At 64.7% G+C, this 56,507-nt stretch carries 49 protein-coding genes and 2 pseudogenes (1 of these 51 running past the window's edge); 32 read left to right on the plus strand and 19 right to left on the minus strand.

Going from position 1 to position 56,507, the window contains the following annotated elements; translation table 11 throughout:
• The 11 genes from dnaA (at position 1) to ACCQ13_RS00055 (ending at position 13,132) form a co-directional block, all read left to right on the plus strand.
• On the plus strand, positions 1-1,329 hold the full coding sequence (dnaA, locus tag ACCQ13_RS00005; RefSeq protein WP_104603302.1) for a chromosomal replication initiator protein DnaA: 1,329 nt from the start codon (positions 1-3) through the stop codon (positions 1,327-1,329).
• A gap of 275 nt (positions 1,330-1,604) precedes the next feature.
• Positions 1,605-2,705: a DNA polymerase III subunit beta gene (dnaN, locus tag ACCQ13_RS00010; protein ID WP_104603303.1), complete on the plus strand. Its 1,101-nt coding sequence runs from the start codon at positions 1,605-1,607 to the stop codon at positions 2,703-2,705.
• Between the two features lie 810 nt (positions 2,706-3,515).
• On the plus strand, positions 3,516-4,622 hold the full coding sequence (recF, locus tag ACCQ13_RS00015; RefSeq protein WP_104603357.1) for a DNA replication/repair protein RecF: 1,107 nt from the start codon (positions 3,516-3,518) through the stop codon (positions 4,620-4,622).
• Between the two features lie 113 nt (positions 4,623-4,735).
• Positions 4,736-7,180 (plus strand): DNA topoisomerase (ATP-hydrolyzing) subunit B, encoded by a 2,445-nt coding sequence (gene gyrB / locus ACCQ13_RS00020; protein ID WP_104603304.1) that lies wholly within the window; start codon positions 4,736-4,738, stop codon positions 7,178-7,180.
• Between the two features lie 67 nt (positions 7,181-7,247).
• Positions 7,248-8,084 carry a CPBP family intramembrane glutamic endopeptidase gene (locus ACCQ13_RS00025; protein ID WP_159406399.1) on the plus strand — a complete coding sequence of 279 codons (837 nt, stop codon included), beginning with the start codon at positions 7,248-7,250 and terminating at the stop codon, positions 8,082-8,084.
• 205 nt (positions 8,085-8,289) lie between these two features.
• The gene (locus tag ACCQ13_RS00030; protein WP_104603306.1) at positions 8,290-9,096 is read left to right on the plus strand and encodes a M48 family metallopeptidase; all 807 of its coding nucleotides are present in this window, start codon (positions 8,290-8,292) and stop codon (positions 9,094-9,096) included.
• 282 nt (positions 9,097-9,378) lie between these two features.
• The gene (locus tag ACCQ13_RS00035; protein ID WP_159406400.1) at positions 9,379-10,575 is read left to right on the plus strand and encodes a tetratricopeptide repeat protein; all 1,197 of its coding nucleotides are present in this window, start codon (positions 9,379-9,381) and stop codon (positions 10,573-10,575) included.
• Positions 10,576-10,727: 152 nt separating this feature from the next.
• Complete coding sequence (locus tag ACCQ13_RS00040; protein ID WP_033897859.1) at positions 10,728-11,399, plus strand: energy transducer TonB; 672 nt, start codon at positions 10,728-10,730, stop codon at positions 11,397-11,399.
• Positions 11,400-11,484: 85 nt separating this feature from the next.
• Positions 11,485-12,246, plus strand: coding sequence for a TonB-system energizer ExbB (exbB, locus tag ACCQ13_RS00045; RefSeq protein ID WP_104603309.1), 762 nt, complete (start codon positions 11,485-11,487; stop codon positions 12,244-12,246).
• Between the two features lie 46 nt (positions 12,247-12,292).
• On the plus strand, positions 12,293-12,715 hold the full coding sequence (locus tag ACCQ13_RS00050; RefSeq protein ID WP_010364790.1) for an ExbD/TolR family protein: 423 nt from the start codon (positions 12,293-12,295) through the stop codon (positions 12,713-12,715).
• 3 nt (positions 12,716-12,718) lie between these two features.
• Positions 12,719-13,132 carry an ExbD/TolR family protein gene (locus ACCQ13_RS00055; RefSeq protein ID WP_104603310.1) on the plus strand — a complete coding sequence of 138 codons (414 nt, stop codon included), beginning with the start codon at positions 12,719-12,721 and terminating at the stop codon, positions 13,130-13,132.
• A 157-nt stretch (positions 13,133-13,289) separates the two neighbouring features.
• On the opposite strand, the gene ACCQ13_RS00060 is transcribed toward ACCQ13_RS00055, so the two are convergent.
• From ACCQ13_RS00060 to cls, 3 genes are all read right to left on the minus strand, one after another.
• Positions 13,290-14,057, minus strand: a complete 768-nt coding sequence (locus tag ACCQ13_RS00060; protein WP_104603311.1) for a pyridoxine 5'-phosphate synthase — start codon at positions 14,055-14,057, stop codon at positions 13,290-13,292.
• Positions 14,058-14,065: 8 nt separating this feature from the next.
• Positions 14,066-14,335, minus strand: a complete 270-nt coding sequence (locus ACCQ13_RS00065) for a hypothetical protein (protein WP_104603312.1) — start codon at positions 14,333-14,335, stop codon at positions 14,066-14,068.
• Between the two features lie 212 nt (positions 14,336-14,547).
• Positions 14,548-16,008 carry a cardiolipin synthase gene (cls, locus tag ACCQ13_RS00070; RefSeq protein WP_104603313.1) on the minus strand — a complete coding sequence of 487 codons (1,461 nt, stop codon included), beginning with the start codon at positions 16,006-16,008 and terminating at the stop codon, positions 14,548-14,550.
• 135 nt (positions 16,009-16,143) lie between these two features.
• Between cls and ACCQ13_RS00075 the strand changes: the two genes are divergently transcribed.
• On the plus strand, positions 16,144-17,238 hold the full coding sequence (locus ACCQ13_RS00075; RefSeq protein WP_104603358.1) for a PA0069 family radical SAM protein: 1,095 nt from the start codon (positions 16,144-16,146) through the stop codon (positions 17,236-17,238).
• Positions 17,239-17,485: 247 nt separating this feature from the next.
• Here ACCQ13_RS00075 and ACCQ13_RS00080 read toward each other — a convergent pair whose 3' ends face one another.
• On the minus strand, positions 17,486-18,187 hold the full coding sequence (locus ACCQ13_RS00080) for a 2OG-Fe(II) oxygenase (RefSeq protein WP_159406401.1): 702 nt from the start codon (positions 18,185-18,187) through the stop codon (positions 17,486-17,488).
• A gap of 221 nt (positions 18,188-18,408) precedes the next feature.
• Positions 18,409-19,749 (minus strand): outer membrane protein transport protein, encoded by a 1,341-nt coding sequence (locus ACCQ13_RS00085; protein ID WP_274392025.1) that lies wholly within the window; start codon positions 19,747-19,749, stop codon positions 18,409-18,411.
• 216 nt (positions 19,750-19,965) lie between these two features.
• On the opposite strand from ACCQ13_RS00085, the gene ACCQ13_RS00090 reads away from it, so the two are divergent.
• The 3 genes and pseudogenes from ACCQ13_RS00090 to ACCQ13_RS00100 form a co-directional block, all read left to right on the plus strand.
• Positions 19,966-20,658 (plus strand): rhomboid family intramembrane serine protease, encoded by a 693-nt coding sequence (locus tag ACCQ13_RS00090; RefSeq protein WP_104603315.1) that lies wholly within the window; start codon positions 19,966-19,968, stop codon positions 20,656-20,658.
• A 71-nt stretch (positions 20,659-20,729) separates the two neighbouring features.
• The gene (locus tag ACCQ13_RS00095) at positions 20,730-21,050 is read left to right on the plus strand and encodes a DUF1820 family protein (protein WP_064507842.1); all 321 of its coding nucleotides are present in this window, start codon (positions 20,730-20,732) and stop codon (positions 21,048-21,050) included.
• Between the two features lie 130 nt (positions 21,051-21,180).
• A pseudogene (locus ACCQ13_RS00100) lies at positions 21,181-21,387 on the plus strand (D-2-hydroxyacid dehydrogenase family protein); the annotation flags it as partial.
• A gap of 20 nt (positions 21,388-21,407) precedes the next feature.
• On the opposite strand, the gene ACCQ13_RS00105 reads toward ACCQ13_RS00100, so the two are convergent.
• Complete coding sequence (locus ACCQ13_RS00105) at positions 21,408-22,892, minus strand: S41 family peptidase (RefSeq protein ID WP_167526787.1); 1,485 nt, start codon at positions 22,890-22,892, stop codon at positions 21,408-21,410.
• 314 nt (positions 22,893-23,206) lie between these two features.
• Positions 23,207-24,505 carry a murein hydrolase activator EnvC family protein gene (locus ACCQ13_RS00110; protein WP_208800433.1) on the minus strand — a complete coding sequence of 433 codons (1,299 nt, stop codon included), beginning with the start codon at positions 24,503-24,505 and terminating at the stop codon, positions 23,207-23,209.
• 97 nt (positions 24,506-24,602) lie between these two features.
• Here ACCQ13_RS00110 and ACCQ13_RS00115 point away from each other — a divergent pair, with 97 nt between their 5' ends.
• Both ACCQ13_RS00115 and ACCQ13_RS00120 read left to right on the plus strand, forming a co-directional pair.
• The gene (locus tag ACCQ13_RS00115; protein WP_159406403.1) at positions 24,603-25,259 is read left to right on the plus strand and encodes a DUF4097 family beta strand repeat-containing protein; all 657 of its coding nucleotides are present in this window, start codon (positions 24,603-24,605) and stop codon (positions 25,257-25,259) included.
• 55 nt (positions 25,260-25,314) lie between these two features.
• Positions 25,315-27,126, plus strand: coding sequence for a M28 family metallopeptidase (locus ACCQ13_RS00120; RefSeq protein WP_159406404.1), 1,812 nt, complete (start codon positions 25,315-25,317; stop codon positions 27,124-27,126).
• Positions 27,127-27,244: 118 nt separating this feature from the next.
• Here ACCQ13_RS00120 and ACCQ13_RS00125 read toward each other — a convergent pair whose 3' ends face one another.
• The 3 genes from ACCQ13_RS00125 to ACCQ13_RS00135 all read right to left on the minus strand — a co-directional run bounded on the left by ACCQ13_RS00125 (position 27,245) and on the right by ACCQ13_RS00135 (position 31,039).
• On the minus strand, positions 27,245-28,324 hold the full coding sequence (locus tag ACCQ13_RS00125) for a glycoside hydrolase family 5 protein (protein ID WP_159406405.1): 1,080 nt from the start codon (positions 28,322-28,324) through the stop codon (positions 27,245-27,247).
• A 371-nt stretch (positions 28,325-28,695) separates the two neighbouring features.
• Positions 28,696-29,691, minus strand: a complete 996-nt coding sequence (locus ACCQ13_RS00130) for a glycoside hydrolase family 5 protein (protein ID WP_372372440.1) — start codon at positions 29,689-29,691, stop codon at positions 28,696-28,698.
• Positions 29,692-29,965: 274 nt separating this feature from the next.
• Positions 29,966-31,039, minus strand: coding sequence for a glycoside hydrolase family 5 protein (locus ACCQ13_RS00135; RefSeq protein ID WP_159406407.1), 1,074 nt, complete (start codon positions 31,037-31,039; stop codon positions 29,966-29,968).
• Positions 31,040-31,355: 316 nt separating this feature from the next.
• Between ACCQ13_RS00135 and ACCQ13_RS00140 the strand changes: the two genes are divergently transcribed.
• Complete coding sequence (locus tag ACCQ13_RS00140) at positions 31,356-32,411, plus strand: NAD(P)-dependent alcohol dehydrogenase (RefSeq protein ID WP_104603323.1); 1,056 nt, start codon at positions 31,356-31,358, stop codon at positions 32,409-32,411.
• A 196-nt stretch (positions 32,412-32,607) separates the two neighbouring features.
• On the opposite strand, the gene ACCQ13_RS00145 is transcribed toward ACCQ13_RS00140, so the two are convergent.
• The 3 genes from ACCQ13_RS00145 to ACCQ13_RS00155 all read right to left on the minus strand — a co-directional run bounded on the left by ACCQ13_RS00145 (position 32,608) and on the right by ACCQ13_RS00155 (position 39,273).
• Positions 32,608-34,089: a glutamate synthase small subunit GltD family protein gene (locus tag ACCQ13_RS00145; protein WP_104603324.1), complete on the minus strand. Its 1,482-nt coding sequence runs from the start codon at positions 34,087-34,089 to the stop codon at positions 32,608-32,610.
• 128 nt (positions 34,090-34,217) lie between these two features.
• The gene (gene gltB, locus ACCQ13_RS00150; protein ID WP_104603325.1) at positions 34,218-38,690 is read right to left on the minus strand and encodes a glutamate synthase large subunit; all 4,473 of its coding nucleotides are present in this window, start codon (positions 38,688-38,690) and stop codon (positions 34,218-34,220) included.
• A 202-nt stretch (positions 38,691-38,892) separates the two neighbouring features.
• Entirely contained in the window at positions 38,893-39,273 is a 381-nt protein-coding gene (locus ACCQ13_RS00155; protein ID WP_104603326.1) for an I78 family peptidase inhibitor, read from the minus strand.
• Positions 39,274-39,329: 56 nt separating this feature from the next.
• Between ACCQ13_RS00155 and ACCQ13_RS00160 the strand changes: the two genes are divergently transcribed.
• The gene (locus ACCQ13_RS00160) at positions 39,330-40,601 is read left to right on the plus strand and encodes a DNA topoisomerase IB (RefSeq protein ID WP_208800434.1); all 1,272 of its coding nucleotides are present in this window, start codon (positions 39,330-39,332) and stop codon (positions 40,599-40,601) included.
• Positions 40,602-40,674: 73 nt separating this feature from the next.
• Here the strand turns inward: ACCQ13_RS00160 and ACCQ13_RS00165 are convergent, their stop codons facing one another.
• Positions 40,675-41,019, minus strand: a complete 345-nt coding sequence (locus tag ACCQ13_RS00165; RefSeq protein WP_104603329.1) for a hypothetical protein — start codon at positions 41,017-41,019, stop codon at positions 40,675-40,677.
• A gap of 319 nt (positions 41,020-41,338) precedes the next feature.
• Positions 41,339-42,358 (minus strand): integron integrase, encoded by a 1,020-nt coding sequence (locus ACCQ13_RS00170; RefSeq protein WP_167526788.1) that lies wholly within the window; start codon positions 42,356-42,358, stop codon positions 41,339-41,341.
• A gap of 853 nt (positions 42,359-43,211) precedes the next feature.
• On the opposite strand from ACCQ13_RS00170, the gene ACCQ13_RS00175 reads away from it, so the two are divergent.
• Positions 43,212-43,667, plus strand: a complete 456-nt coding sequence (locus ACCQ13_RS00175) for a hypothetical protein (RefSeq protein WP_372372324.1) — start codon at positions 43,212-43,214, stop codon at positions 43,665-43,667.
• On the opposite strand, the gene ACCQ13_RS00180 is transcribed toward ACCQ13_RS00175, so the two are convergent.
• The gene (locus ACCQ13_RS00180; RefSeq protein WP_159406429.1) at positions 43,612-44,730 is read right to left on the minus strand and encodes an ISL3 family transposase; all 1,119 of its coding nucleotides are present in this window, start codon (positions 44,728-44,730) and stop codon (positions 43,612-43,614) included. The two genes, ACCQ13_RS00175 and ACCQ13_RS00180, sit on opposite strands and share 56 nt — an antisense overlap.
• Before the next feature lie 247 nt (positions 44,731-44,977).
• On the opposite strand from ACCQ13_RS00180, the gene ACCQ13_RS00185 reads away from it, so the two are divergent.
• From ACCQ13_RS00185 to ACCQ13_RS00195, 3 genes are all read left to right on the plus strand, one after another.
• A complete protein-coding gene (locus ACCQ13_RS00185; RefSeq protein WP_372372325.1) occupies positions 44,978-45,259 on the plus strand; it encodes a hypothetical protein in 282 nt (93 codons plus the stop codon).
• 420 nt (positions 45,260-45,679) lie between these two features.
• On the plus strand, positions 45,680-46,153 hold the full coding sequence (locus ACCQ13_RS00190) for a hypothetical protein (RefSeq protein ID WP_139015168.1): 474 nt from the start codon (positions 45,680-45,682) through the stop codon (positions 46,151-46,153).
• A gap of 79 nt (positions 46,154-46,232) precedes the next feature.
• Positions 46,233-46,559, plus strand: coding sequence for a hypothetical protein (locus tag ACCQ13_RS00195; protein ID WP_159406410.1), 327 nt, complete (start codon positions 46,233-46,235; stop codon positions 46,557-46,559).
• An 83-nt stretch (positions 46,560-46,642) separates the two neighbouring features.
• On the opposite strand, the gene ACCQ13_RS00200 is transcribed toward ACCQ13_RS00195, so the two are convergent.
• Complete coding sequence (locus ACCQ13_RS00200; protein ID WP_223214363.1) at positions 46,643-48,028, minus strand: IS701 family transposase; 1,386 nt, start codon at positions 48,026-48,028, stop codon at positions 46,643-46,645.
• A 69-nt stretch (positions 48,029-48,097) separates the two neighbouring features.
• Here ACCQ13_RS00200 and ACCQ13_RS00205 point away from each other — a divergent pair, with 69 nt between their 5' ends.
• From ACCQ13_RS00205 to ACCQ13_RS00215, 3 genes and pseudogenes are all read left to right on the plus strand, one after another.
• Positions 48,098-48,577 carry a DMP19 family protein gene (locus tag ACCQ13_RS00205; protein WP_104603332.1) on the plus strand — a complete coding sequence of 160 codons (480 nt, stop codon included), beginning with the start codon at positions 48,098-48,100 and terminating at the stop codon, positions 48,575-48,577.
• Positions 48,578-48,647: 70 nt separating this feature from the next.
• Entirely contained in the window at positions 48,648-48,893 is a 246-nt protein-coding gene (locus tag ACCQ13_RS00210; protein WP_104603333.1) for a hypothetical protein, read from the plus strand.
• 58 nt (positions 48,894-48,951) lie between these two features.
• A pseudogene (locus ACCQ13_RS00215) lies at positions 48,952-49,917 on the plus strand (IS701 family transposase); the annotation flags it as partial.
• Between the two features lie 17 nt (positions 49,918-49,934).
• Here ACCQ13_RS00215 and ACCQ13_RS00220 read toward each other — a convergent pair.
• Positions 49,935-51,053 carry an ISL3 family transposase gene (locus ACCQ13_RS00220; protein WP_159406412.1) on the minus strand — a complete coding sequence of 373 codons (1,119 nt, stop codon included), beginning with the start codon at positions 51,051-51,053 and terminating at the stop codon, positions 49,935-49,937.
• Positions 51,054-51,212: 159 nt separating this feature from the next.
• Between ACCQ13_RS00220 and ACCQ13_RS00225 the strand changes: the two genes are divergently transcribed.
• The 4 genes from ACCQ13_RS00225 to ACCQ13_RS00240 all read left to right on the plus strand — a co-directional run bounded on the left by ACCQ13_RS00225 (position 51,213) and on the right by ACCQ13_RS00240 (position 54,191).
• Positions 51,213-51,731, plus strand: coding sequence for a transposase (locus ACCQ13_RS00225; protein WP_223214480.1), 519 nt, complete (start codon positions 51,213-51,215; stop codon positions 51,729-51,731).
• 130 nt (positions 51,732-51,861) lie between these two features.
• Positions 51,862-52,146 (plus strand): hypothetical protein, encoded by a 285-nt coding sequence (locus ACCQ13_RS00230; protein WP_104603334.1) that lies wholly within the window; start codon positions 51,862-51,864, stop codon positions 52,144-52,146.
• Between the two features lie 105 nt (positions 52,147-52,251).
• Positions 52,252-52,782, plus strand: a complete 531-nt coding sequence (locus ACCQ13_RS00235) for a hypothetical protein (RefSeq protein ID WP_104603335.1) — start codon at positions 52,252-52,254, stop codon at positions 52,780-52,782.
• 272 nt (positions 52,783-53,054) lie between these two features.
• Complete coding sequence (locus ACCQ13_RS00240; protein ID WP_104603361.1) at positions 53,055-54,191, plus strand: saccharopine dehydrogenase family protein; 1,137 nt, start codon at positions 53,055-53,057, stop codon at positions 54,189-54,191.
• A 146-nt stretch (positions 54,192-54,337) separates the two neighbouring features.
• On the opposite strand, the gene ACCQ13_RS00245 is transcribed toward ACCQ13_RS00240, so the two are convergent.
• The gene (locus ACCQ13_RS00245) at positions 54,338-54,754 is read right to left on the minus strand and encodes a MarR family winged helix-turn-helix transcriptional regulator (protein ID WP_167526789.1); all 417 of its coding nucleotides are present in this window, start codon (positions 54,752-54,754) and stop codon (positions 54,338-54,340) included.
• A 179-nt stretch (positions 54,755-54,933) separates the two neighbouring features.
• Between ACCQ13_RS00245 and folE the strand changes: the two genes are divergently transcribed.
• Complete coding sequence (gene folE / locus ACCQ13_RS00250) at positions 54,934-55,536, plus strand: GTP cyclohydrolase I FolE (protein WP_104603337.1); 603 nt, start codon at positions 54,934-54,936, stop codon at positions 55,534-55,536.
• A gap of 19 nt (positions 55,537-55,555) precedes the next feature.
• On the plus strand, positions 55,556-56,507 hold the 5' portion of the coding sequence (locus ACCQ13_RS00255; RefSeq protein WP_159406413.1) for a DUF3375 domain-containing protein. Its footprint extends 518 nt past the window's final position; only the first 952 of its 1,470 coding nucleotides appear in the window; its start codon is at positions 55,556-55,558; its stop codon lies off the right edge, out of view.

The following is a 56,507-nucleotide window of genomic DNA, read 5'->3' on the forward strand; positions in this document are numbered from 1 at the left end:
ATGGATGCTTGGCCCCGCTGTCTGGAACGTCTCGAAGCCGAATTTCCGCCCGAGGACGTGCACACCTGGTTGAAACCCCTGCAAGCCGAAGACCGCGGCGACAGCATCGTGCTGTATGCGCCCAATGCCTTCATCGTGGATCAGGTACGCGAGCGCTACCTGCCGCGCATCCGGGAGCTATTGGCGTATTTCGCCGGCGCCGGCGAGGTTGCGCTGGCGGTGGGCTCGCGTCCGCGCGCGCCGGAGCCGGTGGCTGCACCAACGGCGGCGGCCAGCGCAGCGGTTGCCGCGCCGATCGTGCCGTTCGCCGGCAACCTGGATTCGCACTACACCTTCGCCAATTTCGTCGAAGGCCGCAGCAACCAACTCGGGCTGGCGGCGGCGATACAGGCCGCGCAGAAGCCCGGCGACCGCGCGCACAACCCGTTGCTGCTGTATGGCAGCACCGGCCTGGGCAAGACGCACCTGATGTTCGCCGCCGGCAACGCGTTGCGCCAGGCCAACCCGGCCGCCAAGGTGATGTACCTGCGTTCGGAACAGTTCTTCAGTGCCATGATCCGGGCGCTGCAGGACAAGGCGATGGACCAGTTCAAGCGCCAGTTCCAGCAGATCGATGCGTTGCTGATCGACGACATCCAGTTCTTCGCCGGCAAGGACCGCACGCAGGAAGAGTTCTTCCACACCTTCAACGCGCTGTTCGATGGCCGCCAGCAGATCATCCTGACCTGCGACCGCTACCCGCGCGAGGTCGAGGGCCTGGAACCACGGCTGAAATCGCGCCTGGCGTGGGGCCTGTCGGTGGCGATCGACCCCCCGGATTTCGAGACCCGCGCGGCCATCGTGCTGGCCAAGGCGCGCGAACGCGGCGCCGAGATTCCCGACGACGTGGCCTTCCTGATCGCCAAGAAGATGCGTTCCAACGTGCGCGACCTGGAAGGCGCGCTCAACACGCTGGTGGCGCGCGCCAACTTCACCGGGCGCGCAATCACGGTGGAATTCGCCCAGGAGACCCTGCGCGACCTGCTGCGAGCCCAGCAACAGGCGATCGGCATCCCCAACATCCAGAAGACCGTGGCCGACTACTACGGCCTGCAGATGAAGGATCTGCTGTCCAAGCGCCGCACCCGCTCGCTGGCGCGGCCGCGCCAGGTGGCCATGGCGTTGGCCAAGGAACTCACCGAACACAGCTTGCCCGAGATCGGCGATGCCTTCGCCGGCCGCGACCACACCACCGTGCTGCATGCCTGCCGTCAGATTCGCACCTTGATGGAGGCCGACGGCAAGCTGCGCGAGGACTGGGAAAAGCTGATTCGCAAGCTCAGCGAGTGAGGCAAGGGCGGCCTTCCCGCCGGGCTTGGAAAAAAGCGTGGATGAGTTGGTACTAAATGCGGGAGAATCTGTGGATAAAGAGGCTTGCGGCGGCGAACGCAAAAGTATCCACAGGTTTTCCCACCGCCCCAGGCTGACTAGTCCAATGGGTTTGTGGGTCTGAAAAGTCTTTGGAAACAAGAATTTAGAGTGGTTGTCCGCAGAAAACGGCCCTACCATCACCACCAAGCTTTTGATTTATTCCACATCTTTAAAGCATAGGGGCACGGAACCACATGCGTTTCACACTGCAACGCGAAGCCTTCCTCAAGCCGTTGGCCCAGGTGGTCAATGTGGTCGAACGACGTCAGACCTTGCCGGTGCTGGCGAACTTGCTGGTGCAGGTGCGGCAGGGGCAACTGTCGCTCACCGGTACCGACCTGGAAGTGGAGATGATCTCCCGTACCCTGGTCGAGGACGCACAGGACGGCGAAACCACGATCCCGGCGCGCAAACTGTTCGATATCCTGCGCGCACTGCCCGACGGCAGCCGGGTGACCGTGTCCCAGAATGGGGACAAGGTCACCGTGCAAGCCGGGCGCAGTCGGTTCACATTGGCCACCCTGCCCTCGAATGACTTCCCGTCGGTGGACGAGGTAGAAGCCACCGAGCGCGTCGCCGTGCCGGAAGCCGGGTTGAAGGAGTTGATCGAACGCACCGCGTTTGCCATGGCCCAGCAGGACGTGCGGTATTACCTCAATGGATTGCTATTCGACCTACGCGACGGCCTGCTGCGCTGCGTGGCCACCGATGGTCATCGCCTGGCACTGTGCGAGACCGAGCTGGAGAACGCTGGCGGTGCCAAGCGGCAGATCATCGTGCCGCGCAAGGGCGTCACCGAACTGCAGCGCCTGCTGGAAGGCGCGGACCGCGAGGTTGAGCTGGAAGTGGGCCGCAGCCATATCCGCGTCAAGCGCGGCGATGTCACGTTTACGTCCAAGCTGATCGATGGCCGTTTTCCGGACTACGAAACGGTGGTTCCAATTGGTGCCGATCGCGAGGTCAAGGTGGATCGTGAAGCGCTGCGTGCGGCATTGCAGCGTGCGGCGATCCTGTCCAACGAAAAGTACAGGGGTGTCCGCGTCGAAGTGTCGCCCGGCCAGCTGAAGATCAGCGCACACAACCCGGAGCAGGAAGAAGCGCAGGAAGAAATCGAAGCCGACACCAAGGTGGATGATCTGGCCATCGGCTTCAACGTGAATTACCTGCTGGATGCCTTGTCTGCATTGCGCGACGAACATGTCGTGATCCAGCTGCGCGATGCCAATTCGTCCGCGCTGGTCCGCGAGGCGAGCAGCGCGAAATCCCGTCATGTGGTGATGCCGCTGCGGTTGTGACCTGCGGTTCCACGTGGAACACGAAGCCCGGCAGATGCCGGGTTTTTTGTTGGACAGATAACGGCTGGGTTGTGGGGGCGGATGTTTGTGGTGTGGTGTCGGTTGCATACAGCGCTTGTGCACGGGATGACAGGTTGCACCATCCAGGTCGCAACTCCGCACCGGTCCGGCAACGCGGAGGCACCGGCATACGATTGTTGATTGCGCCGTCGGTAGAGCGGCTGCGAATCATCAGGATCATTCGGAAGCAGGGTGCGAGCTGAACGTGGCGAATCGCTGATGACGTGGTCATCGCCGCGTGTCCGGCGATCGACACCGAAGTGACTTTACCGACGTTTACGCCAAAAGCGCAGCTATCTAAAAATCTCTGAGACGGCCACCTACCGCCGAGTTCGAATCAAGCCGCTGTTGTGGATGTGAATTCATTCATGTAGCTGCCGCCTCCGTTCCGAGATGACTGTTTGTCTGGCGCGTGGCTCGAAATCCAGTTATGCACACGCTCCTCTGCTTTTAAATCTATAAATAACTTAAGAGCTTTGTGGTGATGGTAGACGTAGATTTCGCCGAAAAGTAGGTTAAGTCATTGTTCTAAAAGTACTTTAATGGCTTGAAACCCTGTGGTTTGGAGCCCGTCTTCCCCGTAGGAACCTGTGCATAAGGCAGTCGGCGGCCAAGACAGCGCTTTTTGTCCACATGTTATCCCCAACAAGCCAGCCGGACCCGGGCGCATGTCCTCCCCACGGCTCGAAGCGATCACGTATGCTGCGCACCGACCGGGATGCCGGATCCCATCCCGGAGCGCAGGTCTCGATGCACGTCGTTAGGCTATCCATCCACCGTCTTCGCCGCTTCGAGTCGGTCGAGTTCCATCCTGCGGCAGGATTGAATCTGCTGACGGGCGACAACGGAGCCGGCAAGACCAGTGTGCTGGAGGCTTTGCACCTGATGGCCTATGGGCGCAGTTTTCGTGGACGTGTCCGCGATGGCCTGATTCGCCAGGGCGCGTTGGACCTGGAGGTATTTGTCGAATGGAGCGAGCGGTCCACCGGGCCACTGGCGCGTACCCGGCGCGCAGGCCTGCGTCACAGCGGGCAGGAATGGACGGGCCGGCTGGACGGTGAAGATGTGGCGCAGCTTGGCGCATTGTGTGCCGCCCTGGCAGTGGTGACGTTCGAGCCAGGTAGCCATGTGCTGATTAGCGGTGGGGGCGAGCCGCGGCGTCGTTTCCTGGACTGGGGCCTGTTCCACGTGGAACCCGACTTCCTGGCCCTGTGGCGGCGTTATGCGCGCGCGCTCAAGCAACGCAACGCATTACTGAAGCAGGGCGCGCAGCCAAGCTTGCTGGACGCCTGGGACCATGAACTGGCCGACTCCGGCGAAGCGCTCACCTCGCGCCGCCAGCGCTACCTCGATCGTCTGCAGGAGCGGCTGGTTCCCGTTGCCACGGCCATCGCCCCCAGCCTCGGGCTTACGGCGCTGACCTTCGCGCCGGGCTGGAAGCGCCACGAGCTCTCACTGGCCGATGCGCTCCTGCTGGCACGCGATCGCGATCGGCAGAACGGCTATACCTCGCAGGGCCCGCATCGCGCTGATTGGTCCCCCACATTCGACCTGCTGCCGGGCAAGGACGCCCTGTCGCGCGGCCAGGCCAAGCTCACTGCTTTGGCCTGTCTGCTCGCGCAGGCCGAGGATTTCGCCCACGAGCGTGGCGAGTGGCCGGTGATCGCGCTGGACGACCTGGGGTCGGAACTAGACCGGCATCACCAGGCCCAGGTGCTGCAGCGCTTGGCGCAGGCACCTGCCCAGGTGTTGATGACGGCCACCGAACTGCCGCCAGGCCTGGCGGCATCGCAGAGTGTGCTACATCGGTTTCACGTGGAACACGGGCAGTTGACTGCAGCAGCAGTCCCGATCTGAGGTCAACGGCCCAGGCGGGCCGACTGGTATAATTTCCGTGCTATCCCCCTTTTCCCACGGTGCGAAGCGGCTCCCGCCGTCTGCGCCCGTGTTGTGGAGCCAACGGCACGCGCATGACCGACGAACAGAACACCCCGACGACCCCCAACGGCACCTACGACTCCAGCAAGATCACCGTGCTGCGAGGTCTGGAAGCCGTCCGCAAGCGGCCCGGCATGTACATCGGCGATGTCCATGACGGCACCGGCCTGCACCACATGGTCTTCGAGGTCGTCGACAACTCGGTCGACGAAGCCCTGGCCGGCCACGCCGACGACATCGTGGTGAAGATCCTGGTCGATGGCTCGGTGTCGGTGTCCGACAACGGCCGCGGCGTGCCGGTGGATATCCACAAGGAGGAAGGCGTGTCCGCGGCCGAGGTCATCCTCACCGTGCTGCATGCCGGCGGCAAGTTCGACGACAACAGCTACAAAGTCTCCGGCGGCCTGCATGGCGTGGGCGTGTCGGTGGTCAATGCATTGTCCGAGCACCTGTGGCTGGATATCTGGCGCGATGGCTTCCACTACCAGCAGGAATACGCACTGGGCGAGCCGCAGTACCCGCTCAAGCAGCTGGAAGCCTCGACCAAGCGTGGCACCACGCTGCGCTTCAAGCCGGCGGTGGCCATCTTCAGCGACGTCGAATTTCATTACGACATCCTGGCGCGCCGCCTGCGCGAACTGTCCTTCCTCAATTCCGGCGTCAAGATTGCGCTGATCGACGAGCGTGGCGAAGGCCGGCGCGACGATTTCCACTACGAAGGCGGCATTCGCAGCTTCGTGGAGCATCTGGCCCAACTCAAGTCGCCCCTGCACCCGAATGTGATCTCGGTGACCGGCGAGCACAACGGCATCGTGGTGGACGTGGCCCTGCAATGGACCGACGCCTACCAGGAAACCATGTACTGCTTCACCAACAACATCCCGCAGAAGGACGGCGGCACCCACCTGGCCGGCTTCCGCGGTGCGTTGACCCGTGTACTGAGCAACTACATCGAGCAGAACGGCATTGCCAAGCAGGCCAAGGTCTCGTTGACCGGCGACGACATGCGCGAAGGCATGATCGCGGTGCTGTCGGTGAAGGTGCCCGACCCCAGCTTCTCGTCGCAGACCAAGGAGAAGCTGGTCAGCTCGGACGTGCGCCCGGCGGTGGAAAATGCCTTTGGCGCGCGGCTGCAGGAGTTCCTGCAGGAGAACCCGAACGAAGCCAAGGCCATCACCGGCAAGATCGTCGATGCTGCGCGTGCACGCGAAGCCGCCCGCAAGGCGCGCGACCTGACCCGCCGCAAGGGCGCGCTGGACATCGCCGGCCTGCCCGGCAAGCTGGCCGACTGCCAGGAAAAGGACCCGGCGCTGTCGGAACTGTTCATCGTCGAGGGTGACTCGGCCGGTGGCTCGGCCAAGCAGGGCCGCAATCGCAAGAACCAGGCGGTGCTGCCGCTGCGCGGCAAGATCCTCAACGTCGAGCGCGCCCGTTTCGACCGCATGCTGGCCTCCGACCAGGTCGGCACGCTCATCACCGCGCTGGGCACCGGCATCGGCCGCGACGAATACAACCCGGACAAGCTGCGCTACCACCGCATCATCCTGATGACCGACGCCGACGTGGACGGCTCGCACATCCGCACCCTGCTGCTGACCTTCTTCTACCGGCAGATGCCGGAGCTGATCGAGCGTGGCTATATCTACATCGGCCTGCCGCCGCTGTACAAGCTCAAGCAGGGCAAGAGCGAGCTGTACCTGAAGGACGATGCTGCGCTCAATGCCTATCTGGCCAGCAGCGCCGTCGAAGGCGCGGCGCTGATTCCGGCGGCCGATGAGCCGCCCATCACCGGCGAGGCGCTGGAAAAACTGTTGCTGCTGTTCGCTGGCGCCAACGATGCGATCGCCCGCAACGCGCACCGTTACGACCCGGCGCTGCTCACCGCGCTGATCGACCTGCCGCCGCTGGACGTGGCCCAGCTGCAGGCCGAAGGCGACGTCCATCCCGCCCTGGAGGCGCTGCAGGCCGTGCTCAACCGCGGCACCCTAGGCACGGCGCGCTACCAGCTGCGCTTCGATCCGGCCACCGAGCACACTGCGGCAACGCTGGTGGCGATCCGTCGCCATATGGGCGAGGAATTCACCCAGGTGGTGCCGATGGGTGCTTTCGAAAGCGGCGAGCTGCGTCCACTGCGCGAAGTGGCGCTGGCACTCAACGGCCTGGTCCGCGAGGGCGCGCAGATCGTGCGTGGCAACAAGTCCCACCCCATCACCAGCTTCGGCCAGGCGCATGCGTGGCTGCTGGACGAAGCCAAGAAAGGCCGCCAGGTGCAGCGCTTCAAGGGCCTGGGCGAAATGAATGCCGAGCAGCTGTGGGAAACCACGGTCAACCCCGACACGCGCCGGCTGTTGCAGGTGCGCATCGAGGATGCAGTGGCCGCCGACCAGATCTTCAGCACCCTGATGGGCGATGTGGTGGAACCACGCCGCGACTTCATCGAGGACAACGCGCTGAAGGTCTCCAACCTGGATATCTGAGCCGCCGTTGTCGTACGCGCGCAGCGCGACAATGCTGCGTCGGCGATGTGGCGTTCGCAGGACGACGATGCGCACAGATCTCCCCCCTCCCCCGGCGCCATCCGGTGCCGCCGGCAAGCCGCCGCTGCTGCCCGTGTTGCTGGGTTTCAGCATCGATGCACTGATCGCCATCAGCCTGTTGCTGGGCCTGAGCGTGGCCGGTTTCGCGCTATGGGGCGCGCTGCGCGGCCTGGAACATGTGCAGGCCGCTAAGGCGCAGGGCCTGACGCCCTCGCCCGCCGAGGTCATGGCCGCGATCGGCCAGCCCGGGGTGATGGTGCAATTGCTCACCGCACTGGTCAGCACGGCCACCCCGGCGGTACTGCTGTATTACTGGCGCCGCCGCGCAAGCGCGAGCGAGCGGGCGTCCTCGCGCGCTGCGACGTGCCGCGCCGCCACCTGGGGCTGGACAGCATTGATCGCCGCCGCGGTCTTCCTGCTCAGCAACCTGGTCAGCGTGGCGGCCTCGGCCCTGGGCATCAAGCCGGTGCCGACCAACCTGCCGCTGATGGAAGAAGCCATCCAGCAATGGCCACTGGCGCTGACAGTGTTTGCGGTACTGATCGCGCCCGCGTACGAAGAACTGCTGTTCCGACGGGTGCTGTTCGGCCGCCTGCTGGCCGCCGGCCGTCCCTGGCTGGGCATTGTGCTCAGCGGTGTGTTGTTCGCGCTGGTGCATGAGGTGCCCGGCATCAGTGGCAATGGCCCTGCCGCCATCGTCCAGCTGTGGCTGGTCTACGGCAGCATGGGCGCGGCATTTGCGTGGTTGTACTGGCGCACCGGCACCTTGTGGGCGCCCATTGCCGCCCACGGCATCAACAATGCCACCGCCCTGGCGGCGTTGTACTTCTTCGGCTTCGGCTGAGCCTGACCATCGCACCGGCACGCCTCCGGCCCACGGTGTGCAGCCGGTGATCGGCATGCAGGCGTTGATCGCGCACGCCCGATTCGGCGCGGTATCTGTCTGCACCGGACGACCGCTGACCATGTTTTGACGGGCATTCCAGCTCGCTTGACGAAAAGTTAAGACGAGCCTGCCAAAATGGCCCTCAGCGTGACAGGGGGATCCAATGAAAGCCAAGTTGTTGATCGTTGTTGCCGTCCTCGCATTGACGGCATGTGCCACTGCGACCTCGCCGACCGGCCGTCGCCAGGTGGTGGGAGGCGTGTCCCAGGAACAGCTTGACCAGCTGGGTGCGCAGTCGTTCGCGCAGACCAAGGCCAAGGAGAAGGTCAGCACCGATGGCAGGCAGAACGCCTACGTGCAATGCGTGGTCGGTGCGCTGGTGGCGCAACTGCCGCCGCAATGGCGCCAGACCAACTGGGAAACCGCGCTGTTCGTCGATGACGAGGCCAACGCGTTCGCCCTGCCCGGCGGCAAGGTCGGCGTCAACACCGGCATCTTCACCGTGGCCAAGACCCAGGACCAACTGGCGGCGGTGCTCGGGCACGAGATCGGCCATGTGATCTCGCGGCATCACGAAGAACGCATCACCCGCCAGCTCGGTGCGCAGACCGGGCTGGGCATCATTGGAGCCCTGGCTGGTGCGGCGTACGGCGACGGGGCGGCCAGTGCCGTCAACCAGGTCGGGGGTATGACCGCTCAGACAGTATTCCTCTTACCCGGCTCGCGTACCCAGGAAAGCGAGGCTGACATCGTCGGGCAGCGGCTGATGGCGCAGGCCGGGTTCGATCCAGCCCAGGCGGTCACGCTGTGGCAGAACATGATGGCCGCCAGTGGCAATCGTCAGCCGCAGTGGCTGTCCACCCATCCCGATCCGACCAACCGCATCCGCGAGCTGCAGGCCGACGTCGGCCAGTTACAGCCTGTCTATCAGCAGGCACGCCAGGCAGGGCGTCAACCGAAGTGCGGTTAGACACCGTGCCGGGCGGCGCGGTGTTCGAAGACGCGGGGCCGCGCCGATCCGCAGACGCGGCAGCTGGAGGGCTCAGGACCTCGTCCGCGTCGCATCTACTCGCTGCCTGCTGGCGACCGTTAGCCTTGCTCAACAACTGTCACATTGCGCAATTGCCGCAGCACAGCATGGAAACCGTTTTCGGGAACTGAGACTTTCTGCTAAGTTTGCCGGCTCAGATTTTTCGTACAGCGTCCATTCCGCTTTTCGTACCGCCACACGGCGGCTCGTCCGAGGTGAATCATGAAACTGCTCAACCGCAAGCAAGCCCTGTTGTCCTTGTTCATCGCCGCGTCGCTGGGTGGGGCTGTCGTCGCCGATGCAGTTGCGCAGTCGGACCGCTCGTCCGAGCGCGCCAGCCGCAAGTCCAAGAGCAGCGGCAAGGCCGAGGAGCTGTACCCCCAGTCGACCCGCCAGGCGCCGACCATCAAGCCCTCGTCCAAGCTGAGCAGCAAGCTGCAGAAGCTGATCGAAACCTTCAACAAGGGCGAAGACTACGCTGCCGTGCGCACCCAGGCCGACGAGATCCTGGCCAACAGCGCCGCCAACGAAGCGGACAAGGGGCTGGCTGCCCAGCTCGCTGCGCAGGCCGCCTACAACCTGGACGACACCGCTGCCGCCAAGACCTATCTGCAGCAGGCCATCGGACTGAATGCGCTGGATAACAACGGCCAGTTCCAGTCGATGTTGATGCTGGCCCAGCTGCAGATGCAGGACGACCAGCAGGCCGAGGGCCTGGCCACGCTGGACAAGTATCTGGAGCAGAGCAAGTCGCAGCGTCCGGAAGACCTGATCCTCAAGGGCCAGGCGCTGTACCAGGCCGAGCGCTACAAGGAAGCGATCCCGGTGTTGAAGCAGGCCATCGCCGCCTCGCCCGAGCCCAAGGACACCTGGAACCAGCTGCTGATGGCGTCCTACGCCGAAGCCGGCCAGACCGGTGAAGCGGTCGCCGCTGCCGAAGCATTGGCCGCCAAGAGCCCGAACGACAAGAAGGCCCAGCTCAACCTGGCCAGCATGTACATGCAGGCCGACCAGATGGACAAGGCCGCAGGCGTGATGGACAAGCTGCGCACGGCGGGCCAGTTGACCGAAGAAAAGGAGTACAAGCAGCTGTACTCGATCTACGCCAACACCGACAACAAGGAAAAGGACGTCATCGCCGTCATTAACGAAGGTATGCAAAAAGGCATTCTCAAGCCTGATTATCAGACATACCTTGCGCTGGCGCAGTCGTACTACTACAGCGAGGACGTGCCCAAGGCGATCGAGAACTGGCAGAAGGCTGCACCACTGTCCAAGGACGGCGAGACTTACCTGAATCTGGCCAAGGTGCTGCATTCGGAAGGCCGCATCCCGGAGGCCAAGCAGGCCGCGCAGCAGGCGATCGCCAAAGGTGTCAAAAAGCCGGAAGACGCCAAGAAGATCATCAACCTGAAGTAAAAAGAAAAATAAACCCCCGAAATCCCTGTGTTTTGAGTGGTTACAGGACTCGGGATTGGTATAAGCTTGGGAGTTACTGCGGTGTCACAGCCGTCCGAAAACCTGGGGATCATCACAGTGATCCGGGCCCCCACTGAAAGAGCCATTGGCGCATGACGGAACAACTCGTTATCCACAGGCATGACTATGATGCCGGGAACCAGGGTCTGAGCTGGGCCCGCATTATCGGTATTGCTTTTGTAATTGCCCTGCACCTCACTGCACTGATGATGTTGCTGATCCCTGCAGTGGCGCCGAAGGCTCCGGCAGAGAAGGAGCGCACCACCATGGTCACCCTGGTGGATGCACCGCCTCCTCCCCCGCCGCCGCCGCCGCCGCCGCCGCCGGAAGACAAGCCGCCACCGCCGGTCAAGAATCTGTCGCCGCCGAAGCCGTCACCGGTTCCGCCGCCGCCGGAAGCACCGGTTGTCGATGTTCCCGAACCGCGTCCGAGCGATATCGTCACGCCGCCGAGCCCTCCGTCTCCGCCGCAGCCGCCGAGTGACATCGGCGCCAGTGTCGATATCTCGTCCAAGAACATGAACCCACCCAAGTACCCGCCGGCAGCATTCCGTGCCGGTGTCCAGGGCGAGGTGATCCTGATCGTGGATGTGGATGCCAGCGGCAACGTGACCAACGTGTCGGTCGAAAAGTCCAGCCGCAACCGCGACCTTGACCGTGCCGCGATGGACGCAGCACGCAAGTGGAAGTTCAACGCCTCCACTGTCAACGGGCAGAAAGCCGCCGGACGTGTCCGCGTCCCGGTGAACTTTGCTCTGAACTGATCCCACGGGCCGGCTGTGGTCGGCCCAGGATCCTGTCTTCCTTTCGCTCCACCCTTCATCACCACACACAACAAAGGTAAGCGTCATGCTGCAGGAATTCTTTATCGCCGCCGCTGCAGGGGGCTCCAATCCGTCGGCCGCTCTGTCGCAGATGGGCTTCGAGCACTTGATCACCGAAATGACCTCCAGCCCCGGCGACTTCGCCGTGTCCTGGGTCGTGTTGGTCACCCTGATCGCCATGTCCGCTGCCTCCTGGTACTGGACCGTCATCAACATCTTCCGCGCCACCCGCCTGAAGAGCGCGGCTGACCGCGTCACCACCGCCTTCTGGGAAGCCCCGAACGCGCAGGACGCCATCCGCGCCATGGAAGAACAGCCGGCTTCCGAGCCGTTCTCCAAGATCGCACTGGACGCTGCGCAGGCGGCTGCCCACCACCAGCGTGCCGAAGGCAACACCGGCGGCCTGGGCGAGAGCCTGAGCCGTTCGGAATTCGTCGACCGCGCCCTGCGTCAGGCCGTGACCCGCGAAAGCACCAAGCTGCAGTCGGGCATGACCCTGCTGGCCACCGTCGGTGCGACCGCGCCGTTCGTCGGTCTGCTTGGTACGGTGTGGGGCATCTACGGCGCCCTGATCAAGATCGGTGCGACCGGTTCGGCCTCGATCGATGCCGTTGCCGGCCCGGTGGGTGAAGCGCTGATCATGACCGCGATCGGTCTGTTCGTCGCCATCCCGGCCGTGTTCGCCTTCAACTTCTTCTCGAAGGTCAACAGCTCGGTGATCGCCAAGTTCGACACCTTTGCCCACGACCTGCACGACTTCTTCGCCACCGGTTCGCGCGTTCGCTAATCCGGTCGTCAAGAACGCCTTCGCAACGATTTAGACGGAGCCCGTTATGGCCTTCAGTAGTGGAAACAGCGGCGGCCCGATGGCCGACATCAACGTGACGCCCCTGGTGGACGTCATGCTGGTGCTGCTGATCATCTTCATCATTACGGCACCGCTGATGTCCCACAAGGTCAAGGTGGAGCTGCCACAGGCCAACTTGATCCAGAAGGAAGATGCGGAGAAACGCGCCGCGCCGATCACCCTGGCCGTCAAGGAAGACGGGTCGCTGTACTGGAACGATGAGCCGATCTCCAAGGAAGCCCTGGAGTCGCGCCTGTCCACCGCAGCGCAGCAGACCCCGCAACCGCCGCTCAACCTGCGCGGCGACCGCACCACCAAGATGCGTACGATCAACGAGATCACCAAGATCGCGCAGGGTCAGGGCATGCTGGACGTCGGTTTCGTTGCAACCAAAGTCAAGGGGCAATAAGCCATGGCATTTAGTACTGGTGGCGGCCGTGGGCCGATGGCCGACATCAACGTCACGCCCCTGGTGGACGTGATGTTGGTGCTGCTGATTATCTTCATCGTGACCGCGCCGATCATGACCTACCCGATCGCCGTGGATCTGCCGCAGCGGGTGCTCAACCCGCCACCGCAGACGACCGAACCGCCGCCGCCGATCGAGCTGCGCATCGACGCCAGCAACCAGGTGTTCTGGAACAACAGCCCGACGCCGGTGGATCAGCTGCAGCAGAAGATGGAAGAAGTGGTCCAGTCCGATCCGACCAACCAGCCGGAACTGCGCATCGATGCAAACCAGGATGCGGAGTACGAGGTGATGGCCAAGGTGCTGGCCGCTGCGAAGAACTCGCAGATGAAGAAAATCGGCTTCATGCAGCAGTAAACGTAGTTGCAAGACCGCAACACAACAGTCATGACGCGACTGCAACGCCACCGGAAACGGTGGCGTTTTTTTATGCATCGTGCACGGTAATTTCTGCTGCCTTGTTGCGAAAGTGTGCCTGCTTGCGTGCACCACCCACGAGATGGGTCTGAAGACCCTAGGCCTGCGCGCTCGGCCCGCACACAAGCTGCACATACGCGCGCACCGTGGCATCCAGCCCGTGGTACAGCGCTTCGCCGATCAAGGCGTGGCCGATCGACACTTCCAGCACGCCCGGCACGCTGGCGAGAAAGGCGCCCAGATTGGCCTGCGACAGATCGTGCCCGGCATTGATTCCCAGCCCGTGTGCAGCGGCGCGACGCGCCGCGTCCGCGAACGCGGCCAACGCTTCGGCCGGATGCCCGTCGGCATGCGCCTGCGCATAGGGACCGGTGTACAACTCGATGCGGTCCGCTCCCAGCACTGCCGCCTGGCCGAGCTGCGGATTGCCGGCATCCACGAACAGGCTCACGCGGCTGCCCAGGGCCTTGAATGCGCCGATCAACCCGCCCAGCTCGGCGGTGTCCTGCGCAAAGTCAAAGCCGTGGTCGGAGGTGAGCTGGCCGTCGCCGTCGGGAACCAAGGTGACCTGCTGCGGACGCGTGGCACGGCACAACTCCAGCAAGCCCGGGTAGCCGGGACGTGGCGGCGCGAACGGATTGCCTTCGATATTGAACTCGACTCCACGCTCGCTGGTCAGCGCACTCAGCGCCAGCACGTCGTCGGCGCGGATATGCCGCTGGTCTGGACGCGGGTGCACGGTGATGCCGTGCGCGCCGGCGGCCAGACAGGCGCGCGCAACCTCCACGACATCCGGATCACGGCCGCCACGCGAATTACGTAGCACGGCGATCTTGTTGACGTTGACGCTGAGCTGGGTGGTCACTGGCGCACTCAGGCCTGCGGCTCGCCGTCGCGCGCCGCGGCCGGCGCCGCCGCTTTGCGGGCCTGCGCCACTTCACGCAGGCGCCGCAGCTCGGCCGGGTCGATCATGCTGCTGGTATCGCGTTGCGTCTCGCCCATGCGCGAGGCGAACCAGCCGCGCGTCCAGAGCAGCAACAGCACCAGCGCCGCCAGCAGCGCCGCGATCAGCAACCACATGTGCGGCGTGCTAAACGCCAGCACCAAAGCTCCCAGTGCCATAAGCAGAAACAGCCAGTGCATGACGCGCTCCCCGTTGAGTGGCAGCAGTGTAGCGCTGCGCTGCAGAGGGTTCCACGTGGGGCGCGATCGATGGGCTGGAGCGGCAAGCCGCGTCTGACCAGCAATCGCCGAAGGGGGGCGGACGCCGCCTGCTGCTGCAACGACGTTCGCTGCCAACGTCCAACCGCGGCTGCCCCCGCCCGCTGGCTGCACGGCAATCTTGCAGGCCACGCTTACAGCAGTGGCGACAGCAGCCGTGCGAAGGCCTCGGGCAGGCGCGAACGCCACAACGGACGCCGGCGCACGAAGCGGACTTCCTGCGCGTGTTGCAGCTCGGTGTCGATCATGCCGGCCAGTTCGGCGGCCACCGCCTGGTCGCGCAACAGCATCGACAGTTCGAAATTGAGGCGGAAGCTACGGCTATCGAAATTGGCGCTGCCGATGATGCAGACCTCGTCGTCGGCCAGCAATGCCTTGGTGTGCAGCATGCGCGGGCCGTATTCGTAGATGCGCACGCCGGCCTCCAGCAACTCATCGAAGTACGACCGCGCCGCGTACGTCACCAGGCGCGAGTCGCTCACGCGTGGTACCAGCAGGCGCACGTCCAGCCCGCCCAATGCGGCCGAGGTCAGCGCCATCCGCGCCGCCTCGCCGGGCACGAAGTACGGGGTGACCAGCCAGACCCGGTGCCTGGCCTCATGGATGGCCGCGACCATCAGCCGGTGGATCGCCTCCCACGACGAATCCGGTCCGGACACCAGCACCTGTGCATCGATGCTGCCCTGCGCGCGGGTGGGCACGTCCTCGGGCCATAGTTGCTGGCCCTGGAAGACGGCGCGCCCCTGCCCGGTGGCGTACAGCCAGTCCTCCAGAAACACCAGCTGCAGGCTGCGCACGACATGCCCCTGTACGCGCACATGCAGGTCGCGGTAAGCATCGGTGCGCACCTGTTCGTTCTCCTCGTCGGTGACATTGATGCCACCGGTGAAGCCGATCCGCCCATCGACCACCACCACCTTGCGGTGGGTGCGCAGGTTGAGCCAGGGCCGCTTGAACGGCTTGAGGAACTGCGAGGGATGGAACCAGGCGGTTTCCACGCCGGCCTCGCGCAGCGTGCGCAGGACGCGCCGGGTCATCGCCGAGGAGCCGATCGCATCCATCAGCAGCCGCACCTTGACCCCGGCACGGGCACGTTCCATCAGCGCATCGCAGATCGCAGTGCCGCTGTGGTCGGGCTGGAAGATGTAGTACTCCAGATGGATGTGGTCGCGTGCGCCGGCAATGGCGTCGATGATGGCGGCGTAGGTGGTCGCCCCATCGACCAGCCAGTGCACCTCGGTGGCGGTGCTGGGCGCCAGGCCGGTGGTGGACTGGGCAACCTTGGCCAGCTCGGTGCAATCGGCATCGGGCGGGCACACGCTGCTGTAGCTCTCCATCCCCGAGCGCGAGCGGCCGCGGCGCAGGCGCTGCCGTTTCACCTTCTGCGGCCCGAGCCAGTAATAGATCAGCAGGCCCAGGTACGGCAATGCCGCCAGCGACAACACCCAGCTCAACGTGGCCACCGGCTCGCGCTTTTGCAGCACGATCCAGCTGGCGATCCACAGCAGGTACAGCACGTAGGCGGCGATGAGAAGCGCTTCGAGGTGGGGAAGGCTGACCAACCAGTCCCACGCGCCCTGTGCGAATGCGAGCATGCGTGGATTCTACGGGCCACGCGCGCCATTGCGATGACCGCGAGGTCATGCCCAGCCGCTCGGCGCCGGATGCATGTGTCTGCGCGTCCGTTCGTGGTCGCGGCGCATGAGACTGGCGCGCCGTACCATGCCTGCATGGCAAGCGCGATCAAAGGCCGGGGAGCGACCGGCCATCTGCCCGCACGGTTCGAGGCCACCACCTGGCAGGCGGTGGACGATGGCTGGTGCGCGGACGCCGATGAGGCGTTCACCGCACCGGCGTTGCGCACCCAGGTCACCGACGAAACGGCGCGCCGCATCATCAGCCGCAACCACTCGCCGGATATCGGTTTTTCGCAGTCGGTCAATCCGTATCGCGGCTGCGAGCATGGTTGCAGCTACTGCTTCGCGCGACCATCGCACGCGTATCTCAATCTTTCGCCAGGCCTGGATTTCGAAACCAGGCTATTCGCCAAGACCAACGCGCCGGAGCTGCTGCGCCGAGAATTGTCGCGGCCGAATTACGTGCCCAGCCCGATCGCACTGGGCATCAACACCGATGCTTATCAGCCGATCGAACGTAAGCGCGCCTTGACGCGCCAGTTGATCGAGGTGCTATGGGAAACGCGCCACCCGTTCACGCTGATTACCAAGAATGCGCTGGTGACGCGCGACCTGGACCTGCTGGTCCCGTTGGCGCGCGAGAACCTGGTCAACGTGCATTTTTCAATCACCACGCTCGACCCGCATCTGTCGGCCAGGCTCGAACCGCGCGCTTCAGCCCCGCACGCCCGCCTGCGTGCGATGCGGGCACTGCATGAGGCCGGCGTGCCAGTCGGAGTGATGGCTGCGCCAGTGATCCCGTGGATCAACGACCACGAGCTGGAAGCGATCCTGCAGGCCGCCGCCGATGCCGGCGCGCACAGCGCCGGTTATGTACTGCTGCGCTTGCCGCATGAAGTTGCGCCGCTGTTCCGCGACTGGTTGCAGACCCATCACCCGCAGCGCGCTGCGCATGTGATGAGCACCATCCAGCAGCTGAGTGGCGGCAAGGATTACGACAGCACCTTCGGCACGCGCCTGCGTGGGCAAGGCGTGTATGCCGATCTGCTGGCGCGTCGCTTCACCCTCGCCCACCGCCGCGCCGGTTTCGATGCACATAACATGGCGACATTGGAGACCGGCAAGTTCAAGCGCCCCGCCCCGCCAGCCAAAGCAGTACCTGAGTCGCCCCAGGGGCAGTTGTTCTAGCGGCGGAGATTGGGGAATCGCAACGGCAATGACGCATCGACCGACCATTGCCGATTGCCCGCCATGCAACGTCGGCGATATCTGGCCGATCCGGCTGGTCGCCAAGGTACTCTCGTCATTCGCGCCAACGCGCGGATCAACCCGCGGCGGCTGTTCGGGCAGCACAAATCAGTCGCCGCAATGAAAGCTAGCAGGCTACAGCAGCAACGCCGCGCCGTTGCCGTTGCGATTCCCCACTCCCGATTCCCTATTCCCCGCCATAAAGCGCTTGCGCAGACCGGAACAGGATCCAGCTGGTGGCGATGAACTTGTCGCCGCCGACCGGGCGGTTGCCGCGGTGGGTGTGGGTGAAAGCGGTGGGGGCGATCAGCAGGCTGCCGGTGCGCGGGCGGGCCTTGCGCTGCTGGAACAGGAATTCGGTTTCGCCCTGCTCGAACGCGTCGTTGAGGTACAGCGTCCACAGCAGATGCCGATGCAGGGTGTCGGCGCTGGCATCGCGCGGATACAGCTCGCAATGCCAGTACGGGTAGCCGCCCTGATCGGCGGTGTACCACTGCAGATTGATCGCGCCCGGGCGCAGGCAGGTGCGTGCCAGATCGCCCAGTGCCTGGTCGCTCATCTGCACGATGTCCTCGGCCAGCAGCCGGTGCGGCGTGCCGTCGGCGGTAGTGACCTGCAGCATCAACGGCGAGATCAGCGCCTGCGGGTACTGCCGCAGATAGGCCAGCACGCCGTCGAACACGGCCTGCTGGATGCGGCCTTCCACCGCCGCCCATTCGGCGATGCCGCTGATGCGCAGGTCGCGGCTGTGCTTGAGTTCGGGAAACACGCCGCCGCCGACCCGGCCTGGATGCAGCTGCTGGCTGTCGCGCATGCGCTGCACGATGGCGGCGCAATCGGCAAGCGAAAGGGCGTTGTCGGTGATCTGGATGAAGTCGGGTTGGCTCATGCGCACGACCATAGCAATCCGTCGTGCAGGCTGCACGGCCCTGCCGCACAGCGTGCAGCTGGCACAGGTGGGCATGCCGATGCAGCGCCGGCGTCGGCTGCTCCGTGCGGCTGCGCCAGCACGCGATTCCCCTGGCCGGCCCGTGCGCGCGAACGGTGGACCAGGACCAAAGAAAAACCCCGCCGTAGCGGGGTTCGTCGTCGTGCGGCCTGCAGTAACGATCAGAACTTGTACTGGACCGATGCAGCCAGGATGTCGCCCCTCACGTCGTAGCTGCCCGCCAGGCGGTCGCCGGTGGCGCTGCGGGTATCGGTGGTCGGGTCGCTGACGAACAGGTGGGTGTAGCCGAAGTTGTACTCGGCCTGCTGCGAGGGACGCCAGCTCAGACCCAGCGAGACCCACTTGCGGCTCGCATCCGGCACGCGCACGTCGCGATGCTCGGCACTGGTCGGGGTCTGGTCGTAGGCCAGGCCGCCGCGCAGGGTCAGCGTGTCGCTCATGCGGTAATCGGTACCGATCGAGGCGAAGGTGGTGTCGTGGTAGGAGAAATCCAACACGCTGTCGGGCTGGTTGGAGGCGAAGTCCACCGTCACCCGGTCGAACTTGCTCCAGGCGGTGCGGGTGACGTCGGCCATGATCGACCACTGCTCGTTCACGTTGTGGGTGAAGCTGGCAGTGGCACTGGCCGGCATGGTGACGGTGGCGCGGCCCTTGGTGTCGACGAAGGTGCCGGGGGCGGCGAACGCCAGCACGGCAGCTGCATTGCTCGGCGTGGTGAAGTCGGCCTCGCCGTCGGTGATCTTGTGCTCCACTTCCGAGCGGTAGCTGAAGCCGATGTGGGTGTTTTCGTCGATGCTGAACAAGCCGCCCAGGGTAAAGCCGACTTCGGTGCTGTTGCCCTGGATGCGCGAGTAACCATCGGCGCTGCCCGGTGCGAAGCCCGGCACGCGGCGGGCGGTCAGGATGCTGCCGAAGTCCACGGCGTTGGCCAGGTCGATGTCCAGGCGCTCGGCGAACACCGAGGCACCGAAGGACACGTACGGGTTCACGTCGTAGGAAAACGCCACGTTGAAGTCGACCGCCTGCAGCTCGGTCTTGGTGCCGTTGTAGCGGCCCACCCAGTCGCGGTCGTATTCGGTCTTGAAGCCGAACGGCGCGGTGATCGAGGTGCCTAGGTGCATGTTGTCGTTCTCGCCGAACGGCACATGGAAATACATGGCCGGAACCGGCGCGATCATGCCGGCATCGCCGCCATTGCCACCGGAGACCGGGGCGCCATTGGCGTAGGTGGCGGTGTCGGGCTTGAACTTGGCCGAGAAGCTGATGGCGCTGACGTCGGCCTGGAACAGGCGGCCGTCGAGCTGGCGCATGCCGGCTGGGTTGTTGGCGATGATCGAGGCATCGTCCGGGGCGCTGCCCGAACCCGCAAACGCGCGGCCGAGGCCCTTGGCGCTGTTTTCCTTCAGCTGGAAAGCGGCACCGTGTGCCTGGCCAACGGCCAGGACGCCGGCGATGCCGACGGCGAGCAGGGTGGCGCGGCTGAGAGTGGAAGCAGTAGACATGAGTTGTTGCTCTCCGGATAAGGACTGCAATGGTCGATTCAGCGCCCGCGCCCAGCACCAATCCAGTGCCCGGGGCGCGCCGGAGACCCCCCCCGACATACGACGCCGTACGCAGTATACCCACGACAATTAACCGAACAATAACGATCGTCCCTTTCTGCACGCCGACGGGTTAGGGTTGGGTTCAGGCCCGCGGGCGGCTATTGTGCCCCTCCGATGTTCGTCTCCCTCCCCTCCCGCAAGAAACCCACCCCACGCTGGGCCGTGCCGTTGCTGTTCGCTGCGGTGTGGTTGGCCTATCTGTGGTCGATCAGCCAGCCAGGCGAGGCGCGCAAGACGCTGTGGCTGGATTGGGGCGCCTTGTCCAGTGGCGTGTCCAACCTGGGCGCCTGGTTGGCCACCCTGCGCGACGGCAGCGTGTTGCGCTTGTTCACCGCGTTGTTCCTGCATGCCGATTGGTCGCACCTGCTGGGCAACCTGGTGTTCCTGCTGATCTTCGGGCTGCCGGCCGAGCGCATCCTGGGCCCGTGGCGGTTGCTGCTGCTGTTCCTGCTGGGCGGCGCAGCTTCCAACCTGGCGGCGATCTTCGCCATCGGCACGCCGGACCGGGTCATCATCGGCGCGTCCGGTGCGGTGTCGGCCTTGATCGGCACGTATCTGGCGCTGTTTCCCGGCGCCAAACTGGGCGTGGTGCTGCCCTTGGGGTTGTTCCTGGAATTCATCCGCGTGCCGGCGCCGCTGCTGATCGGTGCCTGGGCCTTGCTGCAGGTGGTGTTCGCCTACATCGGCCCGGCGTTCGGTATGGTGGCCTGGTCGGCGCATATCGCCGGCTTCGTGTTCGGCGTCGTCTACGGGCTGTCTGTGCGCGCGGCCATCGCCCGGCGCCTGCGCAAGCGCCACGGCTTCTAGCGTGCGCGGTGGTGCGCGGCTGGCCGATGTGCGCACGCTGTCAGGCGTGCCCGCGCGCCTATAATCGGTGCATGGTCAAGCCTCTCTACAAAGTCACCTTCCTCAACCATGGCAAGGTGTACGAGCTCTACGCACGCGAAGTGACCGGCAGCCATCTGTGGGGCTTCAACCAGATCGGCGAGCTGGTGTTCGATGTGCACGACGGGCTGGTGGTGGATCCCACCGAAGAACGCTTGCGCGAGGAATTCGGCAACACCCGGACCTTGCACCTGCCGATGCAGAGCATCGTGCGCATCGAAGAAGTGGAAAAGAAGGGCCAGTCGGTGATCCGCGATGCGGCCACCGGCGACAAGGTGGTCACGCCCTTCCCGCTGCCGGGCAAGCCGCGCTGATGCGCATCGTGGTGCCCGACGATTATCAGGGCGCTGTAAGCAGCCTGCCCTGTCTGCAGCACCTGCAAGGCCACGATGTGCAGGTGCTGGGTGCCCTGCCCACCGAGCCCAGCGCATGCGTCGAGCGCTTGTCAATGTGTTCGAACACGAGCCGGTGTTCGATCCACACGATGCATTGCTGCAGCATCCGCGCGTGCTGGCCACGCCGCATCTGGGATACGTGGAACGCGACAGCTACGCGCTGTATCTGGATGCGGCATTTGACAATGTACTGGCATTCGCTTCTGGAACGCCGCGCAATCTGGTCAATCCCGAGGCATTGACCAGATTGCGCTAGCCCGTTGTGATCGATCGCCCCTACTTGGTCGGCGGGCTGGGTTCGGGCGTCTGTGCCGGTGCGGACTCGGCTGGCGCGGCCGGCTTGGCCTTGTCGGTGGCCGGCGGACGCGCCGCCGCCGGCTTGGATTCTGCCGCCGGCTTGGCGGCTGCCCTGGCCTTCTGCGCTGCCTGCGCCTTGGCCTTGCGTGCCGCCTCGGCCTTGGCCGCCGAGCCGGGCTGCTTGAGTTCGGCCAGGGCGGCGGTGATGGGACCGTCGCCGGGCAGCACGTCGCCGGCGGTATAGCCCTCTTCGCCTTCGGCGTCGCCGCGCAGATGGCCGGGCAAGGTGGCTTCGCTGTAGTCGCTCAGGCTGGCCGGTAGCTCGGACTCGCCCGGTTGCGGGTCGGGCGTGAGCAAGACCTCCGGCACGATGCCGCTGGCCTGGATCGACTTGCCGCTGGGTGTGTAGTACCGCGCGGTGGTGAGCTTGACCGAGTCGCCGTTGTCCAGCGGTAGCACGGTCTGCACCGAACCCTTGCCGAAGGTACGGCTACCGATGATGCGCGCGCGCTGGTTGTCGCGCAGCGCACCGGCCAGCACTTCGGACGCACTGGCCGAGCCGGCGTCCACCAGCACCACCACCGGCGCACCGCCGAGCAGGTCGCCCGGGGTGGCATCGAACTTGGCATCGCTGATGGAGATGCGCCCGCGGGTGCTGACGATGTTGCCCTTGTCGAGCAGGTCGTCGGCCACCTGCACCGCCGCGGTCAGCAAGCCGCCGGGGTTGCTGCGCAGGTCCAGCACCAGGCCGCGCAGCTTGCCGCCGGCCTGCAGTTGCTTGAGGTTCTTCTGGAAGTCGGCACCGGTATCGGCCTGGAAGGTGCTGATACGGATATAGCCATAGCCCGGCTCCAGCAGCTTGCTGCGCACGCTGGCCACGCGGATGGTCTGGCGTTGCAGGGTGACATCGAACGGCTTGGGTGCCTTCTCGCGCAGGATGGTCAAGGTGACCTTGCTGCCGGACTCGCCGCGCAGCGGCTCCATCGCCTTGCTGGCGTCGATCGGCTTGCCGTCGATGGCCACGATCACGTCGCCGGCGCGGATGCCGGCGCGCGCGGCCGGGGTGTCGTCGATCGGGGCGATCACCTTCAGCGTGTTGTCCTGCTGCTGCTGCAGTTCCACGCCGATGCCGTCGTAGGCACCGCTGGCCTGCTCGTCGAAGGCTTCGGCGTCTTCCTTGTCGAAGTAGGTGCTGTGCGGATCCAGGTCCGAGAGCAGGCCGCGCACGGCCGCGTGCATCAGTTTCTTGTCTTCCACCGGGTCCACATAGGCCTGCTTGACCGCGTTGTACACCGCCACGAAACGGCGGATCTCCTCCAGCGGCACCTTGGAGACGGCGGCTTCATCGGCGTCCGGATCGTCTGCAGCGGGCTGCGCGGCAGCGGCGGGACGGTCGGTCTGCGCCCAACCAGGCGACGCGAACAAGGCCAGCGACAGGGCAACAGACAGAACGGCTACGCGCATGAAGCACTCCGGCAAAGAGACAAGACGCCCCGCAGCGCGGAGCTGCCCGATTATGCGCGAAGCGGCGGTAAATCCACGTTGAATTGCAGACGCGTTGCGCGGGCCGTTGCAGGGCCGCCTGCTGGCGAGGCCATCGCAGGTGGCGTGCGTTGCACGGCCGTGTCGGCAGGTCGCAACGCAGGGCAGAGGGCAGGCAGGCTAGCCGCCGGGCAGATCACCGCTCAGGCGGTGTCCACGCAGCGCACTGTCGAAGCCGTGCAGCGCCACGTGTTAACCATTGCTGCTGCCGCCTAGCGTGCCACCGCGCGCGGCCACTAACGTCGCTGCAACCAGCTCGAAGGGTCGACCGGCTGGCCGTTGCGGCGCAGTTCGAAATACAGCGCCGGCACGCCCTGCCCGCCCGAGCTGCCGACCTTGGCCACCGCTTCGCCGCGTTTGATCGCCGCGCCGGCGTCGCGCAACAAGGTGTCGTTGTGCGCGTACAGGCTCATGTAGCCGTTGCCGTGATCGACGATCAGGATCATGCCGTAGCCGGTCATCCAGTCGGAGAACACCACCGTGCCATCGGCCACCGCAGTGACGGTGGTGCCCTTGGGCGCGCCGATCAGCACGCCCTTGCTGGTATGGCCATCGGGCAAGCTGGCATTGAAGCGGGCCAGCAGATTGCCGGACACCGGCCAGCTGAGCCCTCCCACCTTGGGCGCTGGTGCGTTGGCCACGACCGTGGGTGGCGTCTTGCCGGCACGCTCGGGGCGCTCGGACTTGCCGCGTTTGGCCTGGGCGGCAGCAGCGGCAGCGGCGCGCTTGGCGGCGGCGCGGCGTTCGGCTTCGGCCTTGGCGGCAGCGGCGCGCAGATTGGCGAGCAGCTGTTCCAGCGCCTTGGCGTCCTGGCCCAGGGCCTTCTCGCGTTCGGCGCGTTGTTTGTAGCGGTCGTCCAGTTGCGCGACGGTGGCCGCCTGTTGCGAGCGATCCTTCTGCAATACCGCTGCCTGCGCCTTCTGCTGTGCGCGTGCGGCATCCAGCGCCTGGCGACGGCTGGCGATGTCCTGCTCCACCTTTGCCAGCGCGTCCAGCTGGGTGGTCAGGGCCTGGATCTGCTGTGCACGGGCGTTCTGCACGTAGCGGTGGTCGGCCAGCATGCGCGTGGCATCGCCCACGGTGTCCTGCGACAGCAAGACCTTCAGCGGCGCATTGCGGCCCACCTGGTCGGCGGCGCGCAGCAACGCGGCCAGCTGCGCGCGCTGGCCCTGCAGGCCACGCTGCAGGCGCGCGCGGTCTTGCTGCAGCGTGGACAGGTGCTGCTGCTGGGTCTGCATCGCGGCTTCTGTTTCGCTGAGCGCGCGCGCGGTTTTGGCAACCTTTTCGTCGGCCTGGCGCAGCTGTTGGGCGGCGGTGCCGCGCTTGCCTTCCAGGTCGCGGCGGTCGGCGCCGATGGTCTTGAGTTCATCGCGCAGCTGCTGCAGCTTGCGTTCGGTCTCGCGTTGGCTTTGCGCGATGGCACCGGCGCTGCCCAGCAGCAGGCAGGCCAGCACGCTCGCGGCCAGCCACGCGCGTCCACGGCCGGTGGCACGGGCCAGTGGCGGACGCGACAGCGGTGCAGGCGAACAGGCCAACGAACGATCCAGTGACTTCAGGCAGGTGCGCGATTGTAGCCACCCATGGTGTGATCGCCGCCACGTCCCAGACTGCCGCTACCGCGCGAGGTTCAGCATGAAGCCCCAAGTTCTTCTCCTGGCGTTGTCCCTGGCCTGCGCAAGCGCCTGGGCCAACGAGGACATCAGCAAGGTCAATGGCCGCATCAGTGCCGAAGCCGGCAAGGTGTATGGCAGCCTGGAAACGGTCAACGGCTCCATCGAGGTCGGCGCCGGCGCGCAGACCAAGGACGTGGAAACCGTCAACGGCGGGATCCAGATCGGCACCGGCGCACGCACCGGCGGTGTGTCCACGGTCAACGGCGCGATTGCGCTGGGTGAGAAAGTCATCGTCTCCGGTGGCCTGGAGACGGTCAATGGCAGCGTGCTGGTGGAGCGCGGCAGCCAGATCAGTGGCGGGGTGGAAACGGTCAACGGCAGCATCGGCCTGGTGGAAACCGAACTCGGCAAGGGGATCGAAACGGTCAATGGCGACATTACCGTCGGTGTGGGCTCGCATGTGCGCGGCGGCATCAAGGTGACCAAGCCGAACTTCAGCTTTGCGTTCAAGCCGGCGCGCAAGCCGCGCGTGGTGATCGGCCCCAAGGCCGTGATCGACGGCCCGCTGCAGTTCGAGCGCGAGGTGGATCTGTATGTGCACCGCAGCGCCAGGATCGGCGCGGTCAGCGGTGCCACGGCGCGCCGCTTCGACAGCGATGTGGCGCCCAAGGACTGACGCGCTCACCACACGGACGCTCTAAGATCGGAACTCCGCTGCACGAGGAGTTCCGATGCCCCGCAAGACCCTGTTGTGCCTGGCCGCGACCTTGGCCGTGGCCGGCTGCACGCGCGAGGCGGCCGATGCGCCAGCCACGCCGGCCGCGCAAACACCGGCCCAGACCACGCCCAGCGCACCGGTCAGCCGGCATGTGTTCTCGCCGGAACTGACCGAAGGCGACTTTGCCGAGCTGGTCAAGACGCTGGCCTCGGATGCGTTCGAAGGGCGCGGCCCGGGCACGCCCGGCGAAGAAAAGACCGTGACTTACATTCGCGACCAGATGCAGCGCATCGGCTTGCAGCCGGGTAATGGCGACAGCTGGTTCCAGGAGGTGCCGATGGTGGAAACCACCGCCGATGCCGCCACCGCGCCCAGCCTGCGCAGCGGCGAGCAGACCCGCACCCTCGCCGTCGGCACCGACATCGTGGTGGGCACCCGCACCGGCCAGGCGGAGGTCAAGCTGGACAACAGCGAGCTGGTGTTCGTCGGCTATGGCGTGGATGCGCCCGAGCAGCAGTGGAACGATTACGCCGGCCAGGACTGGAAGGGCAAGACGGTGGTGATGTTCGTCAACGACCCCGGCTTCCACAGCAATGACCCCAAGCTGTTCGACGGCAAGCGCATGACCTACTACGGGCGCTGGACCTACAAGTTCGAGGAAGCCGCGCGCAAGGGGGCGGCCGCAGCATTGATCGTGCACGACACCCCTGGCGCCAGCTATGGCTGGGATGTGGTCAAGCACTCCTGGTCCGGCCCGCAATACGATCTGCCGGCCAAGGACGACCCGGACCCGCGCCTGCCGGTGCAAGGCTGGATCAGCGCCGAGACCGCCCGGCAGCTGTTTGCCGATGCCGGGCTGGACCTGACGCAGGCGTACAAGGATGCCGGCAAGCGCGGCTTCAAGCCGGTGCCGTTGAAGGCCCGCTGGTCGGTGGATCTGAAGAGCAGCATCGCCGAAAAGACCTCGCGCAACGTGGTTGGCGTGCTGCCGGGCACCCGCCATGCCGACGAGGCGGTGTTGTACATGGCGCACTGGGATCACCTGGGCAAGCATCCGGGCGAGAGCGGCGACAACATCTACAACGGCGCCGTGGACAACGCCACCGGCGTGGCCGGCATCCTGGAAATCGCCGATGCGTTCGCGCATCAGGACCCCAAGCCGGAGCGGTCGGTGGTGTTCGTGGCGGTGACCCTGGAAGAATCCGGCCTGCTCGGCTCCAAGTATTACGTCGCCAACCCGAGCTTCCCGCTGGACAAGATCGCTGCGGTGATCAACCTGGATGCCATGTCGGTAGCCGGCCGCGCGCGCGACATGACCGTGGTGGGCATGGGCAGTTCGGAACTGGAGGACATCCTCAAGCCGATCGCCGCGATGCAGGGCCGCCGCCTGCACCCCGAAGCGACGCCGGAAAGCGGCTCGTATTTCCGCTCGGATCACTTCAACTTCGCCAAGGCCGGCGTGCCGGCGCTATATGCCGATGGTGGCGAAGACCTGCGCGAAGGCGGCACCGCCGCCGGGCGTGCGGCGGCCCAGGATTATGGTCGCCATCGCTACCACGCACCTGGCGACGAATACGATGCGGCCACCTGGAAACTGGACGGCACCATCGAAGACCTGCAGGCGATGTATGGCGTGGGCAAGGAAGTGGCGGCAGGGGGGCGCTGGCCAAACTGGTACGCCGGCAATCCATTCAAGGCTGCGCGCGACCGCATGATGGCCAGCAAGCCGGCGGCGAGCGCCGATGACGCGACGCGGCCGGCCGCTGCCGACCGCGCCTCGCCAGGCAGCAAATCCGTGCACACAGACCCGCCCAGGCAGCGATGAGCCAAGCGGCGGCCTCGCCGGCAGTCGCCGGCGGGTACGGGCGCCCGTACCCGCGTGGGCGGGCCAGTAACGTGCTGCCGGTGCGTGGCGGCCATCGCGTGCGCCGCAGGACGCGCTGTCAGCGCCTGGACCGTGCGCTACCGCTGGTACGTGTTGCACGGCTCGCCTGTGGCGACAGGATCGACATCTGCGGCTTCTCGGTGCCGTCCTTGCTGGGATGCACGTTGTAGGCGTAGGACATGTTCCACCACGCACCGGCCGCCCACCAGGTCCAGCCCAGCCACACATCGGCGTTGGTTTCCATGAAGGCCAGCATGCCTTGCAGCGCCTGATTGCATACGGCGTTGTCGGCCGTCCCGAACTCGGCCAGGAAACCGCGCTTGTTGTGGATGCGCAGCCACTGGGTGAAATTGCGCAGGCGGTCGGCACCGATGGTGGGGCTGACGCAGACGCTGCTGGTGCCGCTGGAATCGGCGTCCAGGTATTGATGCACTTCGAAGGCATACCGATCCAGCGGGTCATAGATGGACGCCAGCGCCAGCGCGTTGGAATAGCCATCGCTGGTCGCCGAATACCAGCTGTGCGCGCCGGTCCACGACGCGCCGGGCACCAGGATCAGGTTATCGGCGCCGGTGGCGCGGATGGTATCGATGGCCGCCTGCGCGGCACCGGCCCACTGGCTGGACGCAATGTTGTACGGCTCGTTCATCAGCCCGAAGATCACCGCGTTGTCGCCCTTGAACACCATGGCCAGGCGACGCCACAGGTCGGTGAAGGTGGCGACCGGCACGTCCGGCCCGCCGATCAGGGAGCCGTAGTACTTGGCGTAGTTATGGATATCCAGCACCAGGTACATGCCCGACGCCTTGGCGCGCGTCACCGCCTGTTGCACCAGCGCCAGTTGCGCCGCATCCAGCTCGCCCCGCGCGCTGGGCTGCAGGCGTTCCCACAGGATGGGAAGACGGACCGTGTTCATTCCAACGCCAGCGAAATAGCTGTAGTCACTGGCCGAGGCATACATGTAGTCCTTGTTGAGGATACCGGGCTTTTTCGAGGAGGCGAACTCCGCGCCGGACAGATTGACCCCGGCATAGGTGAGTGCGCGGGTTTGTGCCTGCACTTGAGGCAATCCCGCGAGCAGGACAAGTAGCAGGACGTAGCGGGCGATACTGCGTAGCGGGACGGAAACGACGGACATGGAAACACTCCTGGCAGCGCGGTGGGGGTGCGTCGCAGCGGTTTGCGTGCAATCTGCGCACGAGATGGCGCATCGATGCACTGCTGTGCATCGGCCGTGCCTAAACGGCGGCGGCGCCGCGTGGTGCAGGATCTGTGCATGCGTGCGCAGTCACCGACGACATGGCGCACGCATGTGGCAACGCGTTAACGCGCTGCTGTGCCAACTTCGCCGCACCGCGCGCATCGGCCGTAGCCGGTGTCGGCATCCGGGCGTATGGAAGCGCCCGCCGCCAATGCCATGACGCCAGCGCACCGACGCCGCAGTGGTCGCCGCCCTCGCCCGTGGGCACCACACGACAGCACTGCATCGCGTACCGCGCCCGGGATGTCCTACCGCGCGCGCCGCGCCGCGTGCACGCGCAGCACCGACATCTGCGGCTTGTCGCGTCCCTGGGTGTCGGGATGCACGTTGAACGGATAATCCGCCTTCCACCACGCGCCGGCGGCCCACCACGTCCAGCCCAGCCAGAGATCGCCATTGCGCTCCAGATCATCCAGCATGTTGTTCAGTGCGCGATTGCAGGTCGCGTTGTGGCCGGTACCAAATTCGCCGAGAAAGCCGCGCTTGCGATGCAGGCGCAACCACTGGGTGAAGCTGCGCAGGCGTTCGACTCCGACGGTGGCGCTGACGCATCCGGCGGTGGTGCCGCTGGAATCGGCATCCAGATACTGATGCACTTCGATGGCATAGCGGTTCAGCGGGTCGTGGATGGACGCCATCGCCACCGCGTTGGATTCACCGGCGTCCGTGGAATACCAGCTGTGCGCGCCGCTCCACAGTGCACCTGGTACCAGGATCAGATTGCTGGCGCCGGTCTGGCGAATGGTGTCGATGGACGCCTGCGCAGCAACGGCCCAGGCACGTGGATCGATACCGTAGGGCTCGTTCATCAGGCCGAAGATCACGCGGTTGTCGTGCTTGAACGCAATGGCCAGCCGTCGCCATAGATCGGTGAAGGTGGCGATCGGTACCTGCGGGCTCCCGATCGTCTGTCCGTAATACCGGGCGTAGTTGTGCACGTCCAGGATCAGGTACAGCTTCGCCGCCCGTGCGTTGGCGAGCGCTTGCTGGATCGCGGCAAGTTGCGCCGGATCGAGCGCGCCGCCAGCGGTGGGCTGCAGCCGCTCCCACAGGATGGGCAAGCGGATGACGTTCATCTGCTTGCCGGCGAAATAGCCGTATTCCTCGGCACTTGGATAACGGTAATCGACACCAGGCACGCCGGGTTTTTGCGAGGATTTGATCTCTGCGCCGGACAGATTGACGCCGACCAACTTCAGCCGGTTGCCGTCCTGTGCGTGGGCCAATGGCGTGAGGACGAGCAGCAGCAACAGCAACGCGCGCGCGCAGCTGGGCAGCCGGCGCAACCGGGTGGGAAAAGACGACATGGGCACTCCTACTACAGGCGGGGGAGATGCAGTGCCCTGTCCTGGACATGCCACCAACCTGACGGCACTGCACTGCCGATCAGGCTAAGCGCATTGGTACCGGTAAACGACGCATGCGAGGGATTGCAGTGGCGAGTTGTGCGGCACTTCTCGATCGAACTGTCGATGCCGTACAACGCTCGCCATACCACGCTGCACGCAACGCAGAGATTCAGCGCGTGGCACGCTGTGCGTACTTGCTCAGGATCTTCATCTGCGGCTTGTCGCTGCCATCCTTGCCTGGCTGCACGGTGAAGGGATAGTCCGGCTTCCACCACGCACCGGCGGCCCACCAGGTCCATCCCAGCCACACATCGCTGTTCTGTTCCATGTAGGTCAGCATGCCTTCCAGCGCTTTGTTGCAGACCGGATTGTCGGCGGTGGCGAATTCGCCCAGGAAGCCCTTCTGCCTGTTCTCGCGCAGCCAGGCGGTGAACCCGCGCAGTTTCTCTTCGCCCACGGTATCGCTGGTGCATACCGGCTTGGTGCCGCTGTAGTCGCTGTCCAGATACTGGTGCGCCTCGAACGCCAGATGGTTGCCGGGATCCTTGAGCACCTGCAATGCCGTGGCATTGGAGATCCCGTAGCTGTTGCTGCGCCAGCTGTGCGCGCCGGTATAGGCGGTGCCCGGCACCAGGATCAGGTTGTTCGCGCCGGTCTTGCGAATGGCGTTGATCGCCGCCTGCGCGGCGTTGGCCCAGTCCGGTGCGGAAATGCCGTTGGGCTCGTTCATCAGCCCGAAGATCACCGTCTTGTCGCCCTTGAATTCCAGCGCCAGCCGGCGCCACAGGTCCGCCACGGTGGCAGTGGGCACCTCGTCGCTGCCGATGCGCTTGCCGTTGTAGCTGGCGTAGTTGTGCAGATCCAGGATCAGGACCTGTTGATTGGCCTTGGCGGCGGCCAGCGACTTCTTGATGAGCCCAAGCTGTGCCTGATCCAGCGCACCGTTGAGCGTGGGTTGCACGCGCTCCCACAGGAATGGCAGCCGGATCGTATTCATGCCCTTGCTGGCGAAATACCTGAAATCTGAATCGGCCGGGTAGGTGTAGTCCTTGAACAGCGTGCCGGGCTTCTTGCGCGAGTTGAACTCCGCGCCGGACAGATTGACGCCCACATATTTCAGGCCTGTCGCGGCCTTGCCGGGGCTGCCGGGCGGTTTGGCATGAGCCAACGAGGGGCCGGCGAGCAGGGCGAGCAGCAGCGCGGCATGAGGCAACGCTGCCAATTTCACGGGAGAGCGGAACATGGGAGACTCCTTCGGCATCGACGTGGGGCCGCAGGGGGAGGGCACGGCCAGAAGCAATGGTGCAGGGCGAGCGCTACGATCGTCAGCCTAGAAGCTCGCACGTTAGCGCGTCATTCACGCGGCATCGCATGCATCGGGCCTGCGCGGCCTGCACGCCCCGTCTCATGCCGCTGCGCTAGCGTTCGCAAGAGGATGCGCAAAACGCACTGTCACAGGAGTGCGACGCCACCGTGTTCTACCCTATCGACCCTCCTCATCTTGCCGTGCCTGGCGTTTGCAGTTGCCGCCCACGGCCCACCATTCCGGAGTCTTCCCCATGAGCCAAGCCCACGCCTACGCCGCCCAGGCTGCCGACCAGCCGCTTGCCCCGTTCGTGTTCGAACGGCGCGCGCCCGGCCCCAACGACGTGCAGATCGACATCGCTTATTGCGGTGTGTGTCACTCGGACCTGCATACCGCGCGCAACGAATGGCATAACACGCAGTATCCATCGGTTCCCGGCCACGAGATCGTCGGCCGCGTCACCGCCGTCGGCAATGCGGTGACCGGCTTCAAGGTCGGCGACCTGGCCGGCGTTGGCTGCATGGTCGACAGCTGCCGCAGTTGCGCCTCCTGCCAGGAAGGTGAAGAGCAGTACTGCGAAGCTGGCTTCACCGGCACCTATAACGGCCCGATGTTTGGTGGCGAGAACACCTATGGCGGTTACTCCGACCATATCGTGGTCGACCAGCAATACGTGCTGCGCATCTCGCACAGCGACAATCTGGCCGCCGTGGCGCCGTTGCTGTGCGCCGGCATCACCACCTACTCGCCGCTGGCGCACTGGAAGGTGGGTCCGGGCCAGAAGGTGGGCGTAGTCGGCCTGGGCGGCCTGGGCCACATGGCAGTGAAGATCGCCAAGGCGATGGGTGCCACGGTGGTGCTGTTCTCCACCTCCGAGAGCAAGCGCGCCGACGCACTGCGCCTGGGTGCCAGCGAAGTGGTGATCTCCAAGGACCAAGCGCAGATGGCCGCGCAGGCCAACACCCTGGACTTCATCCTCAACACCGTAGCGGCCCCGCACAACCTGGACCCGTTCCTCAACGCGCTCAAGCGCGACGGCGCCATGGTGCTGGTCGGCGTGCCCGAGCAGTCGCACCCCTCGCCGGCGGTCTTCAACCTGGTGATGAAGCGCCGCACCCTGGCCGGTTCATTGATCGGCGGCATCCGCCAGACCCAGGAAATGCTGGATTTCTGCGCCAGGCACAACATCGTCTCGGACATCGAAACGATCCGCGCCGACCAGATCAACGAGGCCTACGAGCGCATGCTCAAGAGCGATGTGAAGTATCGCTTCGTGATCGATATGGCGACGTTGGACAAGGCGGCCTGATTCGCAGTTGCGTCAGGGTGTGATGCACCGTCTGCGCCCATCGGGCGCGGACGGTGGCATATGAACCCAATGGCGCTTACGACGTTCGAGTGTTCAGCATGCCAAGCACACATGTGCCACGAACAAGCGCATAACCCCAGGCGAATGGCTTCCCACTGCAGGCCAACAAGTCACCTGAGCATGTGACTAGCACCCCTCACGCCGCAGCCGGCTCCTTGACCTGCGCTTTCACACCCAGCAGCTGCACGATGCTGCCCGCCGCATCGCGGCCTTCGGCCACTGCGGTCACCACCAGGTCGGCACCGCGCACGCAGTCGCCGCCGGCGAACAGGCGTGGGTTGCTGGTCTGGTAAGGCAGGCGGCCATGGCCGTCGGCCGGGGCGACGATGCGGCCGTTGCTGCCGGCGTCCACGCCTTGCGATGCCAGCCAGTCGGGCAGGGTGGGCGAGAAGCCGAAGGCGATGATGACCACGTCCGCTTCCAGCAGCGATTCGCTGCCTTCCACCGGTACCGCATTGCGGCGGCCGCTGGCGTCGGGGTCGCCGAGTCTGGTTTCCACCACGGTGACGCCGATGGCTTCGTCATCGGCGCCGGATTCGATCGACAGCGGCTGGCGGTTGAACAAAAAACGCACGCCTTCTTCGCGGGCGTTGGCGACCTCGCGCGCTGAGCCGGGCATGCTGGCTTCGTCGCGGCGGTAGGCGCAGGTGACCTTGGCCGCGCCAAGGCGAATCGCGCTGCGCACGCAGTCCATGCCGGTGTCGCCGCCGCCCAGCACCACCACGCGCTTGCCGTTGAGGTCGGGCAGGGCGAGCTGGTCTTCCCAGCCGGCGATCGGCCGGCCGTGCGGGTCGTTGCCGCTGACGATGCGGCTGTTCTGCACCAGGAAGGGCAGGGCCGGCAGCACGTTCTTCAGGTCCTGCCCGGGCAGGCCGCCGTCGGTGTAGCGATAGGCGCCGGTGCCCAGGAACACGGCATCGTATTCGCCCAATAGCTGTTCGATGCTGATGTCCTTGCCGATCTCCACGCCCAGGCGGAACTGCACGCCCATGCCTTCGAGGATCTCGCGGCGCTTGCCGATCACCGACTTGTCCAGCTTGAAACTGGGGATGCCGAACTGCAACAGGCCGCCGATCTGCTCATAGCGGTCGTAGACCACCGCTTCGATACCGGCGCGCGCCAAGCGGTCGGCACACGACAAGCCGGCCGGGCCGGCGCCGATTACCGCCACGCGGTGGCCGCTGGGCTGCACATTGCCCAGGTCCGGGCGCCAGCCCATCTTGAAGGCGGTATCGACGATGTATTTTTCCACCGCGCCGATGGTGACCGCGCCGAATTCCTCCAGTGTGCAGCTGCCCTCGCACAGACGGTCCTGCGGGCACACGCGCCCGCACACTTCTGGCAGCGGGTTGGTGGAATGGCACAGCGCGGCGGCTTCTTCGATGCGGTTCTCCTGCACCAGCTGCAGCCACTGCGGGATGGCGTTGTGCACCGGGCATTTCCAGCTGCAGTACGGATTACCGCAATCCAGGCAGCGACCGGATTGGTATTGCGCGTCGGCCTTGTCGAACTTGCCGTACAACTCGCCCCAGTCGCCGGAGGTACGCAGTTCCACCGGAATGCGCGTGGGCATGGTCCGCGGCAGGTCGAGGAATTGGAAGGCTTGTTTGCGGCTCATAAGAAAATCCGTGGCTGATTCCCTTCTCCCGCGTGCGGGAGAAGGTGCCCCGAAGGGGCGGATGAGGGGCGCGGGGCACTGCCCTCACCCCCGACCCCTCTCCCGCGCGCGGGAGAGGGGAGCACAACTCAGGCGGCGCGCCGCAGCGACTCAGTAAGCGACTCAATACTGGCGGCCTTGGGTTTGACCAGCCAGAACTTGCCGATGTAGTCGCGGAACTCGTCCAGGATCTGCTGCGCCCAGATGCTGCCGGTGAGCTCGCGGTGGCGGCTGATCAGGGTGTGCAGATGCTGGCGATGGTTCTCGAAGCCTTCGGCGGAGACACGGTGGATGTCGATCAGTTCGTGGTTGTAGCGGTCCACGAAGTCGCGTTCGATATCCAGCACATAGGCCAGGCCACCGGTGAAGCCGGCGCCGAAATTCAGGCCCACCTTGCCCAGCACCAGCACCACGCCGTCGGTCATGTATTCGCAACAGTGGTCGCCGGCACCTTCCACCACCGCCAGCGCGCCGGAGTTGCGTACCGCAAAGCGCTCGCCCGCCCGCCCGGCGGCGAACAGCTCGCCGCCGGTGGCGCCGTACAGGCAGGTGTTGCCCACGATCGGGGTGCTGCGCGCTTCGAAACGCGCGCCACGCGGCGGACGCACCACCAGCCGGCCGCCGGCCATGCCCTTGCCGACGTAGTCGTTGGCTTCGCCTTCCAGTTCCAGCTGCAGGCCGCCGGCATTGAACGCGCCGAAGCTCTGCCCGGCGGTGCCGCGGAAGCGCAGGTTCAACGGCGCATCGCTCATGCCGTGGTTGCCATGCGCGCGCGCGATGGCACCGGACAGGCGCGCGCCGATCGAGCGGTCGGTGTTGTGGATCAAAAAGCGATGGTCGCCGCCAGTCTTGTGGGCGATGGCATCGGCCAGCAGGCCGTCCATCTGCGTGGCCAGGCTGTCCGGCGATTCGTACAGGCGCTGGGCGGCGCAATGGCCGCCGTCGTAGCGCGCATGGGTGAGCAGGCGCGAGAGGTCGACCTTGACGCCCGGGCGCGGAGAGACCTCCAGCTGCTCCAGCAGGTCGGTGCGGCCGACGATCTCGTCCAACGAGCGCACCCCTAGGTACGACAGCCACTGCCGCACTTCTTCGGCCAGCAGGCGGAAGAAGTGCTCCACGCGCTCGGGCAGGCCGGTGAAGTAGCCCGCACGCAGGCGCTCGTCCTGGGTGGCCACGCCGGTGGCGCAGTTGTTGAGGTGACAGATGCGCAGGTACTTGCAGCCCAGCACGATCATCGGCGCCGTGCCGAAGCCGAAGCTGTCGGCGCCCAGCAAGGCGGCCTTGACCACGTCCAGGCCGGTCTTCAGGCCGCCGTCGGTCTGCAGGATGGTGCGGTCGCGCAGGTCGTTGGCCACCAGCGCCTGGTGCGACTCGGCCACGCCCAGTTCCCATGGCACGCCGGCATAGCGGATCGAGCTGACCGGGCTGGCGCCGGTGCCGCCGTCATGGCCGGAGACGGTAATCAGGTCGGCGCCCGCCTTGACCACGCCGGCTGCGATCGTGCCGACGCCGGCATGCGCCACCAGCTTCACCGACACCAGCGCGGTCGGGTTGACCTGCTTGAGGTCGTAGATCAGCTGGGCGAGGTCTTCGATCGAATAGATGTCATGGTGCGGTGGCGGCGAGATCAGGCCGATGCCGGGCTTGGCGTAACGCAGCCGGGCGATCAGCTCGTTGACCTTGTGGCCGGGCAGCTGGCCGCCTTCGCCGGGCTTGGCGCCCTGGGCGACCTTGATCTGCAGCACCTCGGCGTTGACCAGGTATTCCGGGGTGACACCGAAGCGGCCGGAGGCCACCTGCTTGATCTTGGAGCGCTTCTCGGTGCCGTAGCGGGCCGGGTCTTCGCCGCCTTCGCCGGAATTGCTGCGTCCGCCCAGGCGGTTCATCGCGATGGCCAATGCTTCGTGCGCCTCGGGCGACAACGCACCCAGGCTGATCGCTGCGCTGTCGAAGCGGCGCAGCACATCAGATGCCGGGGCCACTTCGTCCAGCGGGGTGGGGGTGTCGGCACGCTTGAGCTGCACCAGGTCGCGCAGCGTGGAGGCCGGGCGTGCATGCACCGCGTCCACGTACTTCTGCCAATCGCCCGCATCGCCGGTGCGGGTGGCGCGCTGCAGCGTCATGACCACGTCGGGGTTGTACATGTGGTATTCGCCGCCGTGCACGTACTTGAGCAGGCCGCCCACTTCCGGCTTGAGCTGGTCGTTCCAGGCGCGTGCGGTGAGCTCGCGCGCCTCGGTATCCAGCCGCGACAGACCAACACCGCCAATGCGCGCAGGCGTGTCGGCAAAGCACAGTTCCACCACGTCCGGGTCCAGCCCGACGATTTCGAACAGCTGCGCGCCGCGGTAGCTGGCGATGGTGCAGATGCCCATCTTGGAGATGATCTTGGACAGGCCCTTGTAGATGCCCTTGCGGTAGCGGCGGCCGATCTGCGACTGCTCGCCGCCCTTGCTCAGCTGCAGGATGCCGCGCCGGCCCAGATCGAACAGGGTCTGGTAGGCCAGGTACGGATACACCGCGGTGGCACCGACCCCGAGCAGGCAGGCCATGTGGTGCGCATCGCGCGCGGTGCCGGTTTCGATGATCAGGTTGACGTCGCAGCGCAGGCCCACCTTGCACAGGTGGTGATGCACCGCGCCGGTGGCCAGCAGCGCATGCGCCATCGGCCGGTCCGGCACCGGGTAGCGGTCGGATAGCAACAGCATGACGGCGCCATCGCGCGCGGCCGCTTCCACTTCCTGGCAGATGCGTTCCAGGCCGGACTTCAGGCCTTCTTCCACGCTGTAGGACAGGTCGATCAGCCGATTGCGTTCGAGGTACTGCTCCATCTTCAGCAGCTGGCGCAGCTTGCGCTGGCTGAGCACCGGCGAGTTGAGGATGACGTGGTTCACCGTCTGCGCACCGGCATGGAAGATATTGGTCTCCTTGCCGAGCTGGGTGGTGAGCGACATCGCGATGCCTTCGCGCAGCGGGTCGATCGGCGGGTTGGTGACCTGCGCGAAGGCCTGGCGGAAGTAGTCGTACAGCGGCCGGGTCTGGCGGCTGAGCACCGCCATTGGGGTGTCGTCGCCCATCGAGCCGGTGGCTTCCTGCTCGGTCTCGGCCAGCGGGCGCAGGATCTGCTCCACTTCCTCGGTGCTGAGCTGGAACAGCTTGTGGTAGCTGCGCAGGGTCTGCTCGCTGAAGGGTTCTTCCACCAGCGAAGGGTCGATCAGCTCGGTCTGCAGATAGGTCACGCCCTGCTGCAGCCATTGCTTGTACGGCGCGCGCGCGCGGTTGATGCGGTCGATGGCGTCCGAGTCCAGCAGGTCGCCGCGCTTGAGATCGATGGCCATCATCTCGCCCGGACCCAGCTTGCCCTTGCGGGTGATGCGCTCGGCCGGCAGTTCCCACACCCCGGCCTCGGAGGCCACCAGGAAGTGGCGGTCGGAGGTCAGCATCCAGCGCGCCGGGCGCAGGCCGTTGCGGTCGAGCATGCAGGCCGCGTAGCGGCTGTCGCAGGCCACGATGCCGGCCGGGCCGTCCCACGGCTCGGTGTTGAGGCCATAGAACTCGTAGAACGCGGCCAGGTCGGCGTCCTTGAATTCCAGCGATTGGGTGGCCGGCGGCACCAGGATGCGCAGCGCCTGCAGCAGGTCCATGCCACCGGCGATCAGCAGCTCCAGCATGTTGTCCAGGCTCTGCGAATCGGAGCCGTGCATGGAGATCACCGGATCGAACTGCGCGATATCGAAGCGCGGGGTCTGCCACACCTTGCTGCGCGCCTGCGCCCAGCGGCGGTTGCCTTCGATGGTGTTGATCTCGCCGTTATGGGCGAGCAACCGGAACGGGTGTGCCAGCGGCCAGCGCGGCAGCGTGTTGGTGGAAAAGCGCTGGTGGAAGACGATCGCGCTGGAGGACAGGTCGCTGCGCTGCAGGTCCGGGTAGAACGTGCTCAGCTTGTCCGGCAGCACCATGCCCTTGTAGCTGATGCCATTGGGCGAGAGCGTGGTGACATAGAAGTCCTGCACGCCCTGCAGCTGCTGTTCGGCGCGGCGGCGCGCCAGGAACAGCGCCAGGGTGAAGCCGTCTTCGGTGTGGTCGGCACCGGCATCGACAAACACCTGCTCGATGCGCGGCAACGTCTCGCGCGCCAGTTGGCCGCACACGCTGTCGTCGGTGGGCACCACGCGCCAGCCCCGCAGTTGCACGCCGACGCTGAGCAACTGGCTTTCCAGTTCGGCGCGACATCGGGCGGCATCGGCGTCGTCCAGCGGCAGGAACACCACGCCGGCCGCGTAGCGCGTGCCCAGCGGGATGCCGGCGTCGCGCGCCAACCCGCGCAGGAACGCATCGGGTTTGCGAATCAATAAACCGCAGCCATCGCCGGTCAGCCCGTCGGCGGCCACGCCGCCGCGGTGGGTCATGCGCGAGAGCGCCGCAATTGCGGTGTCCACCAGCGAACGGGAAGGCTGGTCGTCCAGCTGGGCGACCATGCCAAACCCACAGGCGTCGCGCTCATCGCGCGCGCTGTTGTAGAGACCGTAGTCGTTGAGCCCTTGGCGAGTGCGGGGGGCCATGTCTGCCTCTTTGCGATCTTGGGAGAGCGGCGACGACGTTGCACCGCTCGATCCGTGGAGCGTTCCAAGAGGTCACCGGATGATCGACTAGACCACAGTTGATGCGGTGCCGCAATACACCGTTACAGCTGCAACGAGACCCGCGCAAATCCCTTGCGGCAGCTGGCTTGGCGCCGCTTCGGCGAGCGGCGCCAGGCGGTGCTCAGCCGCAGCGTACCGAGGTGACGACGTTCTTGGCATCCACTTCCAGATTGAGCCGTTCGCCGTTGAATTCCATGGTCACCATCTGGCCGGGCTTGAGTACGCGCACCGACTTGGCGCCGGCATCGCTGCGCGCCTGTTCACTCACCGCATCGGTGAGGGCTTGGCCCACCAGGGACTGCACCTGCGTGGCATCGCAGCTGCCGATCGGCGGGGCCTCGGGCGCGGTGGCCGGGGCTGGCGCTGAGGCCTGTTCGACCGCTTGCTGCGCCTTGGCGGTAACCGCTTCCTGCTCGTCCGGTTGCGGCTTGTTGCAGGCACTCAATGCAGCCAGCACGAGCAGGGGGCAGGCCAGGCGGGCAGTAGGCAGGACAGCGCGCATCGATGACTCCAGACAAAGGGCAAGGCCCAAGCATAAGCACAATTTGCACAACCGGCATGGCTTGCGCACACGCCGTTGTCATGGCGTTGACGTGGCCTAGTCTGGACAGGCCCAACAATCGGCCGACCACTTCCGATCTGTATGCAATGAAAGCCAAACGCGTTCTTCGCAAGGCCACCGTCGCGGCCAGCACGGCCGGCAAGCTCGCCACCGTTGCCGCAGGTGCAGCGGCGGCCACGGCGGCCGTCGCCACTGCCGCCGCCGTGGTTCAGGCCAAGGCCACCGCGCGTGCGGCCGGGCTGACCTATGTCAACGACCAGCAGCCCGGCATCAGCCGCCGCCGCGCCGGCAAGAGCTTCAGCTACCGCAATGCGGATGGGCAACGCATCGCCGATGCCGACACCTTGCAGCGCATCCGCGCGCTGGCCATTCCACCGGCCTACACCGAGGTATGGATCTGCGCCAAGCCCAATGGCCACCTGCAGGCCACCGGGCGCGATGCACGGCGGCGCAAACAGTACCGCTATCACGCCGAGTGGGCGCAGGTGCGGGGCGAAGGCAAGTTCGAGCGGGTGATCGCCTTTGGCACCGCGCTACCGAAACTACGCCGCCGCCTGCGCCGCGATCTGGCCGTGCCAGGCTTTCCACGCGAAAAGGTGCTGGCCATCGTGGTGGCACTGCTGGCCGACACGCTGGTGCGCGTGGGCAATGCCGAATATGCGCGCAGCAATCGCTCCTACGGGCTCACCACGCTGCGCAACCGGCACATGGAATTTCTCAAGGGCGGGCGCGCGCGGCTGAAATTCCGCGGCAAGAGCGGGCAGGAGCACGACATCGAAGTGGACGACAAGCAGCTGGTCACGCTGATCCGGCAATGCCAGCAACTGCCGGGACAATCGCTGTTCCAGTATCGCGACGACGCAGGCCAGCTGCAGCCGGTGGATTCGGGCGAGGTCAACGACTACCTGCGCGAGGCCATGGGCGAGGACTTCACCGCCAAGGATTTCCGCACCTGGGGCGGTACGTTGGCTGCGTTGCAACGCCTGGCCCGGCTGCCGTTGCCCGAGCGCAGCAGCGAACGCGCGCTCAAGCAGGTGCAGAACGATGTCATCCGCGAGGTGGCAGATGCCCTGGGCAATACGCCCTCGGTATGCCGCAAGGCCTACATCGACCCCTGCGTGTTCGCAGGCTGGCGCGCCGGCGAATTGCAGGCCATGGCGACCGGCGTGCGCGGCGAGCGGCAGTGGGAAGCGGCCACGTTGAAGTTCCTCACTGCCTCGCGTGCCAAGCGCAAGACAGCGGCAAAGTGCATTTCGAAACGCAAGTGAATGGGCTGGATCGGGAACCGAAAAGCCGCGATGCTTTCCGATTCCCGATTCCCGATTCCCGATTCCCGATTCCTCAGCCGCAATACACTGCGGTGATGTTGTTGTACGGCCCGGTCTCGATGGTGAGGTGGTCGCCGCCGCTGGCGCTGGCACCCTGCGCCGGATCGCCCAGGCCGCTGGCAGTGGTGTCGCCGCTGGCACGTGCACCGCGGCGCACGCTCACCTGCAGGCTGTCGCTGTCCACGCGTGCGCGCTCGATAGTCTGCCGGGCCGCCGCCAGCCCGACGATGCCCCGCACCCGCTCGATATGGCACTGGCCGGAGATCACGCCATCGATCGGCTGGACCTGTGCTACCTGGTTGGAGGCGCAGGCGGACAACAGCACGGCGGCGGCCAACGGGGCAAGAACACGGATCATGGGTGCAACTCCAGGCGGGGGACGTTGCCAATAGCGTGAATGCGTCACCGTTGCGGCGGCATGAAGGCTGTTGATGCCGGGAGAAGCTGAAAGTAACTTCCCATGCGTGTTGTTGCCTCTGGTCCACCGCAGGCACGCCAGCAACGCGACCGACGCACGCCGGCCAAGCCCCGCGTGCATCATCAAGCTTGAAAGCAGCAGCGCGGGAGAGCGAGCCATGGCTGATCGACGAGGCTTCAGAGTCTCCTAAACAAGGCGGAGCGCTTCAGGGGAGAGCTTGGCAGCAACCATCCCTCCAGTGGATAGGTCGCGCGGTACCTCACGCCTCACCACCGACACCGCCCAGCCCATCCAGCGGACTGCGGACCGCCGACGCACCGCGTCCCAGCACATGCGTGTAGATCTGCGTGGTGGTCACGTCCTTGTGGCCCAGCAGTTCCTGCACCGTGCGGATATCGTGGCCGGCCTCCAGCAGGTGTGTGGCGAACGAATGCCGCAACGTGTGGCAGGTCGCCGGCTTGACGATACCAGCCCGCTGCCTTGCCGACTGCACGGCACGCTGAAGAATTTCTTCAGAGACATGATGCCGGCCAGTCCGGCCGCTGCGCGGATCCCGCGACCGGCGCGCAGAGGGGAACAGGTATTGCCACCCCTGCTCCACGTCGGCATTGGGGTACTTGCGCGCTAACGCATGCGGCAGGAACACCCGCCCGGCACCGGCCACCAGATCGGCCGCATGCACTACCAGCGCACGGTCGCGTTGCCGTTGTAGCGCCTCTCGCAGGCTGAGCGGCAGCGGCACCCGCCGATCCTTGCCGCCCTTGCCATCGCGCACCACGATCTCGCCACGCGCGGCATCCACGTCCTTGATGCGTAGGCGCAGGCATTCCATCAACCGCATCCCGCTGCCGTAGAGCAGGCTGGCCATCAGCCAGCAAGGCCCCTCCAGCACCGCCAGCAGACGTGCAACCTCCTCGCGCGAAAGCACTACCGGAATGCGCCTGGGTCGCTTGGCGCGCACCAGGTTTTCCATCCACGGCAGCTCGATGCGCAGCACTTCGCGGTAGAGAAACAACAGCGCCGCCAGGGCCTGGTTCTGGGTGCCCGCAGACACCTGGCCATCCGTGGCCAGCCGCGTCAAGAAGGCCTCGACCTCTGCCTGCCCCATCTGTGCCGGATGGCGCTTGCCGCTGGCCAGGATGAAGCGCCGTATCCAGCTGAGATAGGCCTGCTCGGTGCGTAGGCTGTAGTGCTTTACGCGCAGCCGGTCGCGCACCTGATCGAGTAACCGCATCGGTGGACGTGCTGTTACGCCATCGTTTTTGGGGGGGTATTTCATACGCCTGCGTCTTTGCCGGATAACGCTAGAAGCCTCGCAAAAGCCGCGCTCGCTTGCCATCGTGCATTCCCTTGACTGGAGCTAGGAGTTCCCCTATTCACAACGAATCTACAATCGGAGATACTCGCCACAACACCGCATTTCGGCGGTCCAATAGTTGTTAGGCAGTGGTGGAGCAAATGCGTTGGTGGTTGCCGTTTCGGTGAGTTCGCAGGCGTGCATGCGGTTGGCTCCGGGCAACAGTCATCACTTTTGTGGGGTGCGGTAAGTTCAGTGCTTCGCCCTTGTCCGTCGTTGCCGCGCCGCGCTCATTGTGCTTGGCTTCGGTGGCACCACGCGCCGCTGCATTGCTGAGCAAGCTCAATCCCACAACCTGTGGCACACTTGGCTCAGGCGGCAGTGCTGGGGAGCATGGTTGCACGATCGAAGCCTTTGCGGCCACTCACTGCCTAACAACTCATTCAAGCCGAAGTTGCTTCGCAACTCGGCTTAATTCCAGCGTTAGGCAGTGGTGGAGCAAATGTGTTGGTGGTTGCCGCTTCGGTGAGTCCGCAGGTGTGCATGCGGTCGGCTCCGGGTAGCAGTCATCACCGTTGCTCGTGTCGGTAGGTTTGGTGCTTCGCCCTCGCACGCTGTTTCCGTGCGGCGCTCATTGCGCTTGGCTTCGGTTGCATCATGCGTCTCGGCACCGCTGGGTAAGCTCCATCCCGCAAGCTGTGGCACACTCGGTCCAGGCGGCAGTGCTGGGGAGCAAAGTTGCAACATCCAACTTCTGCGGCCACTCACTGCCTAACAACTCATTCAAGCCGAAGTTGCTTCGCAACTCGGCTTAATTCAAGCGTTAGGTGTCACCGTGAACGATTTTGACATTCCTGGAAGGGTTGATTTCTCGATCAGCGAGGCTCAATGGCTTGCGGATCTGCACGGAATAGAGAACGACCTTCGCGACACCGACAAGATTTGCGCCAAGTCTCTTGAATTGATGCGCCCGATGCCGACTCAGAATGAGAGTGCCGCCGATTGGCTCAACGACAGTTGGCTCGCAGGGGAGTTATCGTTTGCTGCCGTTATTAAGTACGGGCGGACATTCGGTACAGGCGCGCGGTCAGGCATCCCAGTGTCATGGATAAATCAGCTTCCAGATTGCTATAAAGAGTCGCATAAGTACTTCAAAGACATCCGAGATAAGTTTGTTGCGCACTCTGTGAATACCTTCGAAGACAATCAGGTCTTTTTGTATGGGTCTTCGCGGATCACTGTGGGTGCAATCGAGCATTTTCGGGTAGCGCGGGCAGGAAGCTGGCGATGATCTTGAGCCTCAGGAACTCCTCGTCGCGATAGCCGTAGGCGCTGCGCTGGATGACCCGGATCTTGTTGTTGAGCCCTTCCACCAGGCCGAGGCTGACCTTGTTCTCCGGCCTGCAGTACGCCGCGATGCCGTCCCAGTGCCGCTCGATCATCCCCACGAACGTCTGGTAGGGCGCAAGCCGCTGCCAGCGCAGACTCTGCTTCCAGCGCTCGAAGAACTCCCGTGCACCTCGCTCGGTGCGGTAGCTCCACAGCTGCCCGAAGGACTCTTTCAGCAGGTACGCCGTGTTCAGACGTTTGTTGGCCGCCAGCAACTTGGCGAGCGCCTTCCGACCGTCCAGGGTAAGGTTTTCGCGATTGCTCAGCAGGGTGTAACGCTGGCCCTTGATGTAACTGCGATCCTGGCCTTGAAGGCGCTTGTACTCGTCGCGCCGCACCTGATCGAGCGCGTCGGACAGGTGGCGCATGATGTGGAATTTGTCGAACACGATGCTGGCGTTGGGCGCGTTCTTGCCCACCGAGTTGCGAAACGGCCGCCACATGTCCATCACCGCCACGTCGATGCCAGCACTGCGTTTTGGGCCCAATTCGGCGAAGAACTGGTCGATGTCCGCCTCGGTGCGCCCACTGCCGCCGAACCAGATCGGTCGGCCGCGCTCCAGATCGCTGACCACAACGCGGTAGTCATGGCCCTTGTGGATCGCGATCTCGTCGATGCCGATGGCGCGCGGCGCCGGCGTCCCCGCCCGGCGCACCTGCTCGGCCATGTACAGCTTGGACAGCTCCTTGACCGTGCTGTCGTGCAGGCGCTCCAGCTCAGCCACGGCCTTGTGCGTCATGCTTCGGCACAGATTGCCCACATGCAGGGCGAATCGCTCGGTGTAGCGCGGATTCTTGGCCAGCCAGTCCAGCCGCTCTACGTGCACGCCGCCGCACCCCGGGCAATCGACCCGCCAGCGCTCGAACTCCACGAACAGCATCCAGCCGGCCGCCCGCAAGTCGCGGGCGCGGCACAGGCGCTTGTCGTAGCGGCTGCGACACCGATGGCCACAGTTGGAACACACGGCCGTTTTTTTCGGCGCCGCAAGGTCACGATCCGCGCCTTCGGGGCGCCGAACACGCCCTTGAGCGTGGACTCCGCCGCGAAGCCAGGGAAGGAAAACAACTCACTCAGCCGACGGCCCGTTTTCATGCAGAACACCGCGTCAAGAAGTCAGCACAGGATGTACCACCTTCTGGGACGGTGGAAAGGGCCTGTTTCCAAGGCTCAACGCAGATTCAGGGGCCTCAAGGCACCCACACGAATCCGCGATGAGCCTTTTGTATCTTTCCCCGCAGTTCGCCCCTGTCGAGGTGTCTTCCATCACGGTTGATACCGGTCGCGTCGTTTCACTTTCCAGTGAAGATATCCGCACCCTCAAGAGCTTGGCTGGTGCCCTAAAACAGTTGGTACAACAAGAGATCGCTGTGGAGAAATCTAGGGTGCTGGGAATTGCGCGATCGCTGCCTCTTGCCGATCTGCTAGCGCGCGAGACTGACAACCGCCCTCTACCGGCCGCTGAAGACGTCGGTAAGCCTAGGCCAAGGGCGTGACACCTAACAATTCATCCAAGCCGACGCCGCTTCACGGCGCGGCTTAACTCAGGTGTTAGGCAGTGGTGGAGCAAATGTGTTGGTGGTTGCCGCTTCGGTGAGTCCGCAGGTGTGCATGCGGTCGGCTCCGGGTAGCAGTCATCACCGTTGCTCGTGTCGGTAGGTTTGGTGCTTCGCCCTCGCACGCTGTTTCCGTGCGGCGCTCATTGCGCTTGGCTTCGGTTGCATCATGCGTCTCGGCACCGCTGGGTAAGCTCCATCCCGCAAGCTGTGGCACACTCGGTCCAGGCGGCAGTGCTGGGGAGCAAAGTTGCAACATCCAACTTCTGCGGCCACTCACTGCCTAACAACTCATTCAAGCCGAAGTTGCTTCGCAACTCGGCTTAATTCAAGCGTTAGGCGCTAGGAGGAAAGTGTGCGGTGAGTACGAACTTCGAAACGACGCTAGCGCCTGTCACGCGCCGCATTTCAGAAAGCTACTTAGGTCAGATGCGGAGTGCGGCCATTGGCGGTGGCAGCTTCTCCGCCGCGATTGTCCTGGTTCTTCTTCAGGTCAAGCTGACCTCCGTTGCACTGCATGTCTCGTTTGCTGCAGCTGCTCTGGGCATCCCGATCTGGATAGTTGTCTGGCAGTACGTACAGCCATACTTGCTGTATGGGCCAGACTCCTATGCTCACTTTCGGAAAGTGGGAAGCATTGGGGTAGCTACCGGGCTAGCTGTCGCTGGGCTGATTACACTCTTCGTTAGCTTCAGCGCACTTCTGTGGCACATGTCGCTTTGGGTTGCACTCGTCTTTTCGCTTTTCAGCCTCGCTGCGGTCATCGTCATCGCGAGGCATGGCCAATCTGTGCTAGCGGCGGTCAAGCTTGTAGATAACGGGCCTAGCGCCTAACAATTCGTCCAAGCCGACGCCGCTTCGCGGCGCGGTTTAACTCCGGTGTTAGCCGTTCAATCAGCGTCTTGGTGATCTGATGATTGTTGACGAGTTCCGAGACTCCATCGGAATCTACGATGAGATGCTTCGCAGCGGAGAGCGAGATCCTTTGAGCATGCTCAACATTGTGGATAAGCGGCTTGCTGACATATCCAACCACATTGCGGTGTGCCATCGCGTTCTTGCCGAGCAACGTTCGCTCGCTCACGGTGCGTTCCTTGGCAGCACTCGCAAGCGGCATGTGGACAAGGCGGAGCAAGCCGGACAAGTTCTTGAGCAGGTGATTGCAGTGCAGTCCGACTTGTTCGACTTTCGCCACAAGGTTCTTTCTCAGGTCGCCACTCACTTGCGGGGTGTCGTGTGACCGTCGCGGGCAGAACGGCTAACAATTCATTCAAGCCGAACCCGCTTCGCGGGTCGGCTTAATTCAGGCGTTAGGCCCTAATCCTACTGTGTCATTAAATGCGAAGGTGCGGAGACATCGTTCCAAGTAGTGTCACTGCGATTTCTACGGCGATTGTCCAGCGCAGCGTCGCGATCGAGTCCACTACATGGCGCTGAGCCCGCATCGGTCGCCCCGCGCGGGCTGTAATCTTCGGGTAGGGCAGGTTGCGGGCGTTGTGACGGTTTTTTTTGATGCGCCCCGCGCAAGCGCTCAGCAACCAGAAACCCGTAAGCAGCAATGCATAGCGTGGCGTGATGATGAAACCCCCGCCAACCGCGCCCTTCGTAGTGATCCAGACCAAACTCCTGCTTCAGGTCCTGATAATCGCGTTCAACCCGCCAGCGCGCTTTGACCGTATTCACCAGATCCTTGCGGAGCGTGCTTGCCGGCAAGTTGGAGAGGAAGTAGCGCGTTGGCTTGTCTTCGTTTTCGGGCCATTCGATCAACAACCACTCCTCCTGACGCAAACGATCTCCCTGCGCGGCACGCACGCGCAGGGCCGCAAAGCGTCCGGACAACGGTGCGTTGCTGCCTTCCCGCCATGACACCGTCCGGAAGGCACGCCGAGGCAGGGACTGCGCCAGTGCCTCCACCGACTGTGGCTGGCGATCCGCCGTGCGGCGATGGCGAATCGCAGGACGGCCCTGCCCCTTCCAAGGCGCGGGCGGCTCGGGCGTTTGCCCCGGCGGCCAGACCTTGACGCTCGAAACAATCCCCACTGCATAAGTCAGTTCCAAGGCAGTCAGCGCATCACGCCAAGCCGTATTGCTGCCATAAGCTGCATCGGCCAACACGGTGCCGCGGACGACACCTGCAGCACACGCGGCCTGCATCTGCGCCAGCGCTATCTCTGGCTTGGTGGCGAACGCGATCTCTTCCGGAACACCTGCCTTCTCCCGCTTCGCCGCATCGGCCGCCCAAGCCTCAGGAAGATACAGCCCAAAGGCCATCGGCACGCTCGCCGCAGGCGTCGCCAGCGAGACGCTCACCGCCACCTGGCAGTTGTCCTGTTTGCCGATCTCCCCGCAGTACTGTCGGGTCACACCGACCGAATGCTTGCCCTTCTTGCGAAAACCCGTGTCGTCCACGATCCAGTACACCTCGCCCTTCAAATCCATATGCGATGAGACGTACTGACGGACGCGCTCCAGCACCGCCGCATCGGACCAGTCCGACTTGGCCACGAAATGGTGCAACGCCTGATGCCGAGCCCGTGTCCGCAGCGGATCCACATGCGCCGCCAGCGGCTCTACGCTTTTGCGCTCCAACGGCAGCATCAATCCTCGGCAATAACCGTGTAAGCTCGCCGCGCGATCAGCATGACCAAGCGCAGCGGATAGGTCATCCAAATAGGCGGAAAAACGCGCTTGGTGACTGACTGCGGCCATGTTCATCTCAGCACGGTGTGGATTGCCTGCAGAATAACATTTTTATGACACAGTAGGACTAAGGAAACCATGCGATTCTTTGACGCACTAAAAAAAGATGATCCGGCATATGAGATCTTCAACTCCGCTCTGGACACAGTCTTTGACGAGGGCGATGGAGTTACAGAGCACATTGAGCGCCTTACTGATCAGGCACGCCTCGTCTACTTGCTGTGGTGCCTAGACGGAGAGGTACATAACGGTGGCTTTGACCAGCTATTCACAAACTCGCTCGGCAATCACTGCCTTGAGATCCTCCGGCACCTTGAGGTTGTTGGTGCAACCAATTCCCACCGTCTCTTGGCACGCGCAGTTTCCTGGTTCCCCAACTCATCACCCTCCCGGAATCGGACGGAAAGATGGTCGCAACATGAGTCATTCTCCGACAATCCAGAGTATCAGGCCGAGATGGATCGTCTTGACACTGAGTTCTATGAGTACAAAGACAATTTGGCATCACTGGTAAATGCATATGTGGCCCGGCACCCTGATGCCTCGGTTAGGGCCTAACAGTTCGTTCAAGCCGAACCCGCTTCGCAGGTCGGCTTAACTCAGGCGTTAGGCGACATAGGAGAGTTTCATGCCAGGCAAAAAGGATTACTGGTTTCCTGCCAAGACTTACGGATGGGGCTGGGGACTGCCAAGTGTCTGGCAAGGCTGGCTTGTTTATGGTATCGCGTTCGTTCTTCTAGTTGCCGGGTTCTTCATCTTCCCGCCGGTCGTTGAGCCGGTAATTTTTCAGATTTATATCTGGGCAGTTCTACTAATTCTCGTGGCCATCTGCTGGGTCAAAGGTGAGCCGCCGCGTTGGCGTTGGGGTAAGTAGTCCTACTGTGTCATAAAAATGTTATTCTGCAGGCAATCCACACCGTGCTGAGATGAACATGGCCGCAGTCAGTCACCAAGCGCGTTTTTCCGCCTATTTGGATGACCTATCCGCTGCGCTTGGTCATGCTGATCGCGCGGCGAGCTTACACGGTTATTGCCGAGGATTGATGCTGCCGTTGGAGCGCAAAAGCGTAGAGCCGCTGGCGGCGCATGTGGATCCGCTGCGGACACGGGCTCGGCATCAGGCGTTGCACCATTTCGTGGCCAAGTCGGACTGGTCCGATGCGGCGGTGCTGGAGCGCGTCCGTCAGTACGTCTCATCGCATATGGATTTGAAGGGCGAGGTGTACTGGATCGTGGACGACACGGGTTTTCGCAAGAAGGGCAAGCATTCGGTCGGTGTGACCCGACAGTACTGCGGGGAGATCGGCAAACAGGACAACTGCCAGGTGGCGGTGAGCGTCTCGCTGGCGACGCCTGCGGCGAGCGTGCCGATGGCCTTTGGGCTGTATCTTCCTGAGGCTTGGGCGGCCGATGCGGCGAAGCGGGAGAAGGCAGGTGTTCCGGAAGAGATCGCGTTCGCCACCAAGCCAGAGATAGCGCTGGCGCAGATGCAGGCCGCGTGTGCTGCAGGTGTCGTCCGCGGCACCGTGTTGGCCGATGCAGCTTATGGCAGCAATACGGCTTGGCGTGATGCGCTGACTGCCTTGGAACTGACTTATGCAGTGGGGATTGTTTCGAGCGTCAAGGTCTGGCCGCCGGGGCAAACGCCCGAGCCGCCCGCGCCTTGGAAGGGGCAGGGCCGTCCTGCGATTCGCCATCGCCGCACGGCGGATCGCCAGCCACAGTCGGTGGAGGCACTGGCGCAGTCCCTGCCTCGGCGTGCCTTCCGGACGGTGTCATGGCGGGAAGGCAGCAACGCACCGTTGTCCGGACGCTTTGCGGCCCTGCGCGTGCGTGCCGCGCAGGGAGATCGTTTGCGTCAGGAGGAGTGGTTGTTGATCGAATGGCCCGAAAACGAAGACAGGGTCTTCGCGGATCACTGTGGGTGCAATCGAGCATTTTCGGGTAGCGCGGGCAGGAAGCTGGCGATGATCTTGAGCCTCAGGAACTCCTCGTCGCGATAGCCGTAGGCGCTGCGCTGGATGACCCGGATCTTGTTGTTGAGCCCTTCCACCAGGCCGAGGCTGACCTTGTTCTCCGGCCTGCAGTACGCCGCGATGCCGTCCCAGTGCCGCTCGATCATCCCCACGAACGTCTGGTAGGGCGCAAGCCGCTGCCAGCGCAGACTCTGCTTCCAGCGCTCGAAGAACTCCCGTGCACCTCGCTCGGTGCGGTAGCTCCACAGCTGCCCGAAGGACTCTTTCAGCAGGTACGCCGTGTTCAGACGTTTGTTGGCCGCCAGCAACTTGGCGAGCGCCTTTCGACCGTCCAGGGTAAGGTTTTCGCGATTGCTCAGCAGGGTGTAACGCTGGCCCTTGATGTAACTGCGATCCTGGCCTTGAAGGCGCTTGTACTCGTCGCGCCGCACCTGATCGAGCGCGTCGGACAGGTGGCGCATGATGTGGAATTTGTCGAACACGATGCTGGCGTTGGGCGCGTTCTTGCCCACCGAGTTGCGAAACGGCCGCCACATGTCCATCACCGCCACGTCGATGCCGGCGCTACGTTTTGGGCCCAATTCGGCGAAGAACTGGTCGATGTCCGCCTCGGTGCGCCCACTGCCGCCGAACCAGATCGGTCGGCCGCGCTCCAGATCGCTGACCACAACGCGGTAGTCATGGCCCTTGTGGATCGCGATCTCGTCGATGCCGATGGCGCGCGGCGCCGGCGTCCCCGCCCGGCGCACCTGCTCGGCCATGTACAGCGTGGACAACTCCTTGACCGTGCTGTCGTGCAGGCGCTCCAGCTCAGCCACGGCCTTGTGCGTCATGCTCCGGCACAGATTGCCCACATGCAGGGCGAATCGCTCGGTGTAGCGCGGATTCTTGGCCAGCCAGTCCAGCCGCTCTACGTGCACGCCGCCGCACCCCGGGCAATCGACCCGCCAGCGCTCGAACTCCACGAACAGCATCCAGCCGGCCGCCCGCAAGTCGCGGGCGCGGCACAGGCGCTTGTCGTAGCGGCTGCGACACCGATGGCCACAGTTGGAACACACGGCCGTTTTTTTCGGCGCCGCAAGGTCACGATCCGCGCCTTCGGGGCGCCGAACACGCCCTTGAGCGTGGACTCCGCCGCAAAGCCGGGGAAGGAAAACAACTCACTCAGCCGACGGCCCGTTTTCATGCAGAACACCGCGTCAAGAAGTCAGCACAGGATGTACCACCTTCTGGGACGGTGGAAAGGGCCTGTTTCCAAGGCTCAACGCAGATTCAGGGGCCTCAAGGCACCCACACGAATCCGCGATGAGCCCGAAGACAAGCCAACGCGCTACTTCCTCTCCAACTTGCCGGCAAGCACGCTCCGCAAGGATCTGGTGAATACGGTCAAAGCGCGCTGGCGGGTTGAACGCGATTATCAGGACCTGAAGCAGGAGTTTGGTCTGGATCACTACGAAGGGCGCGGTTGGCGGGGGTTTCATCATCACGCCACGCTATGCATTGCTGCTTACGGGTTTCTGGTTGCTGAGCGCTTGCGCGGGGCGCATCAAAAAAAACCGTCACAACGCCCGCAACCTGCCCTACCCGAAGATTACCGCCCGCGCGGGGCGGCCGATGCGGGCTCAGCGCCATGTAGTGGACTCGATCGCGACGCTGCGCTGGACAATCGCCGTAGAAATCGCAGTGACACTACTTGGAACGATGTCTCCGCACCTTCGCATTTAATGACACAGTAGGAGTAGGTGCCGCCTAACAATTCGCTCAAGCCAAACCCGCATCGGGGCACCGCCTGGGTGCTTTTCCGCTACGCTAGCACCCAGTCGCCACCCCGCTACGGGTCGGCTTAACTTAGGTGTTAGGCACCAAATGGGCTACCCTATCGTTGAAAAAACTCTGCGCACGATGTTCAACGCTGAGGATGGGCTGTCCCTAGCTGTGTCATGCGGTTTGTATGCACGTAGCGTCCGCTCTTCGCCAGCTTTTCGCGATCTCAAGGAAGAGCTCGCCCGTGCGTTCGCGGATCAGAATTTGTCGTGGAAGGAATTGCTTTCCAATGAAAGGTACGAGGTTGTTGAACTGGAGACCGAAGATGACGCTAAGGCGTTTGCCCATCGCATCTTGATCGTGTCGCTAGAAAGCGATGTTGAATAAAGACGCAATCTCGTGTCGGTTCGCCGAGTGCGGCCACTCACTGCCTAACAACTCATTCAAGCCGATGTTGCTTCGCGGCTCGGCTTAACTCAGGCTCTAGCGCCCATGGAAAAAGTTCTAAGGCTCCCAACGTTCAGTAAAGCACTGGCCGGCCTCTCGTTAGCGATCGCGGCTTGGAAGCTCGCCACTCTCGTTCCCTATCGAATCGGCTTCGAGCTGAGATATCTGATGTCTCCGAGTGCGCTCTACAGCTTCGCCTTCGACGCAGTGTTGGCGATAGGCGCGGTTCTGCTCTGGCGCGGCCGGCCGGCAAGCCGGTGGCTCTTTGCCGCGCAGGCGACTATGACCACGGCCGGATGGTTCGCAATCGGCGGTTTGCATCGCTTGCCCTTCATCCTTATGTATCTCAAGGGCACCGACGATCCCTCCGCGCAGGCTGCAATCGGCTATATGGCGCGGCCATTCTTGGTCTTTGGTGTGTGGTGCCTGTTCGGCTGGCTCCTCGCACTCGCTTGCTTTGCGTGTTTCGGAACGGCGCGGGGCGCCCCGCGCCGGAGTTCCAGTATGCCCCGAGCCGAACGGCCTGAGGACCCTACTCTGGCCGAGATCATGCGCCGCAAAGCGGATGAGCGCTAACAATTCGTCCAAGCCGACGTGCCCCGCAACTCGGCTTAATGCAAGCACTGGCAGCGCAGCAACGCGCATGGGCCGACCCGAAGACCGTACTGGCCTGCAAGCAAGCCGCCGCACAGGCGCGCGTCACACGCCAGGCGTTGCAGGTGTTGCACGACGCGCTGGAGAGTGGCCTGGCCACGCGGGTCGCCGGCACTGAGCCGGCTTCGCCAGGGCGGGGCACCAATACCGCTGTGGTCGCCGATACTGTGCGGCAGGCAGACGGTGAGCAAGCGATGACATACCGGGTGGTGGTATTGGGTGGTTTCGGGCACTTCGGAGCGCGCATCGTGCGGGCGCTGGCGGCTACTCCGCAGGTGCATGTGATTGCCGCCGGCCGGCATCCCGGCGAGGTTGCCGTGCACTGGCCGGAGGCCGCCGCTGGATGCATTTCAACGTACCGGCTGGATATCGACGCGGAGGATTTCACGACCCGGCTGGCGGCTACCGGTGCCGATGCGGTGGTGCACACGGCCGGGCCATTCCAGGGGCAGGCCTATGCGGTGGCCCGCAGCTGCCTGCAGGCCGGCATGCATTACATCGACCTGGCCGATGGCCGCGCCTTCGTACGCGACTTTGCGGCGGCGCTGGATGCGTCTGCGCGTCAGGCGCAGCGGGTCGCCATCAGTGGTGCCAGCACGTTGCCTGCGCTCTCCAGCGCGGTGATCGACGCGTTGTTGCCGCGCTTTGCGGCCTTGCACGAGATCGGCATGGTGATCGCGCCTGCACAGGGCACGCCGCTGGGGCTGGCTACCGTGCGCGCAGTGCTGTCGTACTGCGGCACGCCGTTTGCGTGGTGGCACGATGGCCGCTGGCAACAGGTGGTGGGCTGGTCGAGGCCGGTGCGTGTGCAGTTCGCGCGGCTGGCATCACGCCTGGCTTCGCCCTGCGATGTGCCCGACCATGACCTGCTGCCGCAGCGTTATCCCGGCGTGCGGACGGTGCAGTTTCGCGCCGCGCTGGAAGTGCCCTTCCTTCAGCGTTGCCTGGCGGTCATCGCCTGGCTGCGTCAGCACGGCGTGCCGCTGCCAATGGCACGCGTGGCCAGGCTGCTTGCGCGTGCCGGGCGCTGGTTCGACCGCTTTGGTACCGATCTGGGCGGCATGCGCGTGGACCTGCGCGGGCAGGCGCATGCCGTGGATGCTGGCGAGACCGCAGTGCCCTTGTGGCTGCAGTGGGATCTCACCGCTCCGATGTTGCATGGGCCAGAAATCCCATGTTTTGCGGCAATTCTGCTGGTCCGCAAACTGGCTGCCGGGCACCCGTTGCCGATCGGTGCACACGCCTGCATGGGGCTGCTGACGCTGGCCGATTTCGAACAGGAATTTGCTGCATGGCAGATGCAGGCGGAGGTGGTCCAAGTGCTTGGGTAACTGCAGGAATGGCCGGAAACGTGCCCCAACAGGTAGACGCTGGCGAGCACGGTCCAGGTGGGGAACCACACCATGCCGGGCGCCGGGGCGTCGTGGGCCGCATTGCCTGCACTGCGCTAGGCCTGACAGCCACTTGCGCCGTTCCGTCAGCCGCTCGGCCCTGACTGGCCCAGCCGCGCATGTGCCTGCGCGATCTGCTGCCACAGCGTCAGCACCACTTGCACCTGCGCCTCGCTGAGCGTGCCGAAGACCTCGGTACGCAGCGCATCCAGCCGGGCCTCGATCCGCACCACCAGCGCCTGGCCCTCGTCGGTGAGCCATAACTGGTTGGCGCGGCGGTCACTGCTGTCGGCCTCGCGCCGCACCAGCCCCTGCGCGGCCAGCTTGTCCAGCAGCCGCACCAGCGAGGCGCCTTCCATGCCCAGCTGCTGGGCCAGCGCCACCTGGCGGATGCCGCCGCCGGAGCGGCCCACCATCAGCAAGGGCCCGGTGCAGGCGCTGGACAGGCCGAACGCTTCAAAGGCCTGGTCGGCCAGCCGCTGCCATTGCCGGGCGGCTACCAACAGCCCGGAGCTGAGCTGGACGCGGGGTAGAGAGTAGTGTACTCGCCATAATCGTTAGGATGCTATCAATTCAGTACTGAATTGATAGTCACTGAACCTGCGGCAGCAGCCGCAACTGCCGCTGGGGCCGCCACCCCGTCCTCGGGTACCATGCTCGCCCCCTTTGGGTGCACTTGCGCATGAGCCAGTCCGACCAGCCCGATTCCTCCGTCACCCAGGCCCAGGCCGAAGATGCCGTGCGCACCCTGCTGCGCTGGGCCGGCGAAGACCCTGCCCGCGAAGGCCTGCTGGACACCCCGCGCCGGGTGGCCGAAGCCTATGGCGACTGGTTCAGCGGCTACCGCGAGGAACCGCGCGAATACCTGGAGCGCACCTTCGAGGAAGTGGCCGGCTACGACGAACTGATCGTGCTGCGCGACATCTCCTACGAAAGCCATTGCGAGCACCACATGGCGCCGATCATCGGCAAGGTGCACGTCGGCTACCTGCCGAGCGGCAAGGTGGTGGGCATCAGCAAGCTGGCCCGGGTGGTGGAAAGCTATGCGCGCCGCTTCCAGGTGCAGGAAAAGATGACCGCGCAGATCGCCCAGTGCATCCAGGACGTACTGCAACCGCGCGGCGTCGGCGTGGTGGTGGAAGGCGCGCATGAGTGCATGACCACCCGCGGCATCCACAAGCGCGGCGTCAGCATGGTGACCTCCAAGATGCTGGGCAGCTTCCGCGAAGACGCGCGCACGCGCGCCGAATTCCTGCAGTTCCTCGAAGTGGGCGGCAAGCGTTGAGGCAGCCCCTGCAGTCGCCATGAAGCACCAGGCACGGATTGCCGGCTATCGCCAGTTGCGCGAGCAGCCGGCCTGGAAACTGCTGGCCGCCGATCATGCCCCGGAGCTGATCGGCCTGCTGCAGACGCTGTTGATGGATGGCGAACGCCGGTTGCCGTCGGCAGTGCTGCACGCGCGCCTGCAGCGCCAGCTGGACGCGCTGCGCGGCGATGAACTTTCGCGCGAGCTGCCGCGCACCGCGCAGGCCTATCTGGCGCACTGGCTGGCGCAGGGCTGGCTGGAACGCCGCCTGCCCGAGGGTGCGGCCGAAGAGGAATACGAACTCTCGCGCGCGGCCACCCAGGCGATCCGCTGCATCGCCGGCCTGCGCGAGAGCGGCAGCAGCGCCACCGAGAGCCGGCTGTCGCTGGTGATTCAGCAGCTGGTGCAGCTGGCCGGCCAGACCGAAGCCGACCCGGAGCTGCGGCTGGCCGCCCTGCGCGACGAACGTGCCCGCATCGACGCCGAGATCGAACGGGTGGCCTCTGGTCGCGTTGCTGCGCTGGATGGCAAGCGCGCGCTGGAACGTGCACGCGACCTGATTCATCTCTCCGACGAGCTGGCGGAGGATTTCCATCGCGTCCGCGACGACTTCGAGCAGCTCAACCGCCAGTTCCGCGAGCGCATCATCGATGACGAAGGCGCGCGCGGCGATGTGCTGGAGCAGCTGTTCAACGGCGTGGACGTGATCGCCGACAGCGAGGCCGGGCGCACCTTCGAGGCGTTCTGGAGCCTGCTCAACGACACCCAGCAAAGCAGCCAGCTGGACCAGGCGTTGGACGCCCTGCTTGCACGCGGTTTCGCGCGCAAGCTCGATCGTCGCGAACGCGCCTTCCTGCGCGGGCTCACCGGCACGCTGCTGGAGCGCGGTGGCGAAGTGCACACGGTGATGCAGCATTTCGCACGCAGCCTGCGCGGGTTCGTGCAGAGCC

Source organism: Xanthomonas sp. NCPPB 1638, assembly GCF_041475635.2.
GTDB lineage: Bacteria > Pseudomonadota > Gammaproteobacteria > Xanthomonadales > Xanthomonadaceae > Xanthomonas > Xanthomonas cucurbitae.

Excerpts from the sequence above, each read along its gene's own strand:
- gyrB (WP_104603304.1), top strand. The coding sequence starts at position 4,736 with ATGACCGACGAACAGAACACCCCGACGACCCCCAACGGCACCTACGAC.
- ACCQ13_RS00050 (WP_010364790.1), top strand. The coding sequence starts at position 12,293 with ATGGCCTTCAGTAGTGGAAACAGCGGCGGCCCGATGGCCGACATCAAC.
- ACCQ13_RS00195 (WP_159406410.1), top strand. The coding sequence starts at position 46,233 with ATGATTGTTGACGAGTTCCGAGACTCCATCGGAATCTACGATGAGATG.
- ACCQ13_RS00035 (WP_159406400.1), top strand. The coding sequence starts at position 9,379 with ATGAAACTGCTCAACCGCAAGCAAGCCCTGTTGTCCTTGTTCATCGCC.
- ACCQ13_RS00165 (WP_104603329.1), bottom strand. The coding sequence starts at position 41,019 with ATGATCCGTGTTCTTGCCCCGTTGGCCGCCGCCGTGCTGTTGTCCGCC.
- recF (WP_104603357.1), top strand. The coding sequence starts at position 3,516 with ATGCACGTCGTTAGGCTATCCATCCACCGTCTTCGCCGCTTCGAGTCG.
- cls (WP_104603313.1), bottom strand. The coding sequence starts at position 16,008 with ATGCTCGCATTCGCACAGGGCGCGTGGGACTGGTTGGTCAGCCTTCCC.
- ACCQ13_RS00170 (WP_167526788.1), bottom strand. The coding sequence starts at position 42,358 with ATGAAATACCCCCCCAAAAACGATGGCGTAACAGCACGTCCACCGATG.
- ACCQ13_RS00030 (WP_104603306.1), top strand. The coding sequence starts at position 8,290 with ATGAAAGCCAAGTTGTTGATCGTTGTTGCCGTCCTCGCATTGACGGCA.
- ACCQ13_RS00120 (WP_159406404.1), top strand. The coding sequence starts at position 25,315 with ATGCCCCGCAAGACCCTGTTGTGCCTGGCCGCGACCTTGGCCGTGGCC.
- ACCQ13_RS00210 (WP_104603333.1), top strand. The coding sequence starts at position 48,648 with ATGCCAGGCAAAAAGGATTACTGGTTTCCTGCCAAGACTTACGGATGG.
- ACCQ13_RS00140 (WP_104603323.1), top strand. The coding sequence starts at position 31,356 with ATGAGCCAAGCCCACGCCTACGCCGCCCAGGCTGCCGACCAGCCGCTT.
- ACCQ13_RS00155 (WP_104603326.1), bottom strand. The coding sequence starts at position 39,273 with ATGCGCGCTGTCCTGCCTACTGCCCGCCTGGCCTGCCCCCTGCTCGTG.
- dnaA (WP_104603302.1), top strand. The coding sequence starts at position 1 with ATGGATGCTTGGCCCCGCTGTCTGGAACGTCTCGAAGCCGAATTTCCG.
- ACCQ13_RS00125 (WP_159406405.1), bottom strand. The coding sequence starts at position 28,324 with ATGTCCGTCGTTTCCGTCCCGCTACGCAGTATCGCCCGCTACGTCCTG.
- ACCQ13_RS00075 (WP_104603358.1), top strand. The coding sequence starts at position 16,144 with ATGGCAAGCGCGATCAAAGGCCGGGGAGCGACCGGCCATCTGCCCGCA.
- ACCQ13_RS00080 (WP_159406401.1), bottom strand. The coding sequence starts at position 18,187 with ATGAGCCAACCCGACTTCATCCAGATCACCGACAACGCCCTTTCGCTT.
- ACCQ13_RS00135 (WP_159406407.1), bottom strand. The coding sequence starts at position 31,039 with ATGTTCCGCTCTCCCGTGAAATTGGCAGCGTTGCCTCATGCCGCGCTG.
- folE (WP_104603337.1), top strand. The coding sequence starts at position 54,934 with ATGAGCCAGTCCGACCAGCCCGATTCCTCCGTCACCCAGGCCCAGGCC.
- ACCQ13_RS00205 (WP_104603332.1), top strand. The coding sequence starts at position 48,098 with ATGCGATTCTTTGACGCACTAAAAAAAGATGATCCGGCATATGAGATC.
- ACCQ13_RS00025 (WP_159406399.1), top strand. The coding sequence starts at position 7,248 with ATGCGCACAGATCTCCCCCCTCCCCCGGCGCCATCCGGTGCCGCCGGC.
- ACCQ13_RS00105 (WP_167526787.1), bottom strand. The coding sequence starts at position 22,892 with ATGCGCGTAGCCGTTCTGTCTGTTGCCCTGTCGCTGGCCTTGTTCGCG.
- ACCQ13_RS00055 (WP_104603310.1), top strand. The coding sequence starts at position 12,719 with ATGGCATTTAGTACTGGTGGCGGCCGTGGGCCGATGGCCGACATCAAC.
- ACCQ13_RS00065 (WP_104603312.1), bottom strand. The coding sequence starts at position 14,335 with ATGCACTGGCTGTTTCTGCTTATGGCACTGGGAGCTTTGGTGCTGGCG.
- ACCQ13_RS00230 (WP_104603334.1), top strand. The coding sequence starts at position 51,862 with ATGGGCTACCCTATCGTTGAAAAAACTCTGCGCACGATGTTCAACGCT.
- ACCQ13_RS00040 (WP_033897859.1), top strand. The coding sequence starts at position 10,728 with ATGACGGAACAACTCGTTATCCACAGGCATGACTATGATGCCGGGAAC.
- ACCQ13_RS00095 (WP_064507842.1), top strand. The coding sequence starts at position 20,730 with ATGGTCAAGCCTCTCTACAAAGTCACCTTCCTCAACCATGGCAAGGTG.
- ACCQ13_RS00090 (WP_104603315.1), top strand. The coding sequence starts at position 19,966 with ATGTTCGTCTCCCTCCCCTCCCGCAAGAAACCCACCCCACGCTGGGCC.
- ACCQ13_RS00145 (WP_104603324.1), bottom strand. The coding sequence starts at position 34,089 with ATGAGCCGCAAACAAGCCTTCCAATTCCTCGACCTGCCGCGGACCATG.
- dnaN (WP_104603303.1), top strand. The coding sequence starts at position 1,605 with ATGCGTTTCACACTGCAACGCGAAGCCTTCCTCAAGCCGTTGGCCCAG.
- ACCQ13_RS00160 (WP_208800434.1), top strand. The coding sequence starts at position 39,330 with ATGGCTTGCGCACACGCCGTTGTCATGGCGTTGACGTGGCCTAGTCTG.
- ACCQ13_RS00115 (WP_159406403.1), top strand. The coding sequence starts at position 24,603 with ATGAAGCCCCAAGTTCTTCTCCTGGCGTTGTCCCTGGCCTGCGCAAGC.
- ACCQ13_RS00200 (WP_223214363.1), bottom strand. The coding sequence starts at position 48,028 with ATGGCCGCAGTCAGTCACCAAGCGCGTTTTTCCGCCTATTTGGATGAC.
- exbB (WP_104603309.1), top strand. The coding sequence starts at position 11,485 with ATGCTGCAGGAATTCTTTATCGCCGCCGCTGCAGGGGGCTCCAATCCG.
- ACCQ13_RS00240 (WP_104603361.1), top strand. The coding sequence starts at position 53,055 with ATGACATACCGGGTGGTGGTATTGGGTGGTTTCGGGCACTTCGGAGCG.
- ACCQ13_RS00235 (WP_104603335.1), top strand. The coding sequence starts at position 52,252 with ATGGAAAAAGTTCTAAGGCTCCCAACGTTCAGTAAAGCACTGGCCGGC.
- gltB (WP_104603325.1), bottom strand. The coding sequence starts at position 38,690 with ATGGCCCCCCGCACTCGCCAAGGGCTCAACGACTACGGTCTCTACAAC.
- ACCQ13_RS00225 (WP_223214480.1), top strand. The coding sequence starts at position 51,213 with ATGTACCACCTTCTGGGACGGTGGAAAGGGCCTGTTTCCAAGGCTCAA.
- ACCQ13_RS00085 (WP_274392025.1), bottom strand. The coding sequence starts at position 19,749 with ATGTCTACTGCTTCCACTCTCAGCCGCGCCACCCTGCTCGCCGTCGGC.
- ACCQ13_RS00185 (WP_372372325.1), top strand. The coding sequence starts at position 44,978 with ATGAGCCTTTTGTATCTTTCCCCGCAGTTCGCCCCTGTCGAGGTGTCT.